Annotated in this window: 40 protein-coding genes (1 of these 40 cut by a window edge); 6 read left to right on the top strand and 34 right to left on the bottom strand. The window is 67.1% G+C overall.

Going from position 1 to position 47,484, the window contains the following annotated elements; translation table 11 throughout:
* Positions 1-14: 14 nt before the first annotated feature.
* The 9 genes from BLW05_RS31225 to BLW05_RS31185 are packed head-to-tail and all read right to left on the bottom strand — an operon-like array spanning position 15 to position 8,909.
* Positions 15-950 (bottom strand): electron transfer flavoprotein subunit alpha/FixB family protein, encoded by a 936-nt coding sequence (locus BLW05_RS31225; RefSeq protein ID WP_093168008.1) that lies wholly within the window; start codon positions 948-950, stop codon positions 15-17.
* 11 nt (positions 951-961) lie between these two features.
* On the bottom strand, positions 962-1,711 hold the full coding sequence (locus tag BLW05_RS31220) for an electron transfer flavoprotein subunit beta/FixA family protein (protein WP_093168005.1): 750 nt from the start codon (positions 1,709-1,711) through the stop codon (positions 962-964).
* Positions 1,712-1,722: 11 nt separating this feature from the next.
* The gene (locus BLW05_RS31215) at positions 1,723-2,805 is read right to left on the bottom strand and encodes a CaiB/BaiF CoA transferase family protein (RefSeq protein WP_093168003.1); all 1,083 of its coding nucleotides are present in this window, start codon (positions 2,803-2,805) and stop codon (positions 1,723-1,725) included.
* Positions 2,802-3,572, bottom strand: a complete 771-nt coding sequence (locus BLW05_RS31210; protein WP_093168001.1) for a citryl-CoA lyase — start codon at positions 3,570-3,572, stop codon at positions 2,802-2,804. Before BLW05_RS31210 ends, BLW05_RS31215 begins: the two co-directional genes overlap by 4 nt.
* The gene (locus BLW05_RS31205) at positions 3,566-5,704 is read right to left on the bottom strand and encodes an acetate--CoA ligase family protein (protein ID WP_093167999.1); all 2,139 of its coding nucleotides are present in this window, start codon (positions 5,702-5,704) and stop codon (positions 3,566-3,568) included. Before BLW05_RS31205 ends, BLW05_RS31210 begins: the two co-directional genes overlap by 7 nt.
* Entirely contained in the window at positions 5,701-6,213 is a 513-nt protein-coding gene (locus BLW05_RS31200) for a MaoC family dehydratase (protein WP_093167997.1), read from the bottom strand. The genes BLW05_RS31205 and BLW05_RS31200 overlap by 4 nt, the downstream gene beginning before the upstream one ends.
* 18 nt (positions 6,214-6,231) lie before the next feature.
* The gene (locus BLW05_RS31195; protein WP_093167994.1) at positions 6,232-7,395 is read right to left on the bottom strand and encodes an acyl-CoA dehydrogenase family protein; all 1,164 of its coding nucleotides are present in this window, start codon (positions 7,393-7,395) and stop codon (positions 6,232-6,234) included.
* Positions 7,388-8,137 (bottom strand): SDR family NAD(P)-dependent oxidoreductase, encoded by a 750-nt coding sequence (locus BLW05_RS31190; RefSeq protein WP_093167992.1) that lies wholly within the window; start codon positions 8,135-8,137, stop codon positions 7,388-7,390. The genes BLW05_RS31195 and BLW05_RS31190 overlap by 8 nt, the downstream gene beginning before the upstream one ends.
* Positions 8,138-8,153: 16 nt before the next feature.
* Entirely contained in the window at positions 8,154-8,909 is a 756-nt protein-coding gene (locus BLW05_RS31185) for an IclR family transcriptional regulator (RefSeq protein WP_093167990.1), read from the bottom strand.
* Positions 8,910-9,037: 128 nt separating this feature from the next.
* Between BLW05_RS31185 and BLW05_RS31180 the strand changes: the two genes are divergently transcribed.
* The 6 genes from BLW05_RS31180 to BLW05_RS31155 all read left to right on the top strand — a co-directional run bounded on the left by BLW05_RS31180 (position 9,038) and on the right by BLW05_RS31155 (position 15,358).
* A complete protein-coding gene (locus tag BLW05_RS31180) occupies positions 9,038-10,048 on the top strand; it encodes a Bug family tripartite tricarboxylate transporter substrate binding protein (protein ID WP_093167987.1) in 1,011 nt (336 codons plus the stop codon).
* A gap of 1 nt (position 10,049) precedes the next feature.
* On the top strand, positions 10,050-11,279 hold the full coding sequence (locus tag BLW05_RS31175; RefSeq protein WP_093167984.1) for a CaiB/BaiF CoA transferase family protein: 1,230 nt from the start codon (positions 10,050-10,052) through the stop codon (positions 11,277-11,279).
* 36 nt (positions 11,280-11,315) lie between these two features.
* Complete coding sequence (locus tag BLW05_RS31170) at positions 11,316-12,482, top strand: acyl-CoA dehydrogenase family protein (protein WP_093167982.1); 1,167 nt, start codon at positions 11,316-11,318, stop codon at positions 12,480-12,482.
* Positions 12,479-13,561, top strand: a complete 1,083-nt coding sequence (locus BLW05_RS31165; RefSeq protein WP_093167980.1) for a MaoC family dehydratase — start codon at positions 12,479-12,481, stop codon at positions 13,559-13,561. Before BLW05_RS31170 ends, BLW05_RS31165 begins: the two co-directional genes overlap by 4 nt.
* On the top strand, positions 13,558-14,556 hold the full coding sequence (locus BLW05_RS31160; protein ID WP_093167978.1) for an HpcH/HpaI aldolase/citrate lyase family protein: 999 nt from the start codon (positions 13,558-13,560) through the stop codon (positions 14,554-14,556). Before BLW05_RS31165 ends, BLW05_RS31160 begins: the two co-directional genes overlap by 4 nt.
* A 64-nt stretch (positions 14,557-14,620) precedes the next feature.
* Positions 14,621-15,358 carry an IclR family transcriptional regulator gene (locus BLW05_RS31155; RefSeq protein ID WP_093167976.1) on the top strand — a complete coding sequence of 246 codons (738 nt, stop codon included), beginning with the start codon at positions 14,621-14,623 and terminating at the stop codon, positions 15,356-15,358.
* Here BLW05_RS31155 and BLW05_RS31150 read toward each other — a convergent pair.
* The 25 genes from BLW05_RS31150 to BLW05_RS31030 form a co-directional block, all read right to left on the bottom strand.
* The gene (locus BLW05_RS31150) at positions 15,315-16,199 is read right to left on the bottom strand and encodes an enoyl-CoA hydratase/isomerase family protein (protein WP_093167974.1); all 885 of its coding nucleotides are present in this window, start codon (positions 16,197-16,199) and stop codon (positions 15,315-15,317) included. The genes BLW05_RS31155 and BLW05_RS31150 overlap by 44 nt on opposite strands.
* On the bottom strand, positions 16,196-17,290 hold the full coding sequence (locus tag BLW05_RS31145) for an MBL fold metallo-hydrolase (RefSeq protein WP_218135252.1): 1,095 nt from the start codon (positions 17,288-17,290) through the stop codon (positions 16,196-16,198). The genes BLW05_RS31150 and BLW05_RS31145 overlap by 4 nt, the downstream gene beginning before the upstream one ends.
* The gene (locus BLW05_RS31140; RefSeq protein WP_093167970.1) at positions 17,287-18,837 is read right to left on the bottom strand and encodes an acyl-CoA synthetase; all 1,551 of its coding nucleotides are present in this window, start codon (positions 18,835-18,837) and stop codon (positions 17,287-17,289) included. The genes BLW05_RS31145 and BLW05_RS31140 overlap by 4 nt, the downstream gene beginning before the upstream one ends.
* A 25-nt stretch (positions 18,838-18,862) precedes the next feature.
* A complete protein-coding gene (locus tag BLW05_RS31135) occupies positions 18,863-19,999 on the bottom strand; it encodes an acyl-CoA dehydrogenase family protein (RefSeq protein ID WP_093167968.1) in 1,137 nt (378 codons plus the stop codon).
* Positions 20,000-20,004: 5 nt separating this feature from the next.
* Entirely contained in the window at positions 20,005-21,177 is a 1,173-nt protein-coding gene (locus BLW05_RS31130; RefSeq protein WP_093167965.1) for an acyl-CoA dehydrogenase family protein, read from the bottom strand.
* 11 nt (positions 21,178-21,188) lie between these two features.
* Positions 21,189-22,100: an SDR family NAD(P)-dependent oxidoreductase gene (locus BLW05_RS31125; protein WP_093167963.1), complete on the bottom strand. Its 912-nt coding sequence runs from the start codon at positions 22,098-22,100 to the stop codon at positions 21,189-21,191.
* A gap of 36 nt (positions 22,101-22,136) precedes the next feature.
* Positions 22,137-23,336 carry an acetyl-CoA acetyltransferase gene (locus BLW05_RS31120; protein ID WP_093167961.1) on the bottom strand — a complete coding sequence of 400 codons (1,200 nt, stop codon included), beginning with the start codon at positions 23,334-23,336 and terminating at the stop codon, positions 22,137-22,139.
* Positions 23,337-23,351: 15 nt separating this feature from the next.
* Positions 23,352-24,809 carry a 3-oxoacyl-[acyl-carrier-protein] synthase III C-terminal domain-containing protein gene (locus tag BLW05_RS31115; protein ID WP_256330574.1) on the bottom strand — a complete coding sequence of 486 codons (1,458 nt, stop codon included), beginning with the start codon at positions 24,807-24,809 and terminating at the stop codon, positions 23,352-23,354.
* A gap of 42 nt (positions 24,810-24,851) precedes the next feature.
* Positions 24,852-26,555: a long-chain-fatty-acid--CoA ligase gene (locus tag BLW05_RS31110; RefSeq protein WP_093167959.1), complete on the bottom strand. Its 1,704-nt coding sequence runs from the start codon at positions 26,553-26,555 to the stop codon at positions 24,852-24,854.
* Entirely contained in the window at positions 26,552-27,508 is a 957-nt protein-coding gene (locus tag BLW05_RS31105; protein ID WP_177142884.1) for a Bug family tripartite tricarboxylate transporter substrate binding protein, read from the bottom strand. Before BLW05_RS31105 ends, BLW05_RS31110 begins: the two co-directional genes overlap by 4 nt.
* Before the next feature lie 96 nt (positions 27,509-27,604).
* The gene (locus tag BLW05_RS31100; protein ID WP_256330573.1) at positions 27,605-30,328 is read right to left on the bottom strand and encodes a winged helix-turn-helix domain-containing protein; all 2,724 of its coding nucleotides are present in this window, start codon (positions 30,326-30,328) and stop codon (positions 27,605-27,607) included.
* A 77-nt stretch (positions 30,329-30,405) separates the two neighbouring features.
* A complete protein-coding gene (locus BLW05_RS31095; protein ID WP_093167955.1) occupies positions 30,406-31,551 on the bottom strand; it encodes an acyl-CoA dehydrogenase family protein in 1,146 nt (381 codons plus the stop codon).
* Between the two features lie 111 nt (positions 31,552-31,662).
* Positions 31,663-32,982 carry a DUF1214 domain-containing protein gene (locus tag BLW05_RS31090; RefSeq protein ID WP_256330572.1) on the bottom strand — a complete coding sequence of 440 codons (1,320 nt, stop codon included), beginning with the start codon at positions 32,980-32,982 and terminating at the stop codon, positions 31,663-31,665.
* 84 nt (positions 32,983-33,066) lie between these two features.
* On the bottom strand, positions 33,067-33,804 hold the full coding sequence (locus tag BLW05_RS31085) for an acid phosphatase (RefSeq protein WP_256330571.1): 738 nt from the start codon (positions 33,802-33,804) through the stop codon (positions 33,067-33,069).
* An 89-nt stretch (positions 33,805-33,893) separates the two neighbouring features.
* Entirely contained in the window at positions 33,894-34,805 is a 912-nt protein-coding gene (locus BLW05_RS31080) for an SDR family NAD(P)-dependent oxidoreductase (RefSeq protein ID WP_093167951.1), read from the bottom strand.
* 32 nt (positions 34,806-34,837) lie between these two features.
* A complete protein-coding gene (locus BLW05_RS31075) occupies positions 34,838-35,293 on the bottom strand; it encodes a MaoC family dehydratase (protein ID WP_093167949.1) in 456 nt (151 codons plus the stop codon).
* 97 nt (positions 35,294-35,390) lie between these two features.
* The gene (locus BLW05_RS31070; protein WP_093167946.1) at positions 35,391-38,093 is read right to left on the bottom strand and encodes a winged helix-turn-helix domain-containing protein; all 2,703 of its coding nucleotides are present in this window, start codon (positions 38,091-38,093) and stop codon (positions 35,391-35,393) included.
* A gap of 60 nt (positions 38,094-38,153) precedes the next feature.
* Positions 38,154-39,722, bottom strand: a complete 1,569-nt coding sequence (locus BLW05_RS31065) for an AMP-binding protein (RefSeq protein WP_093167943.1) — start codon at positions 39,720-39,722, stop codon at positions 38,154-38,156.
* A 17-nt stretch (positions 39,723-39,739) separates the two neighbouring features.
* Positions 39,740-41,425 (bottom strand): AMP-binding protein, encoded by a 1,686-nt coding sequence (locus BLW05_RS31060; protein ID WP_093167941.1) that lies wholly within the window; start codon positions 41,423-41,425, stop codon positions 39,740-39,742.
* A 24-nt stretch (positions 41,426-41,449) separates the two neighbouring features.
* On the bottom strand, positions 41,450-42,319 hold the full coding sequence (locus tag BLW05_RS31055; RefSeq protein WP_093167938.1) for an SDR family oxidoreductase: 870 nt from the start codon (positions 42,317-42,319) through the stop codon (positions 41,450-41,452).
* A gap of 38 nt (positions 42,320-42,357) precedes the next feature.
* A complete protein-coding gene (locus tag BLW05_RS31050; RefSeq protein WP_093167936.1) occupies positions 42,358-43,473 on the bottom strand; it encodes a CaiB/BaiF CoA transferase family protein in 1,116 nt (371 codons plus the stop codon).
* 26 nt (positions 43,474-43,499) lie between these two features.
* Positions 43,500-44,636, bottom strand: coding sequence for an acyl-CoA dehydrogenase family protein (locus BLW05_RS31045; protein ID WP_093167934.1), 1,137 nt, complete (start codon positions 44,634-44,636; stop codon positions 43,500-43,502).
* Positions 44,637-44,646: 10 nt separating this feature from the next.
* Positions 44,647-45,837: an acyl-CoA dehydrogenase family protein gene (locus BLW05_RS31040; RefSeq protein ID WP_093167932.1), complete on the bottom strand. Its 1,191-nt coding sequence runs from the start codon at positions 45,835-45,837 to the stop codon at positions 44,647-44,649.
* 16 nt (positions 45,838-45,853) lie between these two features.
* Positions 45,854-47,035, bottom strand: a complete 1,182-nt coding sequence (locus BLW05_RS31035) for a lipid-transfer protein (RefSeq protein ID WP_093167930.1) — start codon at positions 47,033-47,035, stop codon at positions 45,854-45,856.
* A 23-nt stretch (positions 47,036-47,058) separates the two neighbouring features.
* Positions 47,059-47,484, bottom strand: the 3' end of a protein-coding gene (locus tag BLW05_RS31030) for an acyl-CoA dehydrogenase family protein (protein WP_256330570.1). Its footprint extends 717 nt past the window's final position; only the last 426 of its 1,143 coding nucleotides appear in the window; its start codon lies beyond the right edge, outside the window; the stop codon is at positions 47,059-47,061.

The following is a 47,484-nucleotide window of genomic DNA, read 5'->3' as shown; positions in this document are numbered from 1 at the left end:
CTATCTGAAGTGGATCAGAGCGCCTTGACGAGTTCCGGCACGGCCGTGAACAGATCGGCCACGAGGCCGTAGTCGGCCACCGAGAAGATCGGGGCCTCTTCGTCCTTGTTGATCGCGACGATGACCTTGGAGTCCTTCATGCCCGCCAGATGCTGGATCGCGCCGGAGATGCCGGCGGCGATGTACAGCTGCGGGGCGACGATCTTGCCGGTCTGGCCCACCTGCCAGTCGTTCGGGGCGTAGCCGGCGTCCACGGCGGCGCGGCTGGCACCCAGTGCAGCGCCGAGCTTGTCTGCCAGCGGTGCCATCACTTCGGTGAACTTCTCGGCGCTGCCAAGAGCCCGGCCACCGGAGACGATGATCTTGGCGGCCGTCAGTTCGGGACGCTCGCTCTTGGTGACTTCGCGCCCCACGAAGGCGCTCTTGCCGCTGTCGGCGACGCCTTCTGCGTTCTCGACGGCTGCGCTGCCGCCGGTGGCTGCTGCAGCATCAAAGCCGGTCGTACGCACGGTGATGACCTTGATCGCATCGCTGCTCTGCACGGTGGCAATGGCGTTACCCGCGTAGATCGGACGCTCGAAGGTGTCGGCGCTGTCGACCTTGGTGATGTCGCTGATCTGGGCCACGTCCAGCTTGGCAGCCACTCGGGGAGCGACGTTCTTGCCGTTGGCGGTGGCCGGGAACAGGATGTGGCTGTAGTTCTTCGCGATCGCGAGGACCTGCGCGGCGACGTTCTCGGCGAGGTTTTCGGCGAGGCTCGGGCTGTCGGCCACGATCACCTTGGCAACGCCAGCAACTTGGGCGGCCGCCTTGCCAGCTTCGGCGGCGTTCGCTCCGGCCACGAGGACGTGCACATCGCCGCTTTGGCAGGCGATCCCGGCGGTCACGGTGTTCAGGGTCGCCGGCTTGAGCGTGGCGTGGTCGTGTTCGGCAATAACAAGTACGGTCATGACAGTCTTCCTCAGATCACCTTGGCTTCGTTCTTCAGCTTGTCCACCAGCGTGGCGACGTCGGGCACCTTGATGCCGGCGCCGCGCTTGGGAGGCTCTGCGACCTTCAGCGTCTTCAGGCGCGGCTTCACGTCCACGCCGAGGTCTTCGGGCTTGACGGTGTCCAGTTGCTTCTTCTTGGCCTTCATGATGTTGGGCAGCGTCACGTAGCGCGGCTCGTTCAGGCGCAGGTCGCTGGTGATGACGGCGGGGAGCGAGAGGGAAATGGTCTCCAGGCCGCCGTCAACTTCGCGCGTCACGTTGACCTTGTCGCCGGCGACTTCGACCTTGGAGGCGAAGGTGGCTTGGGGCAGATCGGCCAAGGCGGCCAGCATCTGGCCGGTCTGGTTGTTGTCGTCGTCGATCGCCTGCTTGCCGAGGATGACGAGCGAAGGCTGTTCCTTGTCGACCAGGGCCTTGAGCAGCTTGGCAACGGCCAGCGGCTGGAGTTCTTCGGTGGTCTCGACGAGGATGCCGCGGTCGGCACCAATGGCCATGGCGGTGCGCAGCGTCTCCTGGCATTTCGCATCACCACACGACACGGCGATGATTTCGGTCGCCACGCCCTTTTCCTTCAGGCGCACCGCCTCTTCGACGGCAATCTCGTCGAAGGGGTTCATGCTCATCTTGACGTTGGCGAGTTCGATACCGGAGCCATCGGACTTCACCTGCGCCTTCACGTTCGCGTCGATCACGCGCTTGACTGCTACCAATACTTTCATCACTGTTCCTTTCATTCTTCAAAGTCGCTCGTGGCCATGCCTTCAAGGCTCACCGGGAAGCGACTCAATGTCATTTCACCCAGCGCAGTGGACTGCGTCTGCAACTTGCCTCGCGCCCGCTGCTGAGGGTGTTCGGCGAGGCGGGATGGCTCGACCACGTCGGACCAGGGCAGATCCGCTTGCATCAACCGTTCGCGCAGCTCTGTGGCTTCGAAGCCGGCGATCCGCTCGGCCACGCGCCCGTTGACCAGATCCGCCTTCGCCGTGCGTGCGGTGAAAGTTCCGGCATCCAGGTCGTCGATCTTCAGATCGAGCACTTGCACCAGCCGGTTCCAGAAATGGTCCTCCACGGCTGCAATTGCGAGATAGGCGCCATCCGCCGTCCGGAACACACCGTAGCCCGGGCGCAGCAAGGCCTCGTCCCGCTGGGCCCGAAGATCCGCCTGTCCCTTGGCAACGAACTGTCCGATCCGCGGATTCATCATGTGCGTGAGGCAGTCCGCGATGGAGACGTCGAGCCACTGCCCCCGACCGGTGCGATGCCTCTGCTCCAACGCCGCCAACGTGGCCGCGAGGCCGTAGAGCGAGCCGGACAGATCGGCCACCGGAATTCCGTAGCCATGCTCAGGCGCCTCGCCGGCACGGCCGGACAACGCCGTCACACCCGACGCGGCGAGGTAGTTGAGGTCGTGCCCCGCCAGCTTCGCGAGCGGCCCCGTCTGCCCATAACCGGTGATCGACACATAGATCACGCGCGGGTTGCGCGTTTGCACGGTGTCATAGTCCAGACCCAGCCGGGCCATTACGCCGGGGCGATAGCCTTCGAGCACGATGTCCGCCCTGGCAGCCAGCGCGAGCGCGTCTTTTCGTTGCGCCTCGTCCTTCAGATCCAGAAAGATGCTGCGCTTGCCACGGTTCATTGCCGCGAACACGCCCGGCACCAGGGTGCGTGCGTTGTCACCCTGCGGCGGCCTTTCGACCTTCAGCACCTCGGCCCCCATCTCGGCGAGGCACTGCGACAGGAACGGCCCCGGCAACAGCTCCGAGAAATCGACGACCTTCAGGCCCGCAAGCGGCGCGGCCGCACCGCTCATGGCAGCACGTTGCGCGGATCGTCGCGCAGCACGAGTTCCCACGCTTCGCGCGCCATGGGCGCCTGCTTCTCCTCGAGGATGTGCGCGAGCAGGCCGGCCGAACGCCCCACCAGTGCGAGACCGCGAGCGACCAGCGGATCGAGCCCCATGCCCGCGACGATCGAGGCGATCGCACCCACCGCATTGAGCGGCAGCTTCTTGCCCATCTCGTTCGTCAGCACGTCGCTGATCGCCTCCATCAGGCGCCAATGGATGCCGTAGTAGCCATTGGTGCGCGACAGCTCGCGCAAGGCCGGCACGCGCGGATCGCCATCCACATGAATCGGATGCCCGACGCCGTAGAGGGCGCGCCGCTCCTGCTTGTACTGGCGGATCACCGCGCGCGCGGTGTCGCGCACCGTCTCGTCGCTGGCGTCCGGGCCCAGTTCCCTGGCGGCATCGAGCAGCATTTGCGCGGCGTTCTGCATCGTGCCCAGGAACACGCTGCCCGCGCCCAGCAGGCCGGTGGCCACCGCGCCCTGCAGGGCCTCGGGTGCGCCGATGTAGGTCAGCCGCGCGGCGAGCGAGCTCGGCGTGATGCCGTGGTCCGCGGTGGTCACGAGCAAGGCGTTGACCATCACCTTCTCCTGCGGCGTCGGCAGCCGTGCAAGCGTGGTGTGGAAGATCATGTCGACGAAGTCGAACTTGCCGATGATCTCGGTGGACAGGTTGAGGCCGCGCACCATGATCGTGTCGGTGGTGGTGTAGCCAATCTCGGTCTTTACCATGGGAGAGTCTCCGTTCCTTGCTGGAGGGTGAGGACGGCGTCGAGCGCCGTCACGCCCTGGCCTTGCGGACGCACCGCCAGGGGATTGATTTCGAGTTCCTCGATGCGGTCCGCGTGGCGTGCCACGAGGTCGCTGAGCCTGACCAGCACCTCGACCAGCGCATCGACGTCGAAGGCGGCCTGACCGCGATGCCCGGCGAGCAGCTGGTAACAGCGCGTTTCCATCACCATCTCGCGCGCCGATTGCGGCGTGAGCGGAAGCAGGCGCCTGCTCACGTCCTTGAACAGCTCGATGCCGACGCCGCCCAAGCCGAACGTGCAGACATGCCCGAAGACCGGGTCGCGATGGATGCCCACGACGACTTCCGCGAAGGGCTTGGCAAGCATGGGCTCGACCAAGACGCCTTCGATCACCGACGGCTCGTGATGGGCCCCGACGCTCGCGCAGATGCCTTCGAACGCGGCCCGCGCCTCGGCCACCGAAGCGATGCCGAGGCGCACACCGCCGACATCCGTCTTGTGCGTGATGGCCGCGCTGACGACCTTCATCGCGACTTGTGCAGCGCCCAACGTCTCGAAGGCACGCGCAGCCTCGTGCGCCGACGATGCAACGATGCCTGCAGGCACAGGCACACCCGCACGCGCCACCACTGCCTTGCCTTCGGCCTCCGTCAGCGTGACGGTGGACGGCGCTTCCTTCTGCGTGGCCGACCCCAGCGGTTGCCAGTCCGCCCGCAACTTTGACAGCCACCGTCCATAGCCGATGTAGCGAGTCAGCGCCCGAGCCGCGCCGCGCAGCGAGCGCATCGGCATCAGGCCGCCTTCGATCAGGATGCGCTGCCCTGCCCCGCTGCGATCGCTCATCCATACCGGCACGATCGGCGTGGCCACTTCCCGTTGCACCTTCACCATCGACTGTGCGAGCAACTCGGTGGTGCGGCCGTACTCGACCGGGATGGGCACCACGACCAGATCGGTGTTCGGGTCCTCCGCCGTGGCCTTGAGCGTGACGTCGGTGAGTGCGGAGTCCACCAGCACCTCGGCGGTGACGTCCACCGGGTTGTCGAACGCGGCGTACGATGGCAACGCGGCGCCCAGCGCATCGAGCGTGTGCGGCGCGAACTTTGCCAGCTCGAGCTTCGCAATGCCCACATGGTCCGCAGCCAGCGCCAGCGTACCGCCCGAGAAGCTGTAGAGCGCGATCTTCTCGCGCCCCGTGGGTTTACCGCGCGCCAACATCGAAGCTGCGTCGATCATCTCGTCGATGTCGTCCACCTCGACGATGCCGAGCTCGCGGAACACCGCGCTGTTGATTTCAGCCGAGCCCGCGATGGCGGCGGTGTGCGATTGCGCGGCCTTCACGCCGTACTCCGACTTGCCGACCTTCAGCGCCACGATCGGCTTGCCGCGCCGGGCCGCATGCAATGCCGCCGCCATGAAGCGCGGGCCATTGCGCACACCTTCGAGCACGGTCACGATGACCTCGATGTCCGGCGCGTCGGCCATGTAGTGGATGTAGTCGCTGACCTCGAGATCCACCTCGTTGCCGCCGGAGCACCACAGGCCGGTGCCCACGCCGCGGTCCATGGCCTGCATGAAGGAGCGTCCGAGCCCCCCGCCCTGCGTGGCCACGCCGATGGGGCCGGGCTTTCGGTCGATGCGCCATGCGGGCGAGAAGCTCATCCCCAGGCCGCCGTTGATGTTGTTCAGCCCTGGGCAATTGGGGCCGTAGATGCGCATGCCCGTGCGCTGCACGATGTCGCGCATTTCCGCCTCGACGGCACGGCCGTCCGCGCCGGTTTCACCGAAGCCGGAGGTGAACACGATCGTGAAGCGCGTGCCGCGTTCGCCGCACTCACGCAGCGATTCGAGTACGCGGTCCGCGCGCACCGCGAGGATGGCCACATCAGGCGCAGCTTCCAGGTCGCGGATGGTCGGCACGCAGGCGCGCCCGCCGATCTCCTTGCGGCCCGGATTGACGAGGTCCAGTCGACCCTGGAACTGCGAGTACTTCGTCAGGTTCTCGAAGGTGCGAAACCCGATGCTGTCGGCCTTGTCCGATGCGCCGACCAGTGCGATCGACTGCGGATTGACCAGCCGCGCGAGGTCCGGAAAGACGATGGACGAGTTCATTGCGTGTCCGCCGGACTGCGGCGCTTGAGCAGGCAGGTCGCGCCAAGCTCGCAAGCCACTTCGCCACGCTGGTTGATCGCCTTGCGCACGAAGCGCACGATGCCGCGCCCGGGATTGCTAGTGGGGCGCTGCTCGACCACCTCGATGTCCACGCGGATCGTGTCGCCGATGTAGGTGGCCTTCGGGAACTTGACGGTGTTCTCCAGCACGCCAAAGAGCGCGCCTTCCATCAGCTGGTTCGGGATCGAACGCGAGGTGAGCCCCGCCATGAATGACGCGACGAGCATGCCGTGCGCGATGCGCTGGCCGTGCACCGATGCCTTCGCGTATTCGGCATCGACGTGCAGCCGGTTCATGTCGCCGGTCAGCGCCGCGAAGGCGACCACGTCGGCCTCGGTGATGGTGCGCGACGAGGTGCTGTAGCGGGTGCCAGTGGGAAGGTCTTCCCAGAAGATCGACAGTTGCGCGGCGGTGTCGACGACGGAGCTTGTCTCTGTGGTGGTGGTCATGGTGTCGTGCCTTGTGGGTCAGGTCAGCGCCGAGATGCCCAGGATCTCGCGGCCGATGATGAGGGTCTGGATTTCTGTGGTGCCTTCGGGGATGAGCCCGCCGCGGGTGTCGCGGAAGATGCGCTCGATAGGGCATTCGGTGGCATAGCCCATGCCGCCGTGCACCTGCAGCGCGAGGTTCGCGACCTCGTGCGCGGCTTCGGTGGCATAGAGCTTGGCGATCGAGCAGTCCAGCCGCGACGGCTGTCCGCTCTGCATCGCGCGGGCGGCGCGATAGCCAAGCGCGCGTGCAGCCTGTGTCTTCATCGCCATGTCGACGATGTGCTTCTGCACGAGCTGGAAGGAGCCGATCGGACGGCCGAACTGCTTGCGGTCCAGCGCGTAGCGCACCGACAGGTCCAGCGCAGACTGCGCCGCACCCACCGCACCCATTGCAACGTTCAGGCGTCCGAAGTTCAGGCCGATGAGGATCTGGCGCAGTCCCTGCCCTTCGGTGCCGATCAGATTGGCGGCCGGGATCTCGGCGTTCTCGAAGGTGAATGCTGCGGTGCCAGTGCTGCGCACGAACATGGTCTCGACCGGCCGCACGTCGAAGGGCGTGTGTTCCTTCTCCACCAGGAACAGCGACAGCTCGCCATTGCAGGTGTCGCTGAAGGTGCGCGCGACCACGATGCCGAAGTCGGCGAAGAGCCCACCGGTGATCCACAATTTGCTGCCGTTCAGCACATAGCGGTCGCCGCGCTTGTCGGCGCGCGTCTTGATCTCGGCCACGTTCGAGCCCACGTCGGGCTCGGAGATCGAGACGAAGGTGCGCCGCTCGTTCTGCAGCAGCGGGCGCATGAAGCGCTCTTTCTGCGCTTCGGTGCCGTAGGCGCCGATGATGCCGGCCACGATGTTGAGCGTGTTCACCATCACCCGGAGCGACAGCCAGCAGTAGCCGGTCTCTTCCATCATCACCGCCCAAGTCGGGAAGTCGATGCCGAGGCCGCCGTCCGCTTCGGGCAAGGTACCGCCCAGGTAGCCGAAGTCGCGCAGGCCGGTCAGCACTTCGTAAGGGAACTTCTTGTCCGCTTCGGCCTTGGCGATCAGCGGCGTGACCTTCTCCCTGAGGTAGCGGCGGATGTTGTCGCGCAGCAGGACCTGGTCCGCTGTCAGACCATCGATGTCCACGGAATCAACCATAGCGGCCTCCAGTGACGAAGAGCGTGGTGCCGGTGATGTAGCGGGCATGCTCGGACGCCATGAACGCCACCGCGCCGGCGATGTCACTGGTCTGGCCAGGGAACGTCACCTGGTTCTTGGCCATGACGTTGGCCTTGATGGTGTCGTAGTTGGGCAGGCTCTTGATGTACTCGGTCTCGATGTACCCGGGGGCAATGGCATTGACGGTGATGCCGTTTTTCGCCTGCTCGAAAGAGAGCGCACGCGTGAAGCCGACGAGGCCGGCCTTCGCACTCGAATAGTTCGCCTGCCCCGGGTTGCCGAACAGCGCGCGCGAGGTGATGTTGACGATGCGGCCCCACTTGCGCTCCTGCATGTGCGGAATCGCCGCGCGGCAGCAGTGGAAGGCACCCTTGAGCGTCACGTCGAGCACGAGGTCCCAGTCGGCTTCGTCCATCTTGAGCAGCGTCCGGTCCTTGACGAGGCCAGCGTTGTTCACCAGCACGTCGATGCGCCCGAACGCTTCGCGTCCGGCTTCGACCATGGCGCGCACCTGCGCTTCGCTGCGCACATCGCACGCCGTGGCGATCGCACGGCCGCCCTGGGCCACGATGCCCTGCACCGTCTCCTGCGCCGCGTCGCGGTCGAGGTCGGTGATGACCACGGCCATGCCTTCCTGCGCCAGCATGCGCGCGGTTTCCGCGCCGATGCCGCGCGCGGAGCCGGTGACGATCGCGACGCGATCCTTCAATCCAAGATCCATTTCAGTCTCTCCTGTTTCAAGTGGTGGTGGTTTCGTTGTCAGCCAGCAGGGCGCTACGCGCATCGCACAGCGCCCGCAGGTAGATCTCGTGGTTGCGGTCCATGCGCTCGCTGGGGCCCGCCAGTGAAAGTGCGACCGGCTGGTCGTTGAGCCAGCCGGACACGGCCAATGCGCGCACGCCTTCGATGCCCTCTCCGCGCGTTTCGTACCAGCCGGCTTCTCGGCCGCGAGCCAGTTGGTCGGCGAGCGTGTCGAGGCGGATCACGGTGTCGGACGTCACTGCGCGCAGGCGCAGTTGTTCGAGCTCCACCGTCAGCGCGTCGGACGGCAGCGCACCCAGCAGCGCCTTGCCGAGCGCCGAGGCATTGAGCGCCACGCGCTCGCCCACATCGAGGATGTAGCGCAGCGGCAGGCGGCTCGGCTGGGCCGCGGCGATCTTGGCGGCGTGGCGATCGAGGACGCCGAAGAACGCGCTTTCGTTGGTGCGTTCGGCGAGCAGGTCCACCGCCTCGCGCGCCAGCGTGATGAACGAATCGTTCTCCGTGATCTGGCGGGCCACTTCGTGCAGCCGTGCGCTCGGATAGAAGCGGCGCGACCTCGGCGTGCGCGTGAGGTAGCCCAGCGTGTGCATGGTGTGCAGCAGATCCGAGCAACTGCTTTCCGCCACAGAAAGAAGCCGTGCCAGTTCGGAGTTGGACAGCTCGCGCTGTTCGCGTGCAAACACCTCGAACACGGCCAGCGTGCGGCTGACGGCGGGGATCAGGCTGGGCATGGTGGACTCAAAAAAAAGTTCATCTGATACGACATTGCGTATTACTATACGCCATCTCGGATTCATGTCGAGCACTTTTTTTGGCGCACATGGGTCCTTTCGTCGCAAGCAACCGTCTGGAGACACCCATGAAATTGCGTTTTCCCCCTCTGAGAACTAGACGCACCCGGCGTCGGGCCCTGGCCTTCTGCGCCGGGCTCGCGCTCGCCGCACACCTTCCCGGCGCCTTGGCGCAAGCCGCCTATCCGACCAAGGCCATCACCCTGGTGGTGCCGGGGCCGGCAGGCGGCATCACCGACCAGCTCGGCCGGCTGGTCGCCGTCAAGATGGGTGACCGGCTGGGCCGACCCATCGTGGTGGAGAACCGTGCCGGCGCGGGCGGCAACCTCGCGGCCGAATCCGTGGCGCGCTCCACGCCCGACGGCTACACGCTGCTGATGGGCACCCAGGGCACGCAGGCCACCAACCAGTACCTCTACAAGTCGCTGAGCTTCGATCCGGACCGGGACTTCGTGCCGGTGCATGCGCTGATCTCGATCCCGAACATCCTCGTGGTCAACGCCAACCGCCCCTACCGCTCGGTGAAGGAGCTGGTGGACTACGCGCACGCGCATCCCGGCAAGCTCACGGTGGCTTCGGCCGGCAATGGAACGGGCACGCACCTCTCGGCGGAGCTGTTCCAGGCCGTGGCCGGCGTGAAGTTCGTGCACGTGCCCTACCGCGGCAGCGCGCCGGCCATCAATGACCTGCTCGGCGGACAGGTGGACATGAGCTTCGACTACCCCATCACCACGCTGGGCCACATCGAGGCCGGCAAGCTGCGTCCGCTGGCGGTGCTCGGCCCGACGCGGCTGCCTTCGCTGCCACAGATTCCGACGATCGCGGAGGCGGGCTACCCGACAGCCGAATCGACCTCGTGGATCGGCCTGTTCTTCCCGGCCAAGACACCGGCGGCGCCGATCGAGCGCTGGAAGAGCGAGCTGGATCAGGTGCTGCGCGATCCGGCCGTCGTCGAAGCGCTGGCCCGAATGGGCGGAACGCCGCTCATGCTCTCGGGCCCGAAGTTCGGCAGCTTCATCCAGGGCGAGCGAAGCAAGTGGAAGGACATCATCCAGCGCTCCGGCGCCACGGTAGATTGAGATGGACAAGCGCAACGACAGCCCCGGCGCACTGGCCGGACTGCGCGTGATCGACCTCACGCAGATGCTCGCGGGCCCGATCTGCACGCAGGTGCTGGCGGACCAGGGCGCGCAGGTGATCAAGGTCGAATCGCTCGCTGGCGACGGCATCCGCAGCTCCGGCCCCTTCCGGCCCGACGACGCGCTGCGCGCCTTCGGCGGCTACTTCCAGAGCGTGAACCGCAACAAGTCCTCCATCGCTCTCGATCTCAAGCAGCCGCAGGGGCGCGAACTGCTGATTCGGCTCGTCAAGGAAGCCGATGTGGTGGTGGAGAACTTCCGCGCCGGCGTGATGGAGCGGCTGGGCCTGGGCTACGAGCAACTGCGCGAGTCCAACCCGCGCCTGGTGTACGCCACCATCCGCGGCTTCGGCGATCCGCGCAGCGGCGAAAGCCCCTACGCCGACTGGCCGGCCTACGACGTGGTCGCCCAGGCCATGGGCGGGATCATGAGCATCACCGGCACCGCCGGCGGCGACCCGACCAAGATCGGCCCCGGCATCGGCGACATCGTGCCGGGCCTGATGCTCGGCATCGGCATCCTCGCGGCGGTGCACCATGCCCAACGCACCGGGCGTGGGCAGTTCGTGGATGTGTCGATGGTCGACAGCGTGCTCGCACTGTGCGAGCGCATCGTCTACCAGCAGTCGTATGAGGAACGCACGCCCGGGCCGGAAGGCAACCGGCATCCGCTCTTGTGCCCCTTCGGTCTCTTTCCAGCGCGCGACGGCTGGGTTTCCGTCGCCTGCCCGGACGAGAAACTGTGGGCCAAGCTGGCGCGCATCATCGGCCGGCCCGAGATGGCTGAAGACCCGCGCTATGCGACCAATCCGGCGCGCGTGCAGCACGCGGCCGACGTGATCGCCGCGGTCGAGGACTTCACGCGCCGCCACAGCAAGGCCGAGCTGGCGCAGCAACTGGGCGGCGTCACGCCCTTCGGCCCGGTCTACACGGCGCGCGACATCTTTGCCGACCCCCACTTCGCCAGGCGCGAGATGCTGGTCGAAGTGGAACACCCCGGCTGCAGCACGCCGGTGCGCATCGCGGGTGTCCCAATCAAGCTCAGCGAGACCCCGGGCGGCGTGCGCCGTCGCGCGCCGCTGCTGGGCGAGCACACCGACGACGTGCTCCAGGGCCTCGGCCTTGAACCCGAAGAAATCGCGCGGCTTCGCGCGCAACGCGTGGTCGCCTAGCGCGACAGCACGCTCCACATCACAGGAAACAAGGAAATGCAGGCACTGACCGAAGAGCGCAAGCTCATTCAGGAGGCCGCGCGCGAGTTCACCATGAAGCGCGTGCTGCCGCTGGCCAACAAGCTCGACCCGGAAAAGGGTTCGATCCCGCGCGAGTTGATCGACGAGATGGCCGAGCTGGGCTACTTCTCGATCCTCATTCCGGAGGAATACGGCGGCATGGGCCTCGGCGCCTTCGAGTACTGCCTCGTCGCCGAACAGTTGTCGCGCGGATGGATGAGCGTGGCGAGCCTCATCGCGCGCGGCAACGGGCTCATCGGTGCGCTGAAGTCGCTCACCCCCCAGCAGAAGGCGATCTACCTGCCCCGCATGGCGCGCGGCGAGTATCTGGGCGCGTTCTCGCTCTCGGAGCCCAACGCCGGCTCCGACGTCGCCAACATCACCTGCCGCGCAGTGCGCAATGGCGACCACTGGGAGATCACCGGCAGCAAGTACTGGTGCACCTTCGCCGACCAGGCGGACTTCATCCTCGTGTTCGCGCGCACCGATCCCAAGGTCGACCCGAAAGCACGGCATCGCGGCATCTCCGCCTTCATGGTGCAGAAGCCGCGCGGCGACCTGCCCGAGGGCTGCCAGGGCAGCGTGATCCCGAAGATCGGCTACCACGGCTGGACGACCTGGGAACTGGCCTTCGACAAGTGCCGTGTGCCCGCCGCCAACATGGTGGGCGAGGAAGGGCGCGGCTTCTACCTCGCCACCGCCGGCCTCGAAACCGCGCGTGCGCACACGGCTGCGCGCTCCATCGGCCTCGCGCAAGGTGCGCTCGAAGATGCGCTCGCCTACGCCAGGGACCGCAACCAGTTCGGCAAGGCCATCGGCGACTTCCAGGCGATCCGCTTCAAGCTGGCCGACATGGCCACGCAGATCGAGGCATCGCGCAGCCTGATGTACGCGGTGTGCCAGAAGATCGACGAAGGCGAGCGCTGCGACACCGAGGCGGCGATGGTCAAGCTCTTCGCCAGCGAGATGAGCGAGCACGTGACCAGCGAGGGACTGCAGATCCACGGGGGCGCCGGCTACACCACGCACTTCGCGGCCGAGCGTTACTGGCGCGACGCGCGACTGACCAAGATCTTCGAGGGCACCTCGGAGATCCAGAAGCGGATCATCTCCGACGCGCTGCTCGGGAAGGCCGCGGCATGAGCAAGCAGCGCAATGGCAACTTCTTCGAGGACTTCCGCCTCGGCCAGCGCTTCGTGCATGCCACGCCGCGCACACTTACTGCTGCGGACCAGAGCCTCTACATCGCGCTGACCGGCAGCCGCGCCTGCCTGCACAGCGCGGACACCACCGCGAAGGCCTTGGGCTTCGAGCGCCGTCCGCTCGAAGACCTGCTGGTCTTCAACACCGCCTTCGGCAAGACCGTGCCCGACATCTCGCTCAACGCGGTGGCGAACCTGGGCTATGCGCAACTGCGCTTCGTCGAGCCGGTGTTCGATGGCGATACGCTGAGCGTGGAAAGCGAAATCATCGGTCTGAAGGAGAACTCCAACCGGCGCACCGGCGTGGTCTACGTGCGTTCGACCGCACGCAACCAGCATGGCCGCGAAGTGCTGGGCTGGGTGCGCTGGGTGATGGTGCACAAACGCGATGCCTCGGCGGCCTGCGGCGAGGCGGTGCTGCCGGCATTGGCGTCGCAGGTCGGGCCCGACGAACTCGCGATCGGCGCGTTCGTCGATCGGGCGGCCGAGGTTCCCTTGTTCACCGGCTGCAACGACCTGTGGGAAGACTACGCGGTCGGCGAGCGCATCGACCACCCGGCCGCGATGACCATCAACGACAGCGACCACAGCCTGGCCACGCGCCTCTACCAGAACACCGCCAAGGCCCACTTCGACGCCGCGATGATGGCGCGTGGCCCCATGCAGCGGCGCCTGGTGTACGGCGGCCACATCATCTCCATCTGCAAGGCGCTGGCCTACGACGGCTTCGAGAACTTGCTGTCGATCCTTGCCATCAACGGCGGCAGCCATGTGTCGCCCACCTTTGCGGGCGACACCATCTCCTGCGCGACGCAGGTGATCGAGCGCTACGACTTCGGCAATGCACCCGTGGGCGGACTGCGCCTTCGCATGGTCGGCGCCAAGAACGTGGAATCGGCCGCGCAGATCCGCTTCACCGAACCCGGCGAGCCACACGATGCACACACCGTGCTCGACCTGGACTTCACCGTCGCCATTCCCAAGACCTCCAAGAAACACACCGCACGAGGACACGCATGACCCATCCTGTTCACCCCAGCCAGGCGCTCTTCTCCGGAGAGAAGGCCTTCCCCGTGCTCGCTGCCTGCGAGCACTTCGCAGGCAGCGAGAAGCTGATCCTCAAGGCACTGGCCTTGCAGGAAGAATTCGGCCCCATCTTCGACATCACCTGCGATTGCGAAGACGGCGCCCGCGCGGGCGAGGAAGAGGCCCATGCACGCATGGTCGCGCAGCGCATCAACGCACCCGAGAACCGCCACGGCCGGCTCGGCGTTCGCATCCACGACCCTTCGCATCCGGCATGGCGGCAGGATGTGGAGATCGTGGTCGGCATCGCAGCCGCGCGCCTGGCCTACGTCACCATTCCCAAGGCTACGACTGCATCGCAGGTAGCCGAGGTGATCGCCTTCGTTCAACGCATCGCGCGCAACGCGGGCCGCACGACGCCCGTTCCGATCCACGCGCTGATCGAGACCCACGGCGCGCTGCGTGAGGTGCATGCGATCGCCGCGCTGCCCCATCTCGAAGTGCTCGACTTCGGCCTGATGGACTTCGTGAGCGGCCACCATGGCGCGATCCCCGCATCGGCGATGCGCAGCCCTGGCCAGTTCGAGCACCGCCTGCTCGCGCGCGCCAAGGCCGAAGTCACTGCCGCGGCACTGGCCCATGGCGTGGTCCCGGCGCACAACGTCTGCCTGAACCTCAAGGACGCGGAGGTGATTGGCAGCGACGCGCGACGCGCCCGCGAGGAGTTCGGCTACCAGCGCATGTGGAGCATCTACCCCGCGCAGATCCAGCCGATCGTGGAGGCGATGCAGCCCGACTTCCGCGAGGTGGTCGACGGCGCGGCGATCCTTCTCGCGGCGCAGGCGGCAGATTGGGGTCCGATCCAGTACCAGGGCGAACTTCACGACCGCGCCACTTACCGCTACTTCTGGGGCGTGCTGCAGAAGGCCAGGGCGACCGGCATGGCGATTCCCGAAGCGGCGCGCCTCGCCTTCTTCGAGGGGCAGTGACGATGCGCGCCGGCCGGCCCTTCGCCGAAATTGAGACACTACGCGTTTCGTTCGGAGAATCCTGATGCCTTCCCTGGTCGCCGGCGCGACGCGCACCCTTGCCGTATTCGAGGTCTTCGCCCGCGAGAAGCGTCCCCTGTCCAACTCGGACATGGCGCGCCTGCTCGACCTGACCGCCAGCAGCAGCCTGGACCTGCTCCATACGCTGCATGCGGTCGGCTATCTCATGCGCACGCCGCGCACCTTGCGCTACTACCCGACCGCGCGGCTGTGGGAGACCGCCCAGCAGATCAGCGAGAACGATCCGTTGTCATCGGTCGCCCGCGAAGCGGTGGAACAGCTCGCGGAGAAGACCGGCGAAAGCGCCTTCTTCGGCGTGCTCGACAACGACGCGGCGAAGGTGGTAGCGGCGCAGGCCAGCCGGCAACCGCTGCGCTACGTGGTCGAGGTTGGCGACCGGGTGAGCCTGCACGCCTCGGCACTCGGCAAGGCACTTCTAGGCCTGCAGTCCGATGAGGAACTTGCCGCGACGATCGGGAAGATGACGTTCAAGCCGGTCACCGCGCGCACCATCACCGACCCGAAGCGCTTCCGCAACGCCGTGACCAAGGGCCGCGAGCAGGGATGGACCGATGCGCAAGGCGAAGGCACCGAGGGCGTCGACGGCCTCGCTGTCGCAGGCTGGATCGGCGAACTGCCCGTCGGCCTCGCGCTCGCGGGCCCGACCGAACGCATGGAACGCAGCCGGGACAACTATCTCAAGGCGCTGAAGGATGTGGCTGCAGCGCTTCTCGGCGGGTAGGTTCGCCCACCCTGTCCCAGTCGTAGGCCAGCGGCTGCTTGCGGATGAAGCGCTGCACCGCGTCGGTATGGTAGGGAAGCGACATCGCAACCGCCTGCTGGTGCGCCTCGATCTCGGCCATGGTGCGGTAGTCGTTCTCGAAGCTGCGGTTCAGCGAGTTCTTGATCATTCCCAACGCGTCGCGCGGGCCGCTCGCCAATCGCGCCGCCAGCCGGTGCGCCTCTTCGAGCAGTTGCTGCGGCTCGTGCACGGCATAGGCGATGCCGAGTGCTGCGGCCTCGTGTGCATCGACGCGACGTGCCGTCATCATGAGTTCCTTCGCCTTGGCCAGTCCGACAAGCCGGGGCAAGGTGTGGAACGCGCCGAAGTCGGGCACCATGCCCATCCGCGCGAACACCATGCAGAAGCTGGCGCGCGTGGAGGTCAGCACGAAGTCAGCCATGAGCGCGAGCGACGCACCGGCGCCGAAGGCGGGGCCGTCCACCGCGGCAATCACCGGGACATCGAGCGAACGCAGGCGGTCCAGCCAGCGATGCTGGTCCGCCGCAATGCGGCTGCGGGCCTGCGCGGCGAGCCCCGCATCCTCCGATCCGGACGCGTGCATGTGGGCCATGCCCTTCACGTCGCCGCCCGCGCAGAAGCTGCCGCCCGAGCCGGTGATGACGAGCGCCCGGATCGACCGGTCGTTCTCGACGCGCGCCAGCAGGTCCTGGTAGTCCTCCCGCATCGCCATGCTCAGCGCGTTGCGCGCCTCGGGCCGCTGGTGCGAGAACTCGGCCACGCCGTCACTGCCGATGCGAAGCCGTGCTTCGCGCAATTCGAGGGTAGTGTCGGTTGTCATGCGTCCCGTCTCCGTGATGCACCTTGGTGGGAGAGCCTGTACCAGCAGACACCGCGGACATCGGTGCGCAAGACCACCTCGCCGTTCCGGACGAGGTAGCCGAGGTATGCCAACGCCTCGCCCGTGGCGAGCCGCTGCACGAATACGTTGTCGAAGTCCTTGCGCCCGAACAGGGTCCCGAAGGCATCGACCGCGCGCATGTCCGTCTGCGAGAGCGCGTCGCGCAACTGGTCGAGGGCCCGGTGGCGCTTGCGGGCCAATTGCTCCAGCCGCGCATGCAGGCCGCGGAACGGATCGTTGTGCGCGGGAAGCACCAGCACATCGTCGGGAATGCAGCGCCCGATCTTCCCGATGGACGCCAGCCAGTCCTGCATGGGATTCGCATCGGGCCCCGAAGGCCACACCGAGACATTGGATGAGATGAGCGGCAGGACCTGGTCCCCCGAGATGAACAGGCCGCGCTCCGCGCAGTACAGGCAGGCGTGTTCCGGCGAATGCCCGTTGCCGACCAGCACCTGCCAGTCGTCGCGGCCGATGCGGATGCGCTCGCCGTCCCCGATGTGCCGGCAGCGCGCAGGCAGAGGCGACATGTTCATGCCCATGGGGCGCAGTGCACGAAGCGCCTCGTCGTCCCAGCCGGCGCGCGCATAGAAGGCCAGATCCGGCCCCGGCATCGGGCGGCCGCTCCTCTGCTGAAGCTGCCGGGCCTGGTGGTACTCGCTGCGGGTCATCCACAGTCCGCAATCGAACGCCTCGCACAGCCAGCCGGCCATGCCGACATGGTCGGCGTGCAGGTGGGTGCCGATCACGCGCGTCACCGGGCGGCCACCCAGCGGCCCATCGACGGCAAGGAGCTGGCGCCAGACTTCGATGGCGCGCTCGTTCCACATGCCGGTGTCGACCACCGTCCAGCCTTCGCCATCGCGCAGCGCCCACGCGTTGATGAACTGCCCGTTGGGCAGCGGCACGCGTTGCCACAGCACGCCCGGCGCCACCTCCCTCGCTTCGCCCGGCGCGGGTGCCTCGCCGCACGGGAAGCGAAGGGTGCCGGCGCGCGATACCGCGCGCTCCTGCATGCAAGCCTCGCTCATGTCGCTGCCCGATCCGGCCAGTAGGGTTCGCGCAGGTCGCGCTTGAGGATCTTGCCGGCGCTCGACAGCGGCAGCGCGTCGCGAAACTCCACGCTCTTGGGGCACTTGTAGCTGGCGATCAGTTCACGGCAGTGCGACCGCACAGCCTCCTCGTCGACTTCGGCGCCGGGCCTGCTCACCACAATCGCATGCACCGCCTCGCCCCACCTCTCGTGCGGAACGCCGATCACGGCGCACATCGCGACCGCCGGGTGCTGGGCGATGGCGTTCTCCACCTCGGCCGAATAGACGTTCTCGCCCCCGCTCACGATCATGTCCTTGATGCGGTCGACGATGTACAGGTTGCCGTCGGCATCCATGTAGCCGCCGTCGCCCGTGTAGAGCCAACCGTCGCGCAGCGCCTTCGCGGTCTCCTCGGGCTTGTTCCAGTAACCGAGCATGATGTTGGGCCCGCGCGCGGTGATCTCGCCCACCACGCCGCGCGGCACTTCGCGGCCCTGCGGGTCCACGATCCGCACCAGCACCGCGAAGGCGGGCTGGCCCACCGAACGCGACAAGCCGCTCTTGCGCGCGGCCTCGCCGTGGTTGGCCGGTCCGCTCGCGGAGATCACCGGGCACGCTTCCGTCAATCCGTAGGCATGCGAAAGCTCCACGTGCGGGAGCTTCCGCACCGCCTGCTCGACCATCACGCTGGCGCTCGGCGAAGCCCCGTAGCCCAGGCGCTTGAAGCTGCCGAGGTCGTATTCGTCGAACGCCGGGTGATTCAGCACCGCCTGGATCATCGTGGGCACCATCACGGTGTCGGTGATGCGCTCGCGCTCGATGATCCGGAGCACCTCCAGCGGATCGAAACCCGGCAGCACCGCCTGGCATTCACCCGCGAGGGATTGCATCACCACGCGCCCCAGCCCGGCGATGTGGAAGAGCGGCACCACATGCAAGGTGGTGCTGCCGCGCAGGATGGGCGTTTCCGCCAGGCGCTGGATCGCGGCCGACCACAGGTTGAGGTGCGACTGCATGACACCCTTGGGATGCCCCGTGGTGCCGCCCGTGTACATGATGCAGGCCAGGTCGTTGCCGCCGCGGCCGGCGTCCTCTGCGAATGCGGCCTTGTCGACCAGCGCCTCGTAGCAGAGCATGCCCTCGGGCGCCGGGCCATCGCCCGCGTAGATGAGCAGCGGCGCATGCCGAGCCCTCGCCCGGATCTTCGGCGCCATCGCGGCGAAGGCGTCATCGACGATCAGCACGCGCGTGTCGCAGTCGTCGAGCGAATAGACGATCTCGGGAACGCTCCAGCGGATGTTCACCGGATTGAGCACGCCGCCGGCCCACCACACGCCCATGATGCATTCGAGGAAGCGGTCCGAGTTCAGCGACAGGAGGCCGACGCGATCGTTCTCCTGCACGCCCAGTGCGCGCAGCGCGCCGGCCAGCCGGCCGACGCGCTCGCCGTATTCCCTGAAGCTGTGCCGGCGCTGGCCGCAGATGGTCGCGGTCTTCTCCGGCGTCAATTGCATCGAGCGCTGGAGGCTGAGCGTGAGGTACATGGTCCGGAGGTCTCCTGCTTCGTGGTCAAGCGCCGATGCACGCCAGCCGCGCAGCCTGCGCGTCGACGTCGCCGAAGAGCTGGTCCAGCACATGGATGCGGCGTAGGCAGTGGCCCACGGCGTACTCCTCCGTCATGCCGATGCCGCCGTGCGACTGGATGGCCGCATGGCCGAGCAGTCGGGCCTGCCGGCCGATCACCAGCTTGGCGCGCATCAGCTCGATCGAGGCCTCGAGCGTGCCGGCACGATCGGCGGCGACGGCCGCCGCCATCGCCATGCTGCGCGCGACTTCCAGGCTCACGCTCATCTCGGCGACACGATGGCGAAGCGCCTGGTATTCGCCGATCAGCCGGCCAAACTGCTTGCGCGTGTTCACGTAGCCGGTCGTGAGTTCGAGGGCGGACTCCATCGCCCCGACCATGCCCGCACATGCGGCCGCGGTGCCTGCATCCAGCGCCGCGCGGATCGCCGCGAGCTGAAGCGCGCCGTCGCCCACATCGCCCAACGGCTCGGCCGTTGCGCCTCGCAGCGTCAGTTCCGCGGCAGGCGTGTCGTCGATGAGGCGGAAGTGTCGCAACGTCACACCGGCGGCCTTCGGATCGACCAGGAAGAGCGCAAGGCCCTCTGCCGCATCGCCCTGCCCCGCGACGCGCGCGCTCACCACCAGCCGGCCTGCCGCGTTCGCGTGCAGCACCAGCGGCTTGCTGCCATCGAGCCGCCAGCCTTCGCCGTTGCGCGCGGCACGTGTTTCCACCCACATCGGGTTGTGGCGCTCGCCACTTTCCTCGTGGGCCCAGGCGAGCCGAAGCTCGCCGCTTGCCAGGGCAGGCAGCAACGCGTCCTTCTGTGCATTGCTGCCAGTTGCCAGCACGGCCGTGGCACCGAGCACGCACGACGCCATGAAGGGCTCCAGCGCCAGCGCACGGCCCAATGCCTGCAACACCGGCAGACGGTCGGCGACCGCGCCACCCAGGCCGCCGTACGACTCCGGAATGCCGAGCGCGAGCACGCCCAGTTCCGCGAGCTGCCGCCAGACTTCCGGGCTCCAGCCTTCCGCCGACGCGGCGATCTCGCGCCGCTGCTCGAAACCGTACCGGTCGCCGAGCAGCCGCGACAGGCTCTCCGACAGGAGTTGTTGTTCTTCGCTGAATTGAAAGTTCATGAGAGTCAGCCCAGGAGGGTCTTGGCCAGGATGTCCTTCTGCACTTCGCTCGATCCGCCATAGATCGAGGTCGCGCGATGGAAGAAGTAGCGCGACACGGTGGCCGCATCCGCGTGCTGCGCGGCCTCGCCGTCGCTGGCGCGTCGCTCCAGCCCCGAAGGGCCGGACACGCGCGCGAGCAGCGCGGTGATCTCCTGGATCAGCTCCGAGCCCTTGAGCTTGAGCACCGACGCGAATCCCGGCTGCGTGCGGTCGATGTCGGGATCGAGCAGGAAGCGCCATGCGGTGAGTTCGAGCGCCCGCACCTCCGCGCCGAGCACCGCGAGCTCGGCGGCGAACTTCGGTTCGTCGACGAGGCGCTGGCCGCCCGACTTCTGGCGACCGGCGAGTTCGCGCGCATAGTCCAGCCGCTCCCAGCACTGACCCACGCTGGCAACAGACACCCGCTCACTCACCAGCAGGTACTTGGCGCAGTCCCAGCCACGGCCCTCCTCGCCCACCAAGTTGCCGACCGGCACCTTCACATCGTCGAGGAAGACCTCGTTGAGATGGTGCTGCCCGTCGATGGACACGATGGGGCGCACCGTGATGCCCGGGCTCTTCATGTCGATCAGCAGGAAGGAGATGCCGTCCTGCTTGCGCGCCGCCTGCTCGGTGCGCACCAGCGCGAACATCCAGTCCGCGACATGCGCGTTGGTGGTCCAGATCTTCTGGCCGTTGACGAGGTAGTGATCGCCCTGGCGCTCGGCGCGCGTGCGCAGCGATGCAAGATCGGAGCCCGAGCCCGGCTCCGAGAAGCCCTGGCAGAACCAGAGGTCCAGGTTCGTGAGCTTCGGAAGGAAGAAGCGCTTCTGCTCTTCCGTGCCATAGCGCAGCAGCACCGTGCCCAGCATGTTGATGTTGAAGCCGATCGGCTGCGGCGCCGGCGCACGGTAGAGCTCGTCGATGAGGATCAGCCGCCGCGCGACATCCAGGCCGGCGCCGCCGTATTCCCTGGGCCAGTGCGGCGCGGCCCAGCCGCGGGTGTTGAGCAGCCGCTGCCAGGTCACCGAATCCTGCTTGCGCGGGGCGTGGCCGCGGCGCAGGCGCTCGCGGATCTCGTCCGGCAGGTTGTCGCGGATGAAGGCGCGCACCTCTTCACGGAAGGCCACCTGGATAGGGTCGAATTCGAGATTCATCGCCGCACGCCTTACATCGGGTCCCACGCGAACACGTCGCGCGACAGATCCAGCGGCGACATCGATGGCCTGAAGGCCGGGATCGCGCGCTCGATGCAGTCCTGCACCGTCCAGCCTTCGGCGTTGTGCATCGTGCGGATGGGACGCGGCTGCGAGAACAGGAAGATCTCGTTGTTGCGCACGCCGAAGATCTGGCCCGTCACTTCCTTCGCGGGATCGCTCAGCAGCGCAAGGGTGAAGGGCGCGATTTTGTCGGCCTCCATGGTCATCAGCGTCTTCATGCGTGCGGCCTTCTCAGGCGTGTCGGTGGGGATGCTGCCGACCATGCGCGTGAACGCGAAGGGCGCGATGCAGTTGGAACGCACGCCGAATTTCTGCATGTCCACCGCGATGGACTTCGACAGCCCCACGATGCCCATCTTGGCCGCCGCGTAGTTGGCTTGGCCCAGGTTGCCGACCAGCCCCGAGGTGGAGGTCATGTGCACGAAGGCGCCGCCCTGCTGTTCCTTGAAGTGGGGCGCCACCGCGCGCGCCACGTTCCAGCTGCCCTTGAGGTGCACGCGGATCACCGCATCGAACTCGTCTTCAGTCATCTTGTGGAAGAGCGCATCACGCAGGTTGCCCGCGTTGTTGACCACGCCGTCGACACGCCCGTAGAGTTCCAGCGCCTGCTGCACGATACGGTTGGCGCCGCTCCAGTCGGCCACGCTCTCGGTGTTGGCGCTGGCCACTCCGCCCTCGGCCTGGATCAGCTCGACGGTTTCCTGGGCGGGGCCGGCGCTGGCCTCGCTGCCGTCGACCTTCACGCCGAGGTCGTTCACCACGACCTTCGCGCCCTGGCGCGCCGCCTCGCGCGCGATGCCGCGCCCCACTCCGGCTCCCGCGCCGGTCACGATGATCACTTTTCCTTCAAGCAGCTTCATGTCTCTCTTCCTTCAAGTATTTGGTTCCTGGCACGCTCAATGCAGGCCCAGCAGGCTCACCGCGGCCACGCCCTGGTAGGGCACGCCGCCCAGGTTGTGCGTCAGGCCGAGGCTGGGGTTGGACAGCTGCCGCTCGCCGGCCCGCCCTTGCAGCTGGTTGTAGATTTCGTAGGCCATGCGCAGGCCCGAGGCGCCGATCGGGTGGCCGAAGCACTTGAGGCCGCCATCGACCTGGCAAGGCACTCCGCCGCCCTCGCGGTCGTAGAAGCCGTCCAGCACGTCATGCACCGCAGTGCCCGGCTCGGAGATGTAGAGGTCCTCCATCGTCACCAGCTCGGTGATCGAGAAGCAGTCGTGCACCTCCATCAGCGAGACCTGCTTGCGCGGGTTGCTCACGCCGGCTTCGGCGTACGCGCGGCTCGCGGCAGTGCGGGTGTTGCGCACATGGCTTCCGTCCCAGGTGTTGGTGCTCGACTCGATGCCCGAGCTCACGCTGAGCTGGATCGCCTTGATGGTCACCATGTCCTTGCGGCCCAATGCGCGCGCGATGTCGGGCGTGGTCACGATGGCGCAGGCCGCGCCGTCGCTGACGCCGCAGCAGTCGAACAGCCCGAGCGGGTCCGCGATCATCGGCGCGCCGAGGATCTGTTCCATGCTCACCGCCTTGCGAAGGTGCGCCTTCGGGCTGAGCACGCCGTTCTGGTGGCTCTTCCACGACACGCGTGCGATCGCGCGCTTGAGCTCCGCCTTGGAGATGCCGTAGCGAGTGCGATAGCCGTCGGCCAGCTGCGCGAAGCCGGCGGGCGCGGAGCCCAGCGGCATCCAGAGGTCGTTGAAGGTGCCCTTGTAGGTGGGCGGCAGGCCGCCGTAGCCGGTGTCCTTGAGCTTCTCCGCACCGATCGCGAGCGCGATGTCGGCCGCCCCCGAAGCAACCGCGTAGGCCGCGCCGCGCAGCGCCTCGGTGCCGGTGGCGCACATGTTCTCCAGCCGGCTCACCGGAATACCGTCCAGCCGCAGCGCGAGCGAGGCCGGGATGGCCGAGTTGCCGATGTTGATCTGGTCGAGGCAGGAGCCAAACCAGGCGGCGTCGATCTGCCTGCGCTCGATGCCGGCGTCCTGCAGCGCCTCGTTGAAGGCTTCCGCCATCAACTCGTGCGTGCCCACGTCGAAGCGCTCGCCGAAGCGCGAGCAGCCCATGCCGATGATCGCGACCTTGTCCTTGATGCCTGTTGCCATGTTTCGAGTCGCTCCTCAAGCCGCCACGGGCGTGGCTTTCCAGAAATAGCGGGCGTAGCCGCGCGCGGCGTCCACGTCCTTGATGCGATAGGTCATGCGAAGCGGCATGCCCACGTCGAGCCCGGCCTCGCCGACATCGACGATCTCCATGAGCACCCGCGCGCCGTTCTCGAACTGCACGAAGCCCACACGCAGCGGCGGCGACGGGTGGTAGGAGAGCCAGTCCGCGGTGCAGGTCAGCACCTTGGCCGGCACGTCGCTCAGGGGCACCGGTTCGCTCTCGGTGGCGGGCGCGCCGCAGCCTTGGCCCACGCAATAGGCCATGCGCGGGAACTGCACGGTGCCGCAACGGCTGCACTTGCAGCCGACCATCGCGCCGAGCTGGTCCGCCGAGCGGTACTGCTCGCTCAGCGCGGTCTTCACCGGCTTCTCGGAGCGCATGCCCCACTCCAGCTCGATGCCCTTGTCGTAGGAGAGCATGCGCAGGTAGTCGGCATGCTCCTGTGCGTCGGCCAGCGCCGCAGGCACGCCGCGCAAGGGCCGATGGTGTTCGATGGCCTCGGTGGCGCGCAGCACGAGCACGTCGCAGCCTTGGCCGAATCCAACCAGCACGATCACCTCGCCCGCCTTGCAGCGCTCGAGCGCGTCAGCCAGCATCAGGCACGGGTGCGCGGCGCCGGCATAGCCGCACTGCTCGTCGACCGCATTCCCGAGCGCCTCCGCCGCGATACCGCAACGCTTGGCGACCATGGCGCTGCTGCCCTTCAGCGGCGACGCGAAGATGAAGTGGCTGACGTTCGCCGCTTCGAGGTTCGCGGACTTCAGCGCCGCGCCCACCGCGTCCGGCACGATCTTGGCGTAGCCCTCGTCGCGGATCCAGCGCTCTTCCCAGTAGTAGTCGTGCTTAGAATCGTTCGAGCGGAAGTGGTCGACGAACATGTTCCACACGCTGTGCGCGCCGATCAGCTCGGCGATCACGCCTTCGCTTCCCAGGGTGAAGGCAGCGGCACCAGCGCCGTAGCCCAGTTCCTGCGCGCTGGCCGGCTTGGCGGACGGATGGTCGCTGGCGATGAAGAGTGCCTGGCTGTCGGCGGCGCGCAGCTGCGTCAGCAGGCCGCTCACGCCCGCGCGCTGCGACTGGCCGATGTCGGCGGTACGGAGGTCGGCGGGCAGCGCGAGCGCACCGGCCACGATGCTCGCGCCCTGCAGGTCGGCGAAAGCGGGCCGCGTGGTGGCGATCGTCAGCGACTGGATCGAGGCGCGGGACTGATTGGCCAGCGCACTGCGCGCGGCCTCCACCGCCATGGTGATGCTGTCTTCATCCCAGCTGCAGAAGGCGCGGTTTCCCTTCGCGCCGGCAGCCAGGCCGGGTGACATCCAGCGATGCGCGGCCGCGATCGCGTCGCGTCGCATGCGCAGCCGTGGCACGTAGGCGCCGTAGCCGGTGATTCCGTAGGTCGTTGTTTCTTTCACGATGGTCTTCGATGTGCGATGAATGCGGGATGGGAGCCGGGCTCAGGCCGGCTGCAGGTCGCGTGCGGCGCGTTTGCGATGCTCTTCCTGCAGCTGCCGCCAGAGCACCTTGCCAGCGCCGGTCTTGGGCAGCGAGTCGACGAACTCAACCACGCGCGGTACCTTGTAGGCGGCGAGGCGGCTGCGGACGAACTCGATCAGCGCCTGCGGCGTCGTGCCCTCGCCGGCGGACGCCTTGAGCACCACGAGGGCCTTGACCGTCTCCCCGCGCTTGTCGTCGGGCACGCCGATCACGCAGGCCTCCTGCACCGCCGGATGGCCGTACACGCAGGCTTCCACCTCGGCGGGCCACACCTTGAGGCCCGAGGCGTTGATCATTCGCTTGAGGCGGTCGGTGATGTAGAAGTAGCCGTCCTCGTCGTAGTGGCCGATGTCTCCGCTGCGCACGAAGCGCTTGCCGTCGATCTCGATGAAGGCCTCGCGCGTCGCGTCGGGCCGATTCCAGTAACCCTCGAACTGCATCGCGCAATGCATGACGATCTCGCCCGCCTCGTTGGGGCCGAGCTCGGCGCCGGTCTCGGGGTCGATGACGCGCGAATCGACGTTGATCTGCGGAATGCCGCCGCACTGCAGGCGCGGCGCCTGCGGCGGATTCATGTGCGAGCTGCCGCAAGTCTCGGTCATGCCGTAGCACTCGATGAAGGGCACGCCGAAGCGCTGTTCGACCTCGCGCGCCACGGACTCGGGCATGGCGGTCGCGCCACCATAGAGGCGCTTGAGCGATGAAATGTCATGCTGCGCAAGCTCCGGCCGGCCCATCAGTTCGACCAGCATCGGCGTGACCGCGGCCCAGCGGTCGATGCGGCGCAGTTCGATCAGCGCGGGAATCGCGGCCGCATCCCAGCGCGCGAGCAGCACGATGGTGCGGCCCTCGCAGACCGCCTGGTTCATCGCGCACATGCCGGCCACATGGTTCATCGGCAGCACGATCAGGTCGCTGCAGTCAGGCGAACCGGCGAACCAGAGGGATCGCTGGGCCACGCCGAGGGCAAAGGCACGGTGCTTGAGCATTGCGCCCTTGGGCTTGCCGGTGGTGCCGGAGGTGTAGGCGATCACGGCCAGGTCGTCGGGTCCGTTCTCCATTGGGCGCGGCTCGATACCCGCCGCCAGCGTGCCCGCGAAATCATGCTCCTGACGGCGCAGCGGCATGCCGCCCATCTGCCGCGCCTCGCGCACGAAGTCGGGCACCGCGAGGAACGGCAGGCCCTCGCTGTTGCCCGCCATGTCGATGCAGGCACCGACGATGCAGCCGGTGACGAGCCCCTTCGCCATCGCGGGCTCGACGCGCGCCTGCATGTCCTGCGTAGTGATGATCACCCGCGCGCCGGAATCCTCGGCGAAGTAGTCGATCTCATCGGGTGTGCTCATGGGGCTGAGCGACACCACCACCGCATCGCAGCGCTGGATCGCGTGGAAGCTGACGATGAACTGCGGACAGTTCTGCATCAGCAGCATCACGCGGTCCCCGCGCCTCACGCCGAGGTGCTGCTGCATGTATCCGGCGAGATTCAGTACTGATTGGTGAAGCTCACGGAAGCTGGTGGCACGGCCGTAGTAGTCGATCGCCGTCTTTTCCGGCGCCCGCCGGGCGGCTTCTTCGAGACGATCGAAGAGCGTGCTTTCGGGCGCTTCCAGCGTATGAGGTACACCCACCGGCCAGTGCGCGTGATGCCGTGTCGAGGTCATTGCGCGAGCGCTCCGAATTCCTCGATGAGCCGGCTCCAGTAGCTGAAGTCGTCCTGCACGATCCGTCGCGCCTCGGCGGGCGTGCCGCCCTTGGCGCCGAGACCGAAGCCGAGGAACTGCTGCGCCACGTCGTTCTGCTTGACGATCCGGTCGACGTCGCGCGCGATCTGGTTCACCACCGCATCCGGCGTGCCGGCCGGCGCGAAGAGCATGCCCCAGCTTTCGCGGTCGAAGCCCACGAAGCCCTGTTCCTTGAAGGTGGGCACGTCGGGCATGAGCGGCGAGCGTTCGGCGCTCGCGACGGCCAGGCCGCGCACCCTGCCGGAGTCCAGCGACTTCCTGGCGCCGGTCCCGCTCAGGAAGCCCATTTTGATATGCCCGCCGAGCAGGGCCGTGAGGATCGTCGCGTCGCCGGTGAAGGGCACGTGCGTCATCTCGACGCCGGAGACGCGCTCCAGTCGCCGTCCCATGTAGTGCCCGGTGGTGCCCGCGCCATGCGTGCCGTAGCTCAGGTCACCGGCCCGTCCCGTGGTCGCCAGCACCTGCTTGAGATCGCCTTGCGAACCCTGGTTGCTCGCCATCAGGAAGACGGCCGAAGAAAAGACGAGCGAGACGGGCTTGAAGTCCTTCAGCGTGCGGTAGCGCACCGTGGGCCGCGTCATCTCGGTGGCGAGCATGATCGGCGAATGGACCAGCAAGGTGTAGCCGTCCGCCGGGCTCTTCGCGACCAGCTCGGTGCCGATCGCGCCGTTGGCGCCCGGGCGGTTGTCGACGATCACCGGCTGCCCCCAGGTCGCGCTGAGCCGCTCCGCCACCGTGCGAGCGACCGCGTCGGTCGGCCCGCCCGCCGGGTAGGGCAACACCAGGTGCACGGGTTTGTCGGGAAAGGCCGACGCCAACCCGGCCGCCACGCCAAGCCACAGTGCTGCACACGCTTTCGCGATGCGATTCATCCTTGTCTCCATCTATGCGTTTTTCGATAGACGCATGATGGTCGGGCGTGCGCACGATGGCACTACCCCGGTGGAGTAGTTGGCAGCAGTTTGGCGCTAGGCGTCGCCGCCCGGAGCGTCGCGGCGGGCTTCGAGATCGCGCAGGCGGGCCACCGCCTCGTCGCGCGCGGAAACGCCCAGCTTTCCGTAGATGTTCTTCAGGTGGAACTTGACCGTGTCGAGCGTCACGTTGAGCGTGCGCGCGATCTTCTTGTTGGGCATGGCCTGGGCCAGCAGCGACAGGACTTCATATTCCCGTTCGCTCAACGCGGCGACCGGGGAGCCGGTATCGGCTCGTGGCGGCCGCGCCTGCGGCTCCGGCCTGGAAACCGCACGGTCTGCGGCCGCATGGAGGCGGCCGACGTGGAAAGCCAGCACGGGCTCGAGGCTCTCGCGCGGAAGTAGCGAGCGCAGCAGTCCGGGCACTTCGGTCGAGACGTCGAGCATCGAGCGAACGAGCCCCAGGCCATGGCCAATGCGCAAGCCCGCCAGAAGATGCTCCCGCGCTGCATTCGACTCGCCCATTCCCGCGCAGGCCATCGCCCACTGGAGCAAAAGTTCGGCGGAAGTCGCTTCCAGGGGCCAGTCATGAGATCGCTCGCGTTGCTCCACGAGTCGTATCGCCGCCGCGAAGTCGCCGCCGTGCAGCGCCACGTCGATCCGGGCGCGGAGCAGGCAATCGCCGACCCGCAGCGCCACCGATCCATCCTCCGGGTGCTGGCGCACGAGGTGCTCCATCCGGTCCAGGGCGTCGATCGCTTCTCCCATCTCGTTGCGCAGAAGATGCTCGCGAAGCCGCATCTGCAGCGCTTGCGCAAGGATTCGATCGAGCCTGTACCGTTGCGCGTAGGCCTCGAGGCGATCAAGATCCACCTGACACTGGTCCTCCCGTCCGCCAAGTCGATGGCACCCCACCAGTGTGGCAACGGCGCGCAAGACGAAATCAGGCAAGGTGAGCCGCTCGATGGCCGCGATGCGCGGCGCCAGCAGGTCCTGCGCCGCTTCCACCTCATCAGTCTCGTAGAGCACATCGGCAAGAACCGACGCAGCCATGCACGCTACGCCGCCGAAGGCTGCATCGGGCTGCTCTGCCGCACGCAACACCTCCCGTGCAAGCTGCCCCGCCTCGCTGAGCCTGCCCTCGCGGCGCAGGCTGACCGCGATCATGCAGCGGCCCAGCAGCATGCTGAGCTGCGCGCCGCTGCGGCGCTGCGCCTCTTCGACGGCGCGCCTGGCCTGTTCATACGCACCCTGGTGGATGTGTGCCCAGGCGAGCAGGTTCGCGCGACTGGTCCATGCAAGGTCCTTGGCGTCCGGCGGAATGTCGCGCAGCGCCTCCAGGCGGTCGATCACCTCGTCCATACGGTCCTGCTGCGCCGCAAGGCCGCAACGCAAGAGGAGCATGTCGTAGCGCTGGCGCGCGTCGAATGTCTCGCGCCGCGCTTCCATCAGTCGCAGGCTGGCATCGCATGCCTCGAAATCGCGGGCATACATCGCCAGGTAGGCCTGCGCCAAGTGCAGGTCGAAGTGGCGGACGATCGCTTCCGGCGACAAGTGGCGCAGCAACGCAGCCAGTTGCGACAGCTCGCCGCTCGACAACAGGTCGTGCGCGCTGGCCTCGACCATGGTCACCGCCTGCGCCATCTCGCCGGCCTGCACGGCGTGATACACCGACTGTTCCACGTCGTCGCGAGCATTGAACCAGCGGCAAGCGGCCGCATGAAGCGCTCGGCGCTCCTCGACGGGCCACTGCTCCAGTCGCGCCAGCAAGGTCTCGCGCAGCAAGGGATGCAGGCGATACCAGGGCTCGCGGTCGCCACCTCCCACCTGGATGATGAAGAAGTTGTCCTCTTCCAGCCTCGCGAGCCGGGCGCGCACGCGAGGCAGCGGCTGCGCCGGCGCCAGCAGCGATGCGCACAGCGACACGCAGAAGCGGCTGCAGACCGCCGCCCGCGTGAGCATGTCCAGATCTTCGGGCGCGAGGCGAACGAGCACCTCCCGCTCGAAGTAGCTCGCGAAGGCCTGGGCGTCGCGCACGCGCACCGGCGCATAGCGGGAACCGGCGCCGCCCTCCTTCGCGCGCAGGTCCAATGCGAAGAGCTGCAGACCCGCCACCCAGCCGTCGGTGAGTTCATGCAGAACCAGTGCATCGCTCCTGTCGATGCTGCCGAGCTGCTCGCGGAGGTAGCGCTCCGATTCCTCGGCGCTGAAGCGCAGGTCGCGCATGTCCAGTTCGGTCACCAGCGTCCGGGAGCGCATGCGCTCGAAGGACAGCGGCAGCGCGGTGCGCGAACTCAGCGCCAGGTGAAGGCACTCCGGCGCGTAGTCGAGCAGCCACTGCAGGGCACGGAAGATGCGGGCATCTCGCACGTGATGCAGGTCGTCGAGCATCACGACCAGCTCGCGCTGCCGCGGCGCGATGCCCTGGACCAGCGCGATGATCCAGTGCTCGATCTCGGCGTCGGAATCGACGCCTTCGGTCAGCAGCCCCGCCTGGCCGACGATCGCCGGGTCGACCTCGGCGATGCTGGCGAGCACGTCGCGCAGGAAGCTCTGCAGCGAGTTGTCTTCCGGCGCCAGCGACAGCCAAGCCACGTCGAAGTCCAGCGACATCAGCTCCCGGCGCCAGGCCAGCAGCGTGCTAGTCTTTCCGCTGCCCGCCTGCCCCAGCACCACGATGCAGCGCTGGCGCCTCGCCTCGACCAGGCGCGCCATCAGCGCCTCGCGCTTCATCAACCGGCGTGAAGCGCGCGGCGGTGTCGACTTGGCAACGCTTGCCATGAATGCCCCTGTCCCTCCGAAATGCGACGGCGGGACCGCCCGCCGCCGCAAGCGGGCCATGTTAGCGGCGATCCGCCTCAGGCGAGGCTGCGCGCAATGATGAGCTTCTGGATATGGCTGGTGCCTTCGTAGATCTTGGTCACGCGCACATCGCGGTAGTAGCGCTCGACCGGAAAATCGGTGAGATAACCGTAGCCCCCGTGGATCTGCACCGCGTCGGAGCACACCGCCTCGGCCATCTCGCTGGCGAAGAGCTTGGCCATCGAGGCCTCCTTGGCGCACGGCAGTCCGGCTTCGCACAGCCGGGCGGCGTGCAGCATGAACTGGTGCGCCACCTCGACCTTCGTCGCCATGTCGGCCAGATCGAAGCCCACGCCCTGGAGCTTGATGATCGGCGCGCCGTAGGCCTCGCGCTCCTTTGCGTATTTCACCGCAGCATCCAGCGCCGCGCGTGCCGCGCCGATCGCCACCGCCGCGATCGCCACGCGACCCTCCGACAGCGAAGCCATGATGCGCCTGTAGCCCGAGCCCTCTTCCCCGATGAGGTCTTCGACCGGCACGCGGCAGTCGTCGAGCTGGATCTGTGCGACATGCGCCGAGCGCTGGCCGAGCTTGTGCTCCACGCGCGCGACCTTGTAGCCCGGGTCCTTCGCATCGACGATGAGCAGGCTGCTGCCGTTCTTGCCTGCGGACTTGTCGGTCACCGCGAGCACCAGCCCCACTGAGGCTTCGCTGCCGTTGGAGATGAACTGTTTACTGCCGTTGACCACATAGTGCCCGCCCTCGCGGCGCGCCGTGGTGCGAAAGGCCGCGGTGTCTGAGCCGGCGTGGGGCTCACTCAGAAGAAACGCGCCGATGTGCTCGCCAGTGGCCAGCCGGGGCAGATACTTGCGCTTCTGCGCCTCGCTGCCGGCGCGGCCGATCATGAAGCCGACCGAGTTGTGCACATGCATCAGCGTCGCGAAGCCGGCATCGGCCGCCGCGAACGCCTCGATGGCGAGGCAGTACTCGACGAAGCTCGCGCCCGAACCGCCGTGGGCCTCGGGCGTCAGCATGCCCATGAAGCCGAGTTCGCCGACCGTCGCGAGTTCGCTGCGTGGCCATTGGCCGGTGCGGTCGCGCTCGGCGGCGGTAGGTGCCACGACCTCGGCCGCGACCTTGCGCGCCGAAGCGCGGATCATGATTTCCTGCTCGCTCAGGAAAGCTGCGGAGATGTCGCTCATTTCGTTCGATCTGGGTTGTGCATACAGGGCAGCTTAGGCGGCAACATCCTTCGCCGTGCCCCTTCCTTTTGGGGTGGGTGCGGGAAAAAACGAACATCCGACCCGCGACGGTTACTGCTTCACCAACGACGGCGGAAAGTAGGTGCGATCCGCCACCGCGCCCTGAGGCCGGTAGAACCGGAAGGTCAGGTTGTAGTCCGTCCCCTTGGGCGTCGGCAGCCAGTTGCTCTCGGGCGCATCCTGGGGCTTCTTGTCCGCGAAGTACAGCGTGAGCGAACCGTCGGCACCATACTTGAGCCCGGACTGGTTGTTCAACAGGTAGCGCTTGAGCGCATTCGGAAGCACCCGCTTGCCAGCCGCGTCGACGCCGATCACCGACCAGAAGTGCGTCGCATACTGCGCCGGCAGTTGCGCCTTCGTGAAGTGCAGCTTGTAGACATGGTCGCCCGACAGCGGCGCGCCGCTGCTGTCGACAAAGCCCTTGTAGTAGATGACCTCCTGCGGCGTGTTGGCCCAGATGCCGCCGTAGTTCACGAGCGTGCGGACCAGCCAGTCGTCCATGTAGGCACCCGACGTGGAGGGCAGCACCCAGCCGTTCTGCCGGGTGCCATGGCCCACGTTCGGCAAGGCCTTGTGGAAATCAGCGAAGGCCTGGGTCCGGATGACCTGGTCGATGCGCTGCCGCTGCGCGGGGTCCTTGACAGCCTGGGCGATCGCGCGCGTATCCGCCTGCAGCTTCTCCATCCCCGGGTTGAGGTCGGGCTCGCTGTCGAGAGCAAGCTCGGCGGACTCGAAGGCTTCGACGCCGGGCAGCTTCTCGGGATCGAACATCACGGTCCTTGGCACTGGCGGGAGTGCCGTCTTGCCGATGACGCCGAACCTGACCTGCCGCTGCAACGCGATGGCCTGCTTCCAGTCGGCGCCCAGTTCGACGCGCGACAGCACTCGCATATGCCGGACCGGCACATCAACCCGCTGTGTCCCGGCAGGCAGCTTGACCTGCGCACCCTTGAGGCAGACCGCGAAATTGCCGAAGGGATGCCCGGGATAGACGCGCTCGTTGATATTGGCGACAGTCTCGCCCCAGCCGTTGAGGAAATGCACCGTGTAGTAGCGACCGGTGATCTTCGGCACCGAAACCGTCAGACAGCTCTTCTCGTCGATCGCGACCCAGGCTTCGGAGTAGGCGACGTCGAGATTGGGATTCGGCCAGTCCACCTCTCCAGGCTTGCGGTGGACCAGTTGATTCCACTTGAAACCTTGCTTGAAGTCGAGCTGCTGCTGGCGCAGCACGAGAAGGCGGGACAGGAGATAGATGTAGGCATCGCTGACCTCCTGGTCACTCGGGCCCGCAGGTGGCGACTGGGCAGCGGCCGAGGTCGCCCACACGGAAGTCGCCAGCAGACCGGAAAGGATCCATCGACATTTCACGGCTTGACTCCTTGAAGTAATACGCCAACGATTCTTCGGAGGCTCGACACTCGCTGTCAAACCGCCCCGTCACGCGACGCGGCCCTAGTTTGCGCCGAGCGCCTCGGCCGCGCAGTCGCGCGACGGTGCGAGCGACCTGTCGCGTGCGTCGCGGATCTCCTTGCGGGCAGCTCCCAGCTCCGCGACGAATGCCGGCTCGGCATGCAGTCGCGCAACCACGCCGGCGGCAACCAGTCGACCTGCATCGACATCGCTCTGCCAGTGCACGCCGCAGATGACACGGCTCTGGCCGTAGGTCACGCCGCGCTGGAGGATGGCATCGGCGCGCTCGGGCACGATTTCGGCCAGCACCAGGGCCCATGCCCATCCCAGCGACGCATGCCCGGACGGATACGAGCCGTCCTTCGCCAGACCTGCTTCTTCAGCCGGAGTGCATGTCGCCTGGTTGTCGGTGGTGAAAGGACGCGCGCGCTTGTATCGATCCTTCGCCGCGTAGGTAGCCAGTCCCGCATCGGCCAGCGTGCGCCGCAGCAGCATGTACGCGTGCGGCGTGTCGTTCTCGGTGATCGGCACGCCCGCCGCGCACGAGAAGGTACCTGCGGCCTGCGGAAAGCGCAGCACGGCGTCTTCGCTTGCCTGCTTCCAGCGCCCACTGTCGCGCAGACCGCGCGTGCTTCGATAGGCCGCCTCGTCGGCGGCGAAGGCGGCGGTGCCCGCCGAAGGGGGCGGCGGCACCAGCGTCAGGCTGTCAGGCAACGCGTTGCGAGGCAGGTAACCGGCCGGGACGCCCGGCCGGAGCTGCGGAACCTCGCTCGCGGGCATGGGCTTCGGAGGCTGACTGCACGCACCCAGGGCAGCGAAAACTGCAAAGGCAGCAAGGCGTTGAAGCAACATCGGCACGCGGATCGGCTTCAGCGCTGCATGCCGGCCATGGCGGCTTGGATGAGCGCATGCACCTGCGCGTTCGAATCGTCGTAGGCGCGCGCGCTGTCCCAGTCGGCAATCTGCGTGAAGTGCTCCGCCACGCCTTCGACCGTGCACTCGTTCGGCCCAAGGTAGACCGCCGCCGTATCCTCGATGCGGCAGGCCGAGAAGGCACCGCCACCGGCCGACAGCGTCGTCTTGGAGGGCGCATCCTCGCTCACGAGGAAGAGCGCCGCGGGCGTCACCTGCTCCGGCTTGATCGCGTCGAGCATGGCGGGCGGCAGCACGTCTTCGGTCATGCGCGTGGCAGCCATCGGCGCGATGGTGTTCACTCGGATGTTGCTCTTCTTGCCTTCGATGGTGAGCATGTGCATCAGGCCCACCAGCGCCATCTTGGCGGCGCCGTAGTTGGACTGGCCGAAATTGCCGAAGAGCCCCGAAGCCGAGGTCGTCATCAGGATGCGGCCGTAGTTCTGCTCGCGCATGATTTCCCACACGGCCTTGGTGCAGTTGACCGAACCCATCAGGTGGACGTCGACCACCGCCTGGAAGTCGGCGATCTCCATCTTCGAGAAGGTCTTGTCGCGCAGGATGCCCGCGTTGTTGACCAGCACATCGATGCGGCCGAACTCGGCCTTGGCCTGCTCGATCATGCCGAGCACCTGCGCGAAGTCGCACACGTTGGCGCCATTGGCGATGGCGATGCCACCCGCCGCACGGATCTCGCCCACCACCTTCTGCGCCGCCTCGGAGGAGCCGCCCTTGCCGTCGCGGCTGCCGCCGAAGTCGTTGACCACCACCTTGGCGCCGCGGCGCGCCAGCTCCAGCGCATGCGCGCGGCCCAGGCCGTTGCCGGCGCCGGTCACGATGGCCACGCGGCCGTCGAATCGAATCGTCATGTCGTTACCTTTTCAAGAAGAATGGGAAGAAATCAGGGATAGCGCCGGGTGATCGACTCGGCCACGCACACTGGCTTGGATGCACCCTCGAGCTCGATCGACATCTCGACCAGCAACTGGGCACCGTTGCCTTCCAGAGGCTCCCAGCTCAGGAGCTTGAAATGCGCCCGCAGGCGGCTGTTCACGGGTACCGGCTTCATGAAGCGCACCTTGTTGAGCCCGTAGTTGACGCCCATCGTGCTCTTGCGGATCTGGAAGGCCGTCTGGGAGAAGATCGGCAACAGGCTCAACGTCAGAAAGCCATGCGCGATGGGCGTTCCGAAGGGGCCGCTCTTCGCGCGCTCCGCATCGACGTGGATCCACTGGTGGTCGCCCGTGGCATCGGCGAACTTGTTGATGCGCTGCTGGTCGATCGACAGCCAGTCGCTGGTGCCGATGTTCTGGCCCACCAGAGGCTTGAGGTCTTCGAGGGTTTCGTAGCTCTTCATGCAGACTATCCAGGTTGAATGTGCGATGCCGAAAAGGTTAAGCGGCCGCACCTGAAAAGGAGCCCCCCTTCTTTGGAGGGGCGCTGCATCCGATCAGCTATTCGATCAGGCCCTTGTTGCGCGCCCAGGTCAGCGCGTCGTAGCGGCTCGACATCCGCAGCTTCGCGAGCACGTTGCGGATGTTCCACTTCACGGTCTCGGGCGTGATGTTGAGCGTCTGCGCGATGCGCTTGCTCGACATCGCCTTGGCGACGAGGCCGAGGATCTCGATCTCGCGCGGCGTCAGCGCGATGGAGTCCGTATCAGCGGCCTTGGGCGAGGGCTTCCCCTTGTCCTGCGCCACTGGCGCCGGGCCTCCCCATCGGCGCAGCAGATCGTCGACGTAGGGTCCAAGGCGCTCATCCAGTCTCGCACCGGAGCCACGCAATCCGCCCAACAACTCGCCGACCCGCGGACCTTCGTCCAGGAAGGTGCGCACAAGTCCGGCCGCCGCGCCCGATTGCACCGCACGCGCCAGGCAATCCAGCGCCTGCTCGTCGCGCTTGAGATAGTCGTGCGTCAATGCGGCGAGGATCTCGGCCAGGACCAGCATGCGCACGCGCCCGTAGGCGCTGGCGAAACCGCGCACCGCGTCCAGCGCGACGAGCGCGTCATCCGGGCGGGCATCGATCAGCGCCAGCCGCGCACGTGCGATCGCAGCGAGTGCCGGGATCTCGGCACGGAATCCCTGGGCATCGCGATGCAGGTTGGCCAGGCCATCGAGCTTCGCAACCAGCTCTGCCGCGCGCGCGCGCTCGCCCGTCGCTAGCAGGACCTTCACCTGCTCGGCCAGCATGGCAGTGACCAGGCGGTCGAGTCCCAGGCTGTGATAGTGCGCCTGCTGCGCATCGAGGAAGGCCAACGCCGCATCGGGTCCGAGCTGGAGCATGTCCAGCCGCGCATTGCACAGCGCGGCATGGATCATCGTGCCGGGCGACGACGAGCGAAGAATGCCCGCGCGGTTGGCGAGAACCTCCCGCGCCTCGTCGATGCGATCGAGCTCGTAGAAGGCATTGCCCAGCGTGGCCGCGCACAGGTTGGCACTGACCGACCTGCGCCCGTAGGCGGTCTCAGCGCGGGCGAGCACCTCCGCGCCGACGCGGGCCGTTTCCTTTGCGTTGCCTTCGATGCCCAAAGTGGTGGCGCGCACGGACTGCACCACCAGCGCCATATCGTTCCCCCGGTCATCGGGCGGGATCGGGTTGTCGTCGAGCAGCCGGTGGGCATCCGCATAGCGCCCCGCCGCCGCATACGCCGTTGCCAATGCCGCCACATGCACATAGCGCAGGAATCGGTTTTCCGCCGGCGCCTTCCCCTGCGGCTCGAGCAGGTCGATCACCCGCTGCGTGTTGTCGCGCTGCAATGCCACGGCCGCATCGGCCAAAGCGAAGCGGGATGAAATGGCCGGCGTCTTGGCCGCATCGGTCTCGCGAATCTGCGCGATCCAACGCTCGGCCTGTGCCGGGCGAGCCGTCAGCGCATAGGTGAGGCACGCGAGGAAAAAGAGGCGAGGGTATTGGTGGAGTGCTTCCTGCGGAAGACGGTCGAGCAGGTTGAGCATGGGGCTGATGTAGCCCAGGCTCCAGGTGCTCGGTGCCGCGTTCTCGATCGAGCTCACCGCGAACTGAAGATCGTCGCCAAGGATCGCATGACGCACCGCCTCCACCAGCAGCTCCTGCTCCGCAAACCAGTGGCTCGCGCGGCGATGCAGTTCCTTCGCACGGGCCGGCCCCTGCTCCGCGAGCCGCGCCGAGAGAAATTCGCCGAAAAGCGGATGGAACCGATACCACGGCGTGCGGTCGTCGGAATCGACCCGGTAGATCAGCAGGTTCTCGTCCTCGGCGCGCTTGATCAACGCTCCAGCACTCGCGCTGCCCGTCACCGCGGCCGCGAGGCTGGCGTTGAAGCGCCGGCACACCGAGAGCATCTCCATGAAGCGGGTGAATTCGGCCGGCAGGTGCGCGATGACGTCCTCGGCCAGGTACGCCTGCAGGTCCCCGAGCTTCCAGCCGAGGTCCTGCAGCGTCGCCCGCGTCTGCGGCCGGCTGCGCAGCATCACGGTGATCAGCTGCAGGCTGGCGGGCCAGCCGCTCGTGATGTCGTGGATCAGCCGCAGCTCGTCGGCGCTCAGCTTCACCGTGCTGATGTTCTGCTCGAAGAAAACCCGTGTCTCCTCCAGGTCGAACGGCAGCTCCACAAGCCCGATCTCGGCCACCTTGTCCAGCACGCGCAGGCGCCCGATGCTCAGCGGGGGCGCCATGCGCGACGCGATCGCGATGTGCAGGTTGGGCGGGCAGTGGTCGAGCAGGCGCTGCATCAGCTTGTGCGCCCACGGATCCTCGACATGGTGGTAGTCGTCGATGATGAGATAGAGCTCCTTCGGAAGCCCTTGTGCACCATTGACGGCGGCGGCGACCACGGCCTCGATCGACTTGCTGCTGCCGCCTTCGAGCAGCATGTCGTCTTCGACCGGAATGCCCAGCCGCTGCAAGGCGGCGAGCAGGTAGGCGCAAAAGTTGGCGAGCTGCTTTTCTTCCTGGCCCAGTGACAGCCAGGCGACCTCAGCCCCCTCTTTCATCAACTCCTGCCTCCATTGCGCCAGCAGGATGGTCTTGCCGAAGCCGGCACTGCCGGTTACCAGCGTGAAGGTCGCGCCGCGCACGGCAGCGAGTTGCGCCAGGAGATGCTTGCGCAAGATGTAACGCGCCCCGATGCGCGGCGGCGCGAACTTTGTCGAGACGAGAAGGTTGTCGAAATTCATCGGAGAGCGAGTATGAGAGCTTCCCGGCCCGGGCGGGAGAGCAATATCGCGAAGCACTCCTCAGCCCACACGGCGGGATCGATCCTTCCAGTACTTCTCGCGCACCTGGCGGCGCAGCACCTTGCCCGCCACGCTCAGCGGCAGGCTCTCCACGAAGCTCACCGTCTTGGGGGCCTTGAAGCGGCCGATGCGGCCCTTGACGTGTTCGATCAGTTCATCGGCGCTCGTGCGGCTTCCGGCTCGGAGCACCACCTCGGCATGGACCGCTTCGCCCCACGCCTCGTGCGGAACGCCGACCACGGCGGACATCGCCACGGCGGGGTGCGCATCGAGCACCGACTCGACCTCGATGGCATACACGTTGAAGCCGCCGGTGATGATCATGTCCTTCTTGCGGTCGACGATGTAGAGATAGCCCTCCTCGTCGAGGTAGCCGAGATCGCCGGACTTCCAGAAGCCGTTGCCGAACTCCGCGGCGGTCGCCTCCGGATTGCCGTAGTAGCCCGAGATGGTCGCCCGCGAACGCAGCCACACCTCGCCCGTCTGCCCGCAGGGCAGAGGCTGCCCTTCCTCGTCCATCACCCTTACTTCGGCAGTGATCGCCACGCGCCCGGCCGATGCCAGCCGTTTCGCGTCGGCGTCGACGTGGTCGCGCTTGTAGAGCGTGGTCACGGGCTGCAGGCACTCGGTCGCGCCATAGACCTGCAGGAAGATGTTGCCAAAGCGCGACTGCAGCTGCCTGAGCTTGGCGGGACTCATCGGCGCCGCGCCGTACCACACCGTGCGGAGGCGGGAGAGATCGTGGCTGCTGGCCTCTGGCATGTCGAGCAGCCAGTACAACAGGGTCGGCACGAGCATCGCCATGGTGATCCGTTCCGCTTCCAGGTTGCGACACCAGGTCTTGAGATCGGGCACGTTCTGCGTCACGGTGCAGCCGCCGCGAAAGAGCGTCGGAAGAAGGCCCAGGCCGGAGCCATGGCTGATGGGTGCCATGTGCAGGAAGCGGGTGTCGGCCTCGTAGACCTGCTCGTCCTCGGCGTAGTACGAATCGCGGCAGGCGAGCCAGTTGTCCATCGTGTACTGCGCGCACTTGGACCGGCCCGTGGTGCCTCCGGTGAAACGGTAAACGAGGATGTCCTTCGTCGTCTCGCTCTCGATGCCGGGGTCGTCATCGGAGATGTCCTCGAGCAGATCCCAGAAGTGCAGCAGCCCGTCGCGCGGCGCATCGGGACGGTCCATGCACACCACCGTGATGCCGCGCTCGCGCAGCAGGCCATGGTAGCGCTCGATCAGCGTGTTCTCGATGAAGACGACCTTGGGGCGGATGAAGTCGACCTGCCACACGTGCTCGTCGAAGGCATCGCGGTAGTTGGTGAAGGCCGCGGCCGCCTCACCCTTGAGCGCGGTCCAGGTGTGCAGCAGCGAGAGGTTGTCGTTCTCCAGGATGCACAGGTAGACGTCGCCGCGGCGCAGCGCCAGCCGCTGGCGCATCATGTTCACGATGCGGTTGGTGAGCGAGTGCAGGTCGCGGAAGATGTAGCGGCGCTGTCGTTCGATGTTGACGAGCGCTTCACGGTTCGAATGGCGCAGCGCGAGCTGGCCCATCAATTGCGCGAAATTGATCCTCATCGGCGTTGCCCCTTCCTTCAGCCGCCTTCGACGATCACCCGCCTCCCGGCCGCCGCCCAGCCCTGTGCGCGCGCGAGATAGCGATCCTCGATGACGCTGCGACGAATCTTGAAGCTCGGTGTGAGAAAGCCATTGTCCACCGACCAGGCTTCATCGACCGCCACCACGTAGTCGAGCTTCTCATGGTCTTCGAGACCGTCGTTGACCATGTTGCGCAGCTCGTCGAGCTCGGCCAGCAGTGCCTCCCGCGCCGCTGAGTCCTTGAGTTGCCCACGTGCGTCGGCCGACAGCAGCAACAACGCAAAAGGCTGCGGATGCGCGGGCCCGGTCACGCACACCGCCTCCACCTTCGGGTGCGCGAAGCGGTTCTCGATGGGCGCAGGCGCGACGTACTTGCCCTTGCTGGTCTTGAAGATTTCCTTGACACGGCCGGTGATCTTCAGGCGCCGCAGTTCGTCCTCCTCGCCGCGATCGCCGGTCTTGAAGTAGCCGTCCGGCGTCATGCTCTGGGCCGTGAGTTCCGGCTGCCTGTAGTAGCCGAGCATCAGGGTGGCGCCCTTCATCAGGATCTCGCCGCCCTCGCCGATGCGCACGTCCACGCCGGGCGCAGGCTGGCCGCAATAGCCCAGGCGCACCCTGCCCGGCTGCGTCAGGTGCGAATGGCAGAAGTTCTCCGTCATGCCGTAGACGTCACGCAGCTCCAGCCCCAGGCGGCGATACCAGGCGATGATTTCCGCCGGCAGCGGCGCCGACCCGGTGAAGGCGATCCGCACCGCATCGAGCCCGAGCAGTTCGAGGATCTTCTTCTTCGCCCGGCCGGAGACGACTGGCAGCGCGAACAGCAGCTTCTGCTTGCGCAGCGGCAGCTTCGCGCAGACGCCTTGATAGAACTTGGTCCACAGCCGCGGCATGGAAATGAAGAGCGTGGGCCGCGCGCGCCGCAGGTCGGCAGCGAAGGTTTCGAGGCAGTCGTTGAAGTAGAGGTGCAGGCCCTGGCAGATGGCATGCGTCTCCACGAAAGCGCGCTCGGCAGCATGTGCCAGTGGCAGGTACGAGAGCATGCGGTCGCGCGGGCTGATCGAGCAATATTCGCCCGACAGCTTCGAATACATCCACATGGCGCCGAAACTGTGCATCACACCCTTGGGCACGCCGGTCGTCCCGGAGGTGTAGATGATGGTGGCCAGATCGCCCGGACCGGGAAGATGCACCTCCTGCAGAGGCTCACGGCTTTCCACCAACGTATCCCAATGCATCGGCAAGGGGCCGGGCGACATCGGCAGGCCCACCAGAGGCAACTCGGCCGGCACGATCCGGCGGATCTCGTTCCATGAATCGGTCTTGCCGTCGAGCTTGCCCACGAAGAGCAGCCGCATGTCGCAGTGTTCGAGGATGTAGCGGGCGTTCTCCGCATGGATGGTCACGTAGATCGGCACGGACACATGCCCCGCCATCCAGATCGCGAGGTCGGCCATGACCCAGTGGGCGCTGTTCTTGCCGACGATCCCGATGCTGCTGCCCGGCGGCAGCCCCAGCGACCGCAGGTGGGCTGCCATCCGCCGGGCCTGGTCGCCGACCTGCCGCCAGGTGAAGTCCACCACGCTGCCGTCCGGGCGCGGTTCAGTGAAGAAGACAGCCTCCGGCTGGGTCTTCTCCCAGTGGAGAAAGCGGTGAACGGGGGTGTTCGGGTCTTGTGGGTTCAAGGTATGTCTCCTGTTCTTGTCGTTTCAAGCCCCTTGTTTCAGCAACCGGGGCGTCGAGTCCAGATGAAAGCCATCGAAGGGGATGCTCCTGCGATGGGGCTGCAGCTTCCAGGAGCTGCGCGCATTGGGGCCGCCGCCGTCCACGCGGATGCAGCTGCCGGTGATGAAGGCCGCCGCCGGCGAGAGCAGGAACACGATGGCCGCCGACACTTCAGACACGGTGCCGTAACGCTGGGCCGGAATCCTGGTGGCGTGCTCGAGGATGCTGGCGACCGCATCCCCCGTGTAGTGGTCAAAGCCGCTGGAAGCGATCATTCCGGGCGCGACGCTGTTGACGCGAACCCCCGAGGCCGCCCATTCGCAGGCCGCGCTTTCGGTGAGCGAGTTCATCGCCGCGCGCGCCGCGCCCGAGTGCGCGATGCCGGGCAGGCCCATCCACATGTCCGCGCTCATGTTGACGATGGCGCCGCCGTGCTGCGCCATCCAGCGGCGGTAGATCTCGCGCATGAAGATGAAGCCACCGGTGAGGTTGTTGCGCACGACGGCGTCGAAGCCGTTGGTCGAGATCTCCGCGAGCGGTGCGAAAAACTGGCCGCCGGCGTTGTTGACCAGCCCGTCGATTCGGCCGTGGCGAGCCAGCACGGCCTCGACGGTCTGGATCACCGCCGCCTCATCGCGGATGTCGCACACATGCGTGGAGACGACCGCGCCCTCGGCCGCGAGCTCTTCGGCCACGCTCGCCAGCTTTTCCGCCTTGCGCCCGACGATGGCCACCTGCGCGCCCAGTGCGGCCAGTTCGTGCGCGGTGCAACGGCCGATGCCACTTCCGCCACCGGTCACCACCATCGCCTGGCCGTCGAAGAGGCCCCGCCGGAAGATGGAGTCATAGCGCATGGCAGTTCTCGCGCGGCATGAGAGGTGTGTCTCGCGAGTCAGGCGCTCGCGCCCCACTCCCGCAGCACGGCCTCGGTGTGTTCGCCGCGACGCGGCACGGCGGCAGGCGGCGACGCCGGCGTGCCGGAGAAGCGCGGCGCCGAGTTGGCCTGTAGCACGCCGTCGACATGGCTGTAGACCTCGCGGTGCGCCATGTGCGGATGGCGCGCCGCCTCGTCCGGGTCCAGCACGGCGGCGAAGCAGGCATCGCTGCCTTCCAGCAGTTCGCACCACGCATCGCGCGTTCGCGTGACGAAGATCTCCGTGAAGCGCGCATGCAGTTCCGGCCAGCGGCTAGGGTCGTGCGGCTTCGCAAAGGCCGGATCGTTCGCGAGGCCGAGGCGGTCGAGCAGGATGCGATAGAAGCGCGGCTCCAGCGAGCCGATGCTGACGAAACGCCCGTCGGCGCAGCGGTAGGTGCGATACCAGTGCGGGCCATCCAACAGGCTCGCGCCGCGCTCGCTGGTGAACTGGCCGCCCGCCTTGAGGGCCAGCAGCAGGTTCATCATGTGCGCGCTGCCGTCGACGATGGCCGCATCGACGACCTGACCGCGACCGGTGGCACGCGCGTTCATCACCCCGGCCAGCACGCCCACCGCGAGGTACATCGCACCACCGCCGATGTCGCCCACGAGGCTCGGCGGTGCCATCGGCGCCTCGCCGGGCTGCCCCGAATACCAGAGCGCGCCGGAGACGCCGATGTAGTTGATGTCGTGGCCGGCTGCATGCGCGAGCGGCCCGTCCTGGCCCCAGCCGGTCATGCGGCCGTACACCAGGCCGGGGTTGCGCGCGAGGCATACCTCCGGCCCCAGGCCCAGCCGCTCCATCACGCCGGGACGCATGCCCTCGATCAATGCGTCGCACTGCCCGACCAACCCGAGCACCTTCCGCACGCCGTCGGCCGTCTTCAGGTCGACCGCGATCGATCGCTTGCCGCGGTTGCTGATGGCCTGGGCGCCGAGATCGATGTCCTCGGCGCCGGCCTGCAGCCGGTCGACCAGCACCACGTCCGCGCCCAGGTCCGCGAGCAGCATGCCGCAGAAGGGCGCCGGACCGATGCCGGCAATCTCGAGGATGCGCAAGCCGGCCAGCGGCCCGCCCCTGCTCTTGTTCATCTGTCTGCTTTCCATCGTTCCCGGGATCAGGCCGCTGCGCCTGAGATCGCGGCGGCGCAGGCCGCCTCGTGGCGGTCGGCGCTGCCGAGCAGCAGGTCGGCCACCACGGCGCGCTTGAAGTAGTGACCGATGAGGTACTCCTCGGTCATGCCGATCCCGCCATGCAGTTGAATGGCCTGTCCGCAGACGGCCTTGGCGGCACGGCCGACGAAGGCCTTGGCCGCCGACAGCGTCCGCCGCCGCGCTGCGCCCTGCGGGTTCTGTACGGCAGACAGCGCCGCGAACAGCATCGAGCGCGCCAGCTCCATCTCGGCCGCCATGTCCGAGATGCGATGCTGCAGCGCCTGGAAGCCGCCGATCGGCACGCCGAACTGCTTGCGCGTCTTCAGGTACTCGGCGGTGGTCTCGATGGCCTTTTCCATCGCGCCCACCTGCTCGGCGCAGAGCGCCACGATGGCGTGGTCGAGGCCCGCCTGCAAAGCCGGCAGGCCGCCACCCGGCTCGCCGAGCACCGCATCGGCAGCGACTTCGACGCCGTCGAACACCAGTTCCGCCGCGTGGCTGCCGTCGTGCAAAGGGAGATCGCGGCATTGCAGGCCCGGCGCTCTCGCATCCACCAGCAGCAAGGTGACGCCGGTCGAGCCGGGCACCATCGCGGAGACGATGAATTCGTCCGCCTGGCTTGCACCCAGCACCAGTGACTTCCGGCCGTGCAACACATAGCCGCGCCCATGGCGCTCGGCGCGCAACGACACGGGCGCCGGCATGCCACGCGATTCGGCTTCGCTGTAGGCCAGAGCGATGCGCCGCGAGCCGTCGGCCAGCAGCGGCAGCAGGCGGTCCTTCTGCGCGGCGCTGCCGCCTGCCACGAGCGTCTGCGCGGCCAGCACGGCGCAACCCAGCCACGGTTCGATGGCGAGGCCTCGGCCGAACTCCTGGGAAATGATCACGGTGTCGATGAGCGATCCGCCCAGTCCGCCATAGGCCTCCGGCAGCGCCGCCGCGAGCCATCCGTTCTCGGCAAAGGTCTGCCAATGCGCCGCGCTGCCGCCCTGCCCCGCCTTCACCATCGCAGCCCGCGCTTCGAAGCCGTAGGCCTTCTCGACGAAGCGCTGCACGCTGTCTTTCAGGAGCTGCTGCTCCGGGTTCAGTCTGAAGTCCATCGTTCGTCGCTCAGAGTTGGAACAGCAGCTTGGCGATGATTCCGCGCTGCACTTCGCTCGTTCCACCGTAGATCGTGGAAGCACGGCGGAAGAACATGTCGTTGGCCAGGCCCCGGGCCGTGTCCTGCCCCGGCAGTTGCACCTCGGTGCCCTGCTCGGGATGCGGATAGGCCACCGCGCCAAGGTCGCCGAGCGCCTCGACGTGGAAGTCGGTGAGTTTCTGCTGCAGCTCGGTGCCCCGGATCTTCAGCATCGAGCCCAGCGGGAGCGCATCGGGGTGATGCTCCATCTCCAGGCCCGCCACGCGCTGCACCAGCATGTCGATCGCCATCAGCTCGGCTTCGAGCCGCGCGAGCTTCAGCGCGAACTCGGGCCGCTCGCGCAGCCGCTGGCCGTCCACGCGCTGCGTGTCCGCGAGCCGATGGATCACGCGCAGGTAGCGCTTGAGCGCGGGAAGCTCAGCCGTCGATGCGTGCTCGTTGTTGAGCAGGAACTTGGTGATGGCCCACCCCTGCCCCTCCTCGCCGACGCGATTGCCGACCGGCACGCGCACGTTGTCGAAGAAGGTTTCGTTGAGATGATGGAAGTCGTCGATGCTGCGGATCGGTCGCACCGTGATGCCGGGCGTCTTCATGTCCACCAGCAAGAAGCTGATGCCTTCCTGCTTCTTCACGTTGGCATCGGTGCGCACCAGCAGGAAGATCCAGTCGGACTCGTGCGCGTAGCTGGTCCAGATCTTCTGGCCGTTGACGACGTAGTGGTCGCCGTCGAGCTCCGCGCGGGTGCGCAGCGAGGCCAGGTCCGAGCCGGAGCCCGGTTCGGAGAAGCCTTGGCACCACAGCCGCTCGCCGCACAGGGCCGGCGGTAGGTGTTGCGCCTTCTGCTCGGGCGACGCGAACTCGTTCAGGAGCGGGCCCAGCAGCTTGTGCATGAAGCCATCCTGCGAGGGGGTACCGACGGCCGCGCACTCCTCGTCGAAGACCAGCATCTGCTGCACCGACCAGCCGGTGCCGCCATGGGCCTTGGCCCAATACGGCGCGGCCCATCCGCGCACGTGCAGCTTCTGTTGCCAGCGCTTCACATCGGCCGGCGTCGAGCGCGTGCTGCGCGGACGGTCGATGAGGTCCGGTGGCAGCCCCTTCAGGAACTCGCGCACCTCCAGGCGAAAGGCCTCCAGGCCGGGAACGGGATCGAAATCCATGCGCGTGTCCCTGTCTTCAGTTCCTGTACATCGTGACGACCGCCGCGCCGCCGATGCCGACGTTGTGCTGCAGCGCGATGCGCGCGCCCGACACCTGCCGTTCGCCCGCGTTGCCGCGCAGTTGCTGCACCAGCTCCGCGCACTGGGCGAGGCCGGTGGCGCCGATGGGGTGGCCTTTCGAGAGCAGACCGCCGGATGGGTTGACGACATACCTGCCGCCATAGGTGTTGTCGCCGTCGTCCACGAACTTCTGCGCGCCGCCCTCGGGGCACAGGTCCAGGGCCTCGTAGGTCATGAGCTCGTTGTGCGCGAAGCAGTCGTGCAGCTCGACCACGTCCACATCCTCCGCACCAATGCCGGCCGCTTCGTACACCTTGCGCGCCGCAGCACGCGACATCGAGAAGCCCGCGAGGTCGCGCATGTCGCCCGACTGGAAGGTCTCCCGACCATCGGTGGTGAGCGCCTGCGCGGCGATCCACACACGGGCATCGAGACCGTGCTTCTTCGCGTAATCCTCGCTGCACAGCACGACGGCCGCCGCGCCGCAGGTGGGCGGGCAGGCCATCAGCCGCGTCATCACGCCGGGCCACAGCACCTGGTCGGCCATGACCTCCTCGGTGGTCACCACCTTGCGGAACACCGACATCGGGTTGTTGGCCGCGTGGCGGCTGGCCTTCGCGCGGATCTTCGCGAAGGTTTCAAGCGGCGTGCCGAAGCGGCGCATGTGCTCCAGTCCCCCACCGCCAAAGATGCGCAGCGCAGGCGGGATGTCCTGCCCGCCCAGCAGCTCGTCGAACTGCTGCATGAAACGCTCGGTGGGGTTCGGGCGGTCGTTGAAGTTGGAGCCTAGCGCGCCCGGGTTCATCTGCTCGAAGCCGACGGCCAGCACGATGTCGACGTCGCCGGCCGCGATGGCCTGGCGTGCCAGGTAGATCGCACTGGAACCGCTGGAGCAGTTGTTGTGGACGTTGATGATCGGGATGCCCGTCATGCCCACGTCGTACAGCACGCGCTGGCCAGCGGTGGAATCGCCGTAGATGTAGCTCGCGAAGGCCTGCTGGATGGATTCGTAGCCCACGCCCGCATCGGCCAGTGCAATGCGCGCGGCCTGCGCGCCCATGACGGGATAGGTCTCGGCGGCGCCCGGCTTCTTGAACGGGATCATGCCGACGCCCGCCACGACGATCTTCTTGCTCATGTCTTTCTCCTTCTTGGGCGACCTCAGACGAAAGCGCTGATGCCGGTGAGCGCGCGCGAGATCATCAGTTTCTGGATCTCGGTGGTGCCGTCCGGAATCGGGATCACAATGGCCTCGCGTGCCAGCCGTTCCACGTCGAATTCCTTGGTGAGGCCGTTGCCGCCATGCAACTGCACCGCGTCGCGGCAGACCTTCACCGCCATCTCGGTGGCGAACCACTTGGACATGGAGGACTGCACGTCGCAGCGCACACCCGCATCCATCATCGAGAAGGCGCGCATGCACATGAGTCGCGCCGCATCGGTGAGCGTGGCCATCTCGGCGATCTTGGCGGCGATGAGCTGGTGCGCCGCAATGAACTTGCCGAACTGCTTGCGCTCCTTGGCGTAGGCGATCGACGCTTCGAGCGCCGCGCGCATCAGGCCGACCGACAGCATGCCGACGTTGGC

It is taken from the genome of Variovorax sp. YR216 (assembly GCF_900107745.1).
Lineage (GTDB): Bacteria > Pseudomonadota > Gammaproteobacteria > Burkholderiales > Burkholderiaceae_C > Variovorax.
Note: the sequence above shows the minus strand (reverse complement) of the source record. Positions and strands in the feature narration are given on the sequence as shown.

Bases quoted from the DNA above. Each gene is read 5' to 3' on its own strand.
- BLW05_RS31215 (WP_093168003.1), bottom strand. From the start codon at position 2,805: ATGAGCGGTGCGGCCGCGCCGCTTGCGGGCCTGAAGGTCGTCGATTTC.
- BLW05_RS31120 (WP_093167961.1), bottom strand. From the start codon at position 23,336: ATGGCAACAGGCATCAAGGACAAGGTCGCGATCATCGGCATGGGCTGC.
- BLW05_RS31185 (WP_093167990.1), bottom strand. From the start codon at position 8,909: ATGCCCAGCCTGATCCCCGCCGTCAGCCGCACGCTGGCCGTGTTCGAG.
- BLW05_RS31035 (WP_093167930.1), bottom strand. From the start codon at position 47,035: ATGAGCAAGAAGATCGTCGTGGCGGGCGTCGGCATGATCCCGTTCAAG.
- BLW05_RS31105 (WP_177142884.1), bottom strand. From the start codon at position 27,508: ATGAATCGCATCGCGAAAGCGTGTGCAGCACTGTGGCTTGGCGTGGCG.
- BLW05_RS31145 (WP_218135252.1), bottom strand. From the start codon at position 17,290: ATGAGCGAGGCTTGCATGCAGGAGCGCGCGGTATCGCGCGCCGGCACC.
- BLW05_RS31150 (WP_093167974.1), bottom strand. From the start codon at position 16,199: ATGACAACCGACACTACCCTCGAATTGCGCGAAGCACGGCTTCGCATC.
- BLW05_RS31080 (WP_093167951.1), bottom strand. From the start codon at position 34,805: ATGACGATTCGATTCGACGGCCGCGTGGCCATCGTGACCGGCGCCGGC.
- BLW05_RS31125 (WP_093167963.1), bottom strand. From the start codon at position 22,100: ATGAAGCTGCTTGAAGGAAAAGTGATCATCGTGACCGGCGCGGGAGCC.
- BLW05_RS31050 (WP_093167936.1), bottom strand. From the start codon at position 43,473: ATGAACAAGAGCAGGGGCGGGCCGCTGGCCGGCTTGCGCATCCTCGAG.
- BLW05_RS31220 (WP_093168005.1), bottom strand. From the start codon at position 1,711: ATGAAAGTATTGGTAGCAGTCAAGCGCGTGATCGACGCGAACGTGAAG.
- BLW05_RS31055 (WP_093167938.1), bottom strand. From the start codon at position 42,319: ATGCGCTATGACTCCATCTTCCGGCGGGGCCTCTTCGACGGCCAGGCG.
- BLW05_RS31065 (WP_093167943.1), bottom strand. From the start codon at position 39,722: ATGAGGATCAATTTCGCGCAATTGATGGGCCAGCTCGCGCTGCGCCAT.
- BLW05_RS31210 (WP_093168001.1), bottom strand. From the start codon at position 3,572: ATGGTAAAGACCGAGATTGGCTACACCACCACCGACACGATCATGGTG.
- BLW05_RS31225 (WP_093168008.1), bottom strand. From the start codon at position 950: ATGACCGTACTTGTTATTGCCGAACACGACCACGCCACGCTCAAGCCG.
- BLW05_RS31135 (WP_093167968.1), bottom strand. From the start codon at position 19,999: ATGAACTTTCAATTCAGCGAAGAACAACAACTCCTGTCGGAGAGCCTG.
- BLW05_RS31085 (WP_256330571.1), bottom strand. From the start codon at position 33,804: ATGCCCGCGAGCGAGGTTCCGCAGCTCCGGCCGGGCGTCCCGGCCGGT.
- BLW05_RS31155 (WP_093167976.1), top strand. From the start codon at position 14,621: ATGCCTTCCCTGGTCGCCGGCGCGACGCGCACCCTTGCCGTATTCGAG.
- BLW05_RS31075 (WP_093167949.1), bottom strand. From the start codon at position 35,293: ATGAAGAGCTACGAAACCCTCGAAGACCTCAAGCCTCTGGTGGGCCAG.
- BLW05_RS31200 (WP_093167997.1), bottom strand. From the start codon at position 6,213: ATGACCACCACCACAGAGACAAGCTCCGTCGTCGACACCGCCGCGCAA.
- BLW05_RS31195 (WP_093167994.1), bottom strand. From the start codon at position 7,395: ATGGTTGATTCCGTGGACATCGATGGTCTGACAGCGGACCAGGTCCTG.
- BLW05_RS31070 (WP_093167946.1), bottom strand. From the start codon at position 38,093: ATGAATTTCGACAACCTTCTCGTCTCGACAAAGTTCGCGCCGCCGCGC.
- BLW05_RS31110 (WP_093167959.1), bottom strand. From the start codon at position 26,555: ATGACCTCGACACGGCATCACGCGCACTGGCCGGTGGGTGTACCTCAT.
- BLW05_RS31165 (WP_093167980.1), top strand. From the start codon at position 12,479: ATGAGCAAGCAGCGCAATGGCAACTTCTTCGAGGACTTCCGCCTCGGC.
- BLW05_RS31100 (WP_256330573.1), bottom strand. From the start codon at position 30,328: ATGGCAAGCGTTGCCAAGTCGACACCGCCGCGCGCTTCACGCCGGTTG.
- BLW05_RS31180 (WP_093167987.1), top strand. From the start codon at position 9,038: ATGAAATTGCGTTTTCCCCCTCTGAGAACTAGACGCACCCGGCGTCGG.
- BLW05_RS31205 (WP_093167999.1), bottom strand. From the start codon at position 5,704: ATGAACTCGTCCATCGTCTTTCCGGACCTCGCGCGGCTGGTCAATCCG.
- BLW05_RS31170 (WP_093167982.1), top strand. From the start codon at position 11,316: ATGCAGGCACTGACCGAAGAGCGCAAGCTCATTCAGGAGGCCGCGCGC.
- BLW05_RS31040 (WP_093167932.1), bottom strand. From the start codon at position 45,837: ATGGATTTCGATCCCGTTCCCGGCCTGGAGGCCTTTCGCCTGGAGGTG.
- BLW05_RS31130 (WP_093167965.1), bottom strand. From the start codon at position 21,177: ATGAATCTCGAATTCGACCCTATCCAGGTGGCCTTCCGTGAAGAGGTG.
- BLW05_RS31160 (WP_093167978.1), top strand. From the start codon at position 13,558: ATGACCCATCCTGTTCACCCCAGCCAGGCGCTCTTCTCCGGAGAGAAG.
- BLW05_RS31175 (WP_093167984.1), top strand. From the start codon at position 10,050: ATGGACAAGCGCAACGACAGCCCCGGCGCACTGGCCGGACTGCGCGTG.
- BLW05_RS31190 (WP_093167992.1), bottom strand. From the start codon at position 8,137: ATGGATCTTGGATTGAAGGATCGCGTCGCGATCGTCACCGGCTCCGCG.
- BLW05_RS31045 (WP_093167934.1), bottom strand. From the start codon at position 44,636: ATGGACTTCAGACTGAACCCGGAGCAGCAGCTCCTGAAAGACAGCGTG.
- BLW05_RS31095 (WP_093167955.1), bottom strand. From the start codon at position 31,551: ATGAGCGACATCTCCGCAGCTTTCCTGAGCGAGCAGGAAATCATGATC.
- BLW05_RS31140 (WP_093167970.1), bottom strand. From the start codon at position 18,837: ATGTACCTCACGCTCAGCCTCCAGCGCTCGATGCAATTGACGCCGGAG.